The sequence below is a fragment of the Pseudomonas sp. GW460-LB5 genome, from assembly GCF_059423245.1.
The window spans coordinates 1-56,272 of the sequence record NZ_JBWKXT010000014.1 but is presented as its reverse complement, the minus strand read 5'-3'; the positions used below and the strand labels follow the sequence as shown (position 1 = coordinate 56,272).

The 56,272-nt window shown below is 63.6% G+C and carries 48 protein-coding genes, 2 pseudogenes and 1 riboswitch (1 of these 51 cut by a window edge); of the genes and pseudogenes, 20 read left to right on the top strand and 30 right to left on the bottom strand.

What is annotated here, in order from left to right:
* From AC07XM_RS11205 to AC07XM_RS11195, 3 genes are all read left to right on the top strand, one after another.
* Positions 1-1,121 carry the 3' portion of a sensor histidine kinase gene (locus tag AC07XM_RS11205; RefSeq protein ID WP_102689078.1) on the top strand. It extends 337 nt beyond the left edge of the window, so 1,121 of the gene's 1,458 nt are visible here — the last part of the coding sequence; its start codon lies off the left edge, out of view; the stop codon is at positions 1,119-1,121.
* A 301-nt stretch (positions 1,122-1,422) separates the two neighbouring features.
* Positions 1,423-2,916 (top strand): sensor histidine kinase, encoded by a 1,494-nt coding sequence (locus AC07XM_RS11200; protein WP_102689077.1) that lies wholly within the window; start codon positions 1,423-1,425, stop codon positions 2,914-2,916.
* Entirely contained in the window at positions 2,885-4,312 is a 1,428-nt protein-coding gene (locus tag AC07XM_RS11195) for a sigma-54-dependent transcriptional regulator (protein ID WP_023049198.1), read from the top strand. Before AC07XM_RS11200 ends, AC07XM_RS11195 begins: the two co-directional genes overlap by 32 nt.
* A 95-nt stretch (positions 4,313-4,407) precedes the next feature.
* On the opposite strand, the gene AC07XM_RS11190 is transcribed toward AC07XM_RS11195, so the two are convergent.
* The 3 genes from AC07XM_RS11190 to AC07XM_RS11180 all read right to left on the bottom strand — a co-directional run bounded on the left by AC07XM_RS11190 (position 4,408) and on the right by AC07XM_RS11180 (position 6,796).
* Positions 4,408-4,710 carry a hypothetical protein gene (locus AC07XM_RS11190; protein WP_016486717.1) on the bottom strand — a complete coding sequence of 101 codons (303 nt, stop codon included), beginning with the start codon at positions 4,708-4,710 and terminating at the stop codon, positions 4,408-4,410.
* An 83-nt stretch (positions 4,711-4,793) separates the two neighbouring features.
* Positions 4,794-6,146 (bottom strand): GntP family permease, encoded by a 1,353-nt coding sequence (locus tag AC07XM_RS11185; RefSeq protein WP_016486718.1) that lies wholly within the window; start codon positions 6,144-6,146, stop codon positions 4,794-4,796.
* A 110-nt stretch (positions 6,147-6,256) separates the two neighbouring features.
* Positions 6,257-6,796, bottom strand: coding sequence for a gluconokinase (locus AC07XM_RS11180; RefSeq protein ID WP_016486719.1), 540 nt, complete (start codon positions 6,794-6,796; stop codon positions 6,257-6,259).
* Between the two features lie 207 nt (positions 6,797-7,003).
* Here AC07XM_RS11180 and gnuR point away from each other — a divergent pair, with 207 nt between their 5' ends.
* The 3 genes and pseudogenes from gnuR to AC07XM_RS11165 all read left to right on the top strand — a co-directional run bounded on the left by gnuR (position 7,004) and on the right by AC07XM_RS11165 (position 9,470).
* Entirely contained in the window at positions 7,004-8,023 is a 1,020-nt protein-coding gene (gene gnuR, locus AC07XM_RS11175) for a transcriptional regulator GnuR (RefSeq protein WP_016486720.1), read from the top strand.
* Positions 8,024-8,114: 91 nt separating this feature from the next.
* Positions 8,115-8,933, top strand: a pseudogene (locus AC07XM_RS11170) (PAS domain-containing protein); the annotation flags it as partial.
* 42 nt (positions 8,934-8,975) lie between these two features.
* Entirely contained in the window at positions 8,976-9,470 is a 495-nt protein-coding gene (locus AC07XM_RS11165; RefSeq protein WP_371262262.1) for a methyl-accepting chemotaxis protein, read from the top strand.
* Here the strand turns inward: AC07XM_RS11165 and AC07XM_RS11160 are convergent.
* From AC07XM_RS11160 to AC07XM_RS11070, 19 genes are all read right to left on the bottom strand, one after another.
* Complete coding sequence (locus AC07XM_RS11160) at positions 9,445-12,714, bottom strand: transporter substrate-binding domain-containing protein (protein ID WP_016486722.1); 3,270 nt, start codon at positions 12,712-12,714, stop codon at positions 9,445-9,447. The genes AC07XM_RS11165 and AC07XM_RS11160 overlap by 26 nt on opposite strands.
* Positions 12,715-12,727: 13 nt before the next feature.
* Positions 12,728-13,342: a response regulator transcription factor gene (locus AC07XM_RS11155; RefSeq protein WP_016486723.1), complete on the bottom strand. Its 615-nt coding sequence runs from the start codon at positions 13,340-13,342 to the stop codon at positions 12,728-12,730.
* A gap of 219 nt (positions 13,343-13,561) precedes the next feature.
* On the bottom strand, positions 13,562-13,804 hold the full coding sequence (locus AC07XM_RS11150; RefSeq protein ID WP_016486724.1) for a DUF1272 domain-containing protein: 243 nt from the start codon (positions 13,802-13,804) through the stop codon (positions 13,562-13,564).
* A gap of 66 nt (positions 13,805-13,870) precedes the next feature.
* A complete protein-coding gene (gene cobM, locus AC07XM_RS11145; protein ID WP_102689076.1) occupies positions 13,871-14,623 on the bottom strand; it encodes a precorrin-4 C(11)-methyltransferase in 753 nt (250 codons plus the stop codon).
* Between the two features lie 33 nt (positions 14,624-14,656).
* Complete coding sequence (locus AC07XM_RS11140) at positions 14,657-15,046, bottom strand: cobalamin biosynthesis protein (RefSeq protein WP_024717644.1); 390 nt, start codon at positions 15,044-15,046, stop codon at positions 14,657-14,659.
* Positions 15,046-15,732, bottom strand: coding sequence for a CbtA family protein (locus tag AC07XM_RS11135; RefSeq protein WP_016486727.1), 687 nt, complete (start codon positions 15,730-15,732; stop codon positions 15,046-15,048). The genes AC07XM_RS11140 and AC07XM_RS11135 overlap by 1 nt, the downstream gene beginning before the upstream one ends.
* A 9-nt stretch (positions 15,733-15,741) precedes the next feature.
* On the bottom strand, positions 15,742-15,930 hold the full coding sequence (locus tag AC07XM_RS11130) for a CbtB domain-containing protein (RefSeq protein ID WP_102689075.1): 189 nt from the start codon (positions 15,928-15,930) through the stop codon (positions 15,742-15,744).
* 94 nt (positions 15,931-16,024) lie between these two features.
* Positions 16,025-16,247, bottom strand: a riboswitch (cobalamin riboswitch).
* A gap of 194 nt (positions 16,248-16,441) precedes the next feature.
* A complete protein-coding gene (locus tag AC07XM_RS11125) occupies positions 16,442-18,916 on the bottom strand; it encodes a TonB-dependent receptor plug domain-containing protein (RefSeq protein ID WP_102689099.1) in 2,475 nt (824 codons plus the stop codon).
* A 144-nt stretch (positions 18,917-19,060) separates the two neighbouring features.
* A complete protein-coding gene (locus tag AC07XM_RS11120; RefSeq protein ID WP_102689074.1) occupies positions 19,061-20,161 on the bottom strand; it encodes an LLM class flavin-dependent oxidoreductase in 1,101 nt (366 codons plus the stop codon).
* Positions 20,162-20,187: 26 nt separating this feature from the next.
* Positions 20,188-21,522, bottom strand: coding sequence for an LLM class flavin-dependent oxidoreductase (locus AC07XM_RS11115; RefSeq protein ID WP_102689073.1), 1,335 nt, complete (start codon positions 21,520-21,522; stop codon positions 20,188-20,190).
* A gap of 330 nt (positions 21,523-21,852) precedes the next feature.
* Positions 21,853-23,475 (bottom strand): dipeptide ABC transporter ATP-binding protein, encoded by a 1,623-nt coding sequence (locus tag AC07XM_RS11110; RefSeq protein ID WP_016486732.1) that lies wholly within the window; start codon positions 23,473-23,475, stop codon positions 21,853-21,855.
* Positions 23,472-24,362, bottom strand: coding sequence for an ABC transporter permease (locus AC07XM_RS11105; protein WP_016486733.1), 891 nt, complete (start codon positions 24,360-24,362; stop codon positions 23,472-23,474). The genes AC07XM_RS11110 and AC07XM_RS11105 overlap by 4 nt, the downstream gene beginning before the upstream one ends.
* A 2-nt stretch (positions 24,363-24,364) precedes the next feature.
* Positions 24,365-25,315 carry an ABC transporter permease gene (locus AC07XM_RS11100; protein WP_016486734.1) on the bottom strand — a complete coding sequence of 317 codons (951 nt, stop codon included), beginning with the start codon at positions 25,313-25,315 and terminating at the stop codon, positions 24,365-24,367.
* Positions 25,312-26,940, bottom strand: a complete 1,629-nt coding sequence (locus AC07XM_RS11095; RefSeq protein ID WP_016486735.1) for an ABC transporter substrate-binding protein — start codon at positions 26,938-26,940, stop codon at positions 25,312-25,314. Before AC07XM_RS11095 ends, AC07XM_RS11100 begins: the two co-directional genes overlap by 4 nt.
* Positions 26,941-27,069: 129 nt before the next feature.
* Entirely contained in the window at positions 27,070-27,864 is a 795-nt protein-coding gene (locus tag AC07XM_RS11090) for a class II aldolase/adducin family protein (protein WP_060516406.1), read from the bottom strand.
* Positions 27,865-27,887: 23 nt separating this feature from the next.
* Complete coding sequence (locus AC07XM_RS11085; RefSeq protein ID WP_095117116.1) at positions 27,888-28,832, bottom strand: D-isomer specific 2-hydroxyacid dehydrogenase family protein; 945 nt, start codon at positions 28,830-28,832, stop codon at positions 27,888-27,890.
* Positions 28,829-29,965, bottom strand: coding sequence for an acyl-CoA dehydrogenase family protein (locus AC07XM_RS11080; protein WP_102689072.1), 1,137 nt, complete (start codon positions 29,963-29,965; stop codon positions 28,829-28,831). Before AC07XM_RS11080 ends, AC07XM_RS11085 begins: the two co-directional genes overlap by 4 nt.
* 217 nt (positions 29,966-30,182) lie before the next feature.
* The gene (locus tag AC07XM_RS11075; RefSeq protein ID WP_016486739.1) at positions 30,183-31,073 is read right to left on the bottom strand and encodes a LysR family transcriptional regulator; all 891 of its coding nucleotides are present in this window, start codon (positions 31,071-31,073) and stop codon (positions 30,183-30,185) included.
* Between the two features lie 84 nt (positions 31,074-31,157).
* Positions 31,158-32,204: a LacI family DNA-binding transcriptional regulator gene (locus tag AC07XM_RS11070; RefSeq protein ID WP_016486740.1), complete on the bottom strand. Its 1,047-nt coding sequence runs from the start codon at positions 32,202-32,204 to the stop codon at positions 31,158-31,160.
* A 260-nt stretch (positions 32,205-32,464) separates the two neighbouring features.
* On the opposite strand from AC07XM_RS11070, the gene AC07XM_RS11065 reads away from it, so the two are divergent.
* The 4 genes from AC07XM_RS11065 to AC07XM_RS11050 all read left to right on the top strand — a co-directional run bounded on the left by AC07XM_RS11065 (position 32,465) and on the right by AC07XM_RS11050 (position 38,141).
* Positions 32,465-34,681 carry a TonB-dependent receptor gene (locus AC07XM_RS11065; RefSeq protein ID WP_102689071.1) on the top strand — a complete coding sequence of 739 codons (2,217 nt, stop codon included), beginning with the start codon at positions 32,465-32,467 and terminating at the stop codon, positions 34,679-34,681.
* Between the two features lie 152 nt (positions 34,682-34,833).
* Positions 34,834-36,168 carry an LLM class flavin-dependent oxidoreductase gene (locus AC07XM_RS11060; protein WP_060516399.1) on the top strand — a complete coding sequence of 445 codons (1,335 nt, stop codon included), beginning with the start codon at positions 34,834-34,836 and terminating at the stop codon, positions 36,166-36,168.
* Positions 36,165-37,208, top strand: coding sequence for an L-glyceraldehyde 3-phosphate reductase (gene mgrA / locus AC07XM_RS11055; protein WP_016486743.1), 1,044 nt, complete (start codon positions 36,165-36,167; stop codon positions 37,206-37,208). The genes AC07XM_RS11060 and mgrA overlap by 4 nt, the downstream gene beginning before the upstream one ends.
* A 3-nt stretch (positions 37,209-37,211) precedes the next feature.
* Positions 37,212-38,141: an aliphatic sulfonate ABC transporter substrate-binding protein gene (locus AC07XM_RS11050; RefSeq protein WP_102689070.1), complete on the top strand. Its 930-nt coding sequence runs from the start codon at positions 37,212-37,214 to the stop codon at positions 38,139-38,141.
* A 122-nt stretch (positions 38,142-38,263) separates the two neighbouring features.
* Here the strand turns inward: AC07XM_RS11050 and AC07XM_RS11045 are convergent, their stop codons facing one another.
* Positions 38,264-38,743 carry a GNAT family N-acetyltransferase gene (locus tag AC07XM_RS11045; protein ID WP_016486745.1) on the bottom strand — a complete coding sequence of 160 codons (480 nt, stop codon included), beginning with the start codon at positions 38,741-38,743 and terminating at the stop codon, positions 38,264-38,266.
* A gap of 124 nt (positions 38,744-38,867) precedes the next feature.
* On the opposite strand from AC07XM_RS11045, the gene AC07XM_RS11040 reads away from it, so the two are divergent.
* The 4 genes from AC07XM_RS11040 (at position 38,868) to AC07XM_RS11025 (ending at position 41,858) form a co-directional block, all read left to right on the top strand.
* Entirely contained in the window at positions 38,868-39,497 is a 630-nt protein-coding gene (locus AC07XM_RS11040; protein WP_172455927.1) for a LysE family translocator, read from the top strand.
* Between the two features lie 21 nt (positions 39,498-39,518).
* Positions 39,519-40,391, top strand: a complete 873-nt coding sequence (locus tag AC07XM_RS11035) for an alpha/beta fold hydrolase (protein WP_060516395.1) — start codon at positions 39,519-39,521, stop codon at positions 40,389-40,391.
* 96 nt (positions 40,392-40,487) lie between these two features.
* Positions 40,488-41,375, top strand: a complete 888-nt coding sequence (locus tag AC07XM_RS11030; protein ID WP_060516393.1) for a pirin family protein — start codon at positions 40,488-40,490, stop codon at positions 41,373-41,375.
* A 222-nt stretch (positions 41,376-41,597) separates the two neighbouring features.
* Positions 41,598-41,858, top strand: a complete 261-nt coding sequence (locus tag AC07XM_RS11025; protein WP_023047905.1) for a DUF1652 domain-containing protein — start codon at positions 41,598-41,600, stop codon at positions 41,856-41,858.
* Between the two features lie 20 nt (positions 41,859-41,878).
* Here AC07XM_RS11025 and AC07XM_RS11020 read toward each other — a convergent pair.
* The 7 genes and pseudogenes from AC07XM_RS11020 to AC07XM_RS10990 all read right to left on the bottom strand — a co-directional run bounded on the left by AC07XM_RS11020 (position 41,879) and on the right by AC07XM_RS10990 (position 49,459).
* Positions 41,879-42,493: pseudogene (locus AC07XM_RS11020) on the bottom strand (Yip1 family protein).
* A gap of 86 nt (positions 42,494-42,579) precedes the next feature.
* The gene (locus AC07XM_RS11015) at positions 42,580-42,867 is read right to left on the bottom strand and encodes a hypothetical protein (protein ID WP_016486751.1); all 288 of its coding nucleotides are present in this window, start codon (positions 42,865-42,867) and stop codon (positions 42,580-42,582) included.
* A gap of 166 nt (positions 42,868-43,033) precedes the next feature.
* Positions 43,034-43,681, bottom strand: coding sequence for a DNA oxidative demethylase AlkB (gene alkB, locus AC07XM_RS11010; protein ID WP_016486752.1), 648 nt, complete (start codon positions 43,679-43,681; stop codon positions 43,034-43,036).
* Between the two features lie 234 nt (positions 43,682-43,915).
* Entirely contained in the window at positions 43,916-45,361 is a 1,446-nt protein-coding gene (locus AC07XM_RS11005) for a curlin (protein ID WP_102689069.1), read from the bottom strand.
* Positions 45,362-45,377: 16 nt separating this feature from the next.
* On the bottom strand, positions 45,378-45,851 hold the full coding sequence (locus tag AC07XM_RS11000; RefSeq protein WP_016486754.1) for a curlin: 474 nt from the start codon (positions 45,849-45,851) through the stop codon (positions 45,378-45,380).
* Between the two features lie 15 nt (positions 45,852-45,866).
* Positions 45,867-48,098: an Ig-like domain-containing protein gene (locus AC07XM_RS10995; RefSeq protein WP_023047903.1), complete on the bottom strand. Its 2,232-nt coding sequence runs from the start codon at positions 48,096-48,098 to the stop codon at positions 45,867-45,869.
* A gap of 32 nt (positions 48,099-48,130) precedes the next feature.
* Complete coding sequence (locus AC07XM_RS10990) at positions 48,131-49,459, bottom strand: hypothetical protein (protein ID WP_102689068.1); 1,329 nt, start codon at positions 49,457-49,459, stop codon at positions 48,131-48,133.
* Positions 49,460-49,726: 267 nt separating this feature from the next.
* Between AC07XM_RS10990 and AC07XM_RS10985 the strand changes: the two genes are divergently transcribed.
* The 6 genes from AC07XM_RS10985 to AC07XM_RS10960 all read left to right on the top strand — a co-directional run bounded on the left by AC07XM_RS10985 (position 49,727) and on the right by AC07XM_RS10960 (position 56,126).
* On the top strand, positions 49,727-50,638 hold the full coding sequence (locus AC07XM_RS10985) for a LysR family transcriptional regulator (RefSeq protein WP_016486757.1): 912 nt from the start codon (positions 49,727-49,729) through the stop codon (positions 50,636-50,638).
* Between the two features lie 98 nt (positions 50,639-50,736).
* Entirely contained in the window at positions 50,737-51,666 is a 930-nt protein-coding gene (locus AC07XM_RS10980) for a hydroxymethylglutaryl-CoA lyase (RefSeq protein ID WP_102689067.1), read from the top strand.
* Positions 51,667-51,690: 24 nt separating this feature from the next.
* Entirely contained in the window at positions 51,691-52,881 is a 1,191-nt protein-coding gene (locus tag AC07XM_RS10975; protein WP_096426042.1) for a CaiB/BaiF CoA transferase family protein, read from the top strand.
* 12 nt (positions 52,882-52,893) lie between these two features.
* A complete protein-coding gene (locus AC07XM_RS10970; RefSeq protein ID WP_016486760.1) occupies positions 52,894-53,418 on the top strand; it encodes a gamma carbonic anhydrase family protein in 525 nt (174 codons plus the stop codon).
* 67 nt (positions 53,419-53,485) lie between these two features.
* Complete coding sequence (locus AC07XM_RS10965) at positions 53,486-54,802, top strand: MFS transporter (RefSeq protein WP_016486761.1); 1,317 nt, start codon at positions 53,486-53,488, stop codon at positions 54,800-54,802.
* Between the two features lie 43 nt (positions 54,803-54,845).
* Positions 54,846-56,126, top strand: a complete 1,281-nt coding sequence (locus tag AC07XM_RS10960) for an OprD family porin (RefSeq protein ID WP_095117106.1) — start codon at positions 54,846-54,848, stop codon at positions 56,124-56,126.
* The last annotated feature ends 146 nt before the right edge of the window (positions 56,127-56,272 follow it).

Below are 56,272 nucleotides of genomic sequence, written 5' to 3'. Positions count from 1 at the left end.
CTCGCGGCGAGTTCCTCGACCACATCGCCCACCTGCCAGACATGCTGCTGGCCAACATCTATGCCCCGGACCTTACGGTGATCTGGTCCACCAACCCGGCGCTGATTGGCAAGCTGATTGATACTGACGACGACCTGGCGAGGGCGTTCGAGTACAAGATGCGGGTCTCGGCCAGCTACCACAACTTCGAACAGGCCCGTGCCGAGCAGAAATTCGTCACCCCGCCCGAGCAGCTGTTCATCGAAAACTACATTCCGCTGTTCGCTGCCGATGGCGAGCACGTCACGGCAATGGTCGAAATCTACAAAGAGCCCCATGACCTGATTGTGCGCATCGAGCATGGCCTGATACTGATCTGGCTGGCGATCACCGTCGGCGCCGCGCTGGTCTACGTCGGCCTGTACGGCATCATGCACCGCGCTGCACGGCTGCTGGCGGTGCAGCAGAAGCGGCTGATCAACAACGAAACCTATGTCGCGTTGGGGGAGGTGTCCTCGGCGGTGGCCCACAGCCTGCGCAACCCGCTGGCCAGTATCCGCTCCAGTGCCGAGTTGGCCCAAGCGTTCGACGAAGGCCCGGCGCAGCGCAATATCAACGACATCATCAGCCAGGTTGACCGGATGTCGCAGTGGATCCGCCAGATGCTGCAGTCGCTGCGTCCGCTGAACGATGAGGCGGTTGCGGTGGACTTGACGCTGGCCTTGCAGGACAGCCTTCAAACCTACGCCGTGCCGCTGGCGCGTGGCGGGGTAAGCCTGGACCTGCAGCCGTTACCGGCGGTACAGGTATTGGGGCATCCGGCTTTACTGCGGCAGATATTCAGCAGTTTGATCGCCAATGCCCTCGAATCGATGGATCAGGGCGGACGGTTGCGTATCGAGGTGGTACGCCATGACCGGCGTAGCCTGACGTTGCGCCTGTCTGACAATGGCAGGGGCATGAACGAAGTGCAGCAGCGCATGGCCTTCCGGCCATTTTTTACCACCAAGCAAGGTGGGCTGGGGGTGGGCCTGGTGCTGGTGAAACGTATCATGGAGCGCTTCGGCGGCACCGTCAGGCTCAGCAGCAGTGAGGGCCATGGCACCCGGGTGTCGTTGAATTTCCGATTGGTCAGAAATTAATGTTTTGCGCTAAGAATAGTTTCTAACACGTTGATATACATGAAATCAGTGGTTCCTGGGTACTTATTACCCAACTGTGGGGCCTTTTCTTGAAGTCGCATTTAACTATGCATCTTAAAGTATTGAAAATTATAGCTTTACGGTCCTTTGGATTTGGCTGGCCAACTTCTTGCTTGGTGATGTGCGGAGCGCTACACACGACAAATGGCAGCCAGGGCTGCCCAGGTGGGGTGCTATCAACTGGCTGCTGCTGTTGGCCTTGATGCATTTCTGAACGGACGCACTGTGCGGGAACCACGCCATGCAGATGCTGGAAAACGATGTTCGCGACAAGGCCAGTGCGAGTGCCAGCGGTCTGGCCGTACCCTTGCGTGAGTTCAACCTGCTGCGCTGGTTTTCAGTCATCAGCCTGTTGATCATCACTGCGGTGGCGGGCGGGCTGGGTTATGTGTCCACGCGCTTCGTGGTCCGCGATAGCGTGCAGCGTGATGCGATGCTGACCGCGCAGTTCATCCAGGCCATGGCCCAGGCCGAGGTCCGCCATTCGCAGTTGCCGCCGGGCACCACCATGGGCGAACTGCTCGACCCGCGCCTGGACCAGCAGCACCTGCAGTTTGCCCCGGCGCTGGCCGAATCGACCCGGGTCGAATTTCTTGACCATGTCGAGCACCTGCCTGATATTTTGCTGGCCAATGTCTATGCCCGCGACCGCACCATCGTCTGGTCCACCAACGTCGAGCTTATCGGCAAGCGGATAGAGGCTGATGGCGACCTGGACCGTGCTTTCCATTCGCGCAGGGCGGTGTCGGCCAGCTATCACAAGGCTGAAGATGACCGCGAGGAGCAGAAGTTCCTGCGTGAACCGCGCTACCTGTTCATCGAGAACTACATCCCCCTGTTCGACAGCCAAGGTGAACAGGTGCTGGCCATGGTGGAGATCTACAAGGAGCCACAGGACCTGATACGGCGCATCCAGCGCGGCTATGTACTGATCTGGGCTTCGACCCTGGTGGGTGGAGCGCTGATCTACTTCGGGCTGTTCTGGATCGTACGCCGGGCGGCGCAGATGCTGCATCTGCAACAGGACCGGCTGGTGGCCAGCGAAACCTACGTGGCGCTGGGCGAGATGTCGTCTGCTGTGGCGCACAGCCTGCGCAACCCGTTGGCCAACATCCGCTCCAGCGCCGAACTGGCGCAGGAAATCGCCAACCTAGCGGCGCAGAAAAACATCACCGACATCATCAGCCAGGTCGACCGCATGTCGCGCTGGGTGCGTGACTTGCTGGTGTCGTTGCGCCCGGTCAGTGACGAGGCAGAGGCTGTGGACCTGGTGGCCGCCATCGAGGACACCCACCTGGCGTTCGTCCAGCAGATCGAGCGCAATGGTGTGCGCTTCCATTTCGAAGGGCCTGATCAGCAGTGGGTGGCCAGCCAGCCGCTGCAGCTCACGCAGATTCTCAACAGCCTGTTCTCCAATGCCCTGGAGGCCATGCCGGCGGGCGGCATGCTGACTGCCCAGGTCAACGTACAGGATGGCCAGCGTGCCGAGTTCGTGCTTACCGACACTGGCAAGGGCATGAGCCAACAGCAGGAGCGGATGGTGTTCAAGCCGTTCTTCACGACCAAGCAGGGTGGCCTCGGTGTAGGGCTGGCCCTGGTCAAGCGCATCATGGAACGGTTTGGCGGCTCGGTCAGCCTGAGCAGCCGCCAAGAGGAAGGAACCCGCGTCAGCCTTACATTCAATATCGCAGCGGGAGGGGAACATGGAGCACAGCATCCTGGTCGTCGAGGATGATGAAATCCTCGCTGACAACATTCGCACCTACCTCAGCCTCAAGGGCTTTGAAGTCACCGTGTGCCACAGCGCCGAGCTTGCGCTGGAGCAGATCAAGCGGGCTCAGCCCGACGCGGTGCTAACTGACAACTCGCTGCCGGGCATGAGCGGCCACGACTTGCTGCGCAGTTTGGTGGCGCAGGTACCTGGCCTGAAAGTGATCATGATGACCGGCTACGGCAATGTCGAAGACGCCGTGCAGGCGATGAAGGAGGGTGCCTTCCATTACCTGACCAAGCCCGTGGTGCTCGCCGAGCTCAAATTGACCCTGGACAAGGCATTGGCGGCCGAACGCATGGAGCGCACGCTGTCGTTTTACCAGGAACGCGAGGCGCAGAAATCCGGGTTGCAGGCGTTGATCGGCGATTCGCCGGTAATGCTCACCCTCAAGCACACGTTGCAACAGGTGCTGGATGCCGAGCGGCGCATGGCCTGCGACGACCTGCCACCGGTGCTGGTCGAAGGCGAGACCGGCACCGGCAAGGAGCTGGTGGCGCGGGCCCTGCATTTTGACGGCTCTCGCAGCAAGGGGCCGTTCATCGAATTCAACTGCGCCTCGATCCCTGCCAACTTGCTGGAGGCCGAGCTGTTCGGTCACGAGAAGGGCGCGTTCACTGATGCCAAGGAGCGGCGGCTGGGCCTGGTGGAGGCTGCAGACGGTGGCACGTTGTTCCTCGACGAGATTGGCGAGATGGACCTGGTGTTGCAGGCCAAGTTGCTCAAGCTGCTGGAAGATCGCAGTATCCGCCGGATTGGTGCGGTGAAGGAGCGCAAGGTTGACCTGCGGGTCATCAGCGCCACCAACTGCAACCTGGAGCAGATGGTGCAGCAGGGCAAGTTCCGCCGCGACTTGTTTTTCCGCCTGCGCATCATCGCCCTGAAGGTACCGCGCCTGTATGCCCGTGGTCAGGATATCCTGTTGCTGGCAAGGCATTTCCTGGCCCACCATGGCCGGCGTTATGGCAAGCCGAACCTGCGCTTTTCCGCCGAAGCCGAGAGCCTGATGCTGGGCTATAGCTGGCCCGGCAACGTCCGCGAGCTGCGCAATATGCTTGAGCAGACCGTGTTGCTGGCGCCGAATGAGGTGATACAGGCGCACCAGTTGAACCTGTGCATGACCTTGATTGACGAGCCATTGGTGCCGCAGCCGGCACCTGCGATGTTCGAAATGCCGCGTCACGAGCCGGAGCCAGGCACCAGCCTGCCGGACATGGAGCGCGACCTCGTGTGCAAGACGCTGGACCGTACGGACTGGAACGTGACCAAGTCAGCGCGGATGCTCGGGTTGTCGCGGGACATGCTGCGTTACCGGATCGAGAAGCTGGGGCTGACACGCCCTGATAAACGCCAGTGGTAACAAAAAGTCAATCTTACTCAACCGGGCGGGTGAACCCGCTCCCACAGGGAATACATAACCTGCAATGTCGAGCGGTGGCCCATTGAGCAGCGTACTCAGGGGGTACCTGTACGGGTGCCACTATTTCCCTGAGGACCGGTACCCTCCGAACCGCTGCCATCCATCCCCGGCAGGTCGCGGTTGTCATTTTGCTTGGCCGGCGGGCTTTCTGGGTCGTTACCTTGAATGCGCGTGTCAGTATCCCGCGGCATGGGCTTTTCGATCGGGTTGAGGGTGCTATCGACGCCCGGCCGGGGTGCCGGGTTGTGCGGATCGTCAGGGTAGGTCGGGCCGGTGCCGACGGCGAAGGCCAGTGGCGAGGCGAGCAGGGCAATCAGCAGAATGCTTGAGCGGGGCATGACAGGCTCCTTGGCTTAGGGTAGGTCTGATATTTCCTTCGGCCCTACCCTGAGCAGCAAGGTGCCATTACCCCGATAAACGGTTACACCACCTGCGCCAACAACATGATGAAGATGATGCCAACCACCGAGAGGATGGTTTCCATCATGCTCCAGGTCTTGAAGGTTTCCGCTACAGTCATGTTGAAATACTGCTTCACCAGCCAGAAGCCGGCGTCGTTCACATGTGACAGGATCAACGAGCCCGCACCGGTGGCCAGCACCAGCAACTCACGGTTCACGCCCGGTACCAGGTCGATTACCGGTGCCACAATGCCCGCACCGGTAATGGTGGCGACCGTGGCGGAGCCAGTAGCGATGCGGATTACCGCTGCCACCAGCCAGGCCAGCATGATGGGCGAAATCTCCGCCTGCACGGCCATTTGCCCGATCACGTTGCCGACACCGGTGTCCACCAGCATCTGCTTGAAGCCGCCGCCTGCACCCACGATCAGCACGATGGCCGCCGTGGGGGCCAGGCTCTGGTCGAGCATTTTCATGATCTGCTGGCGGTTGAAGCCGCGGGCAGAACCAAACGTGTAAAAGGCCAGCAGCAGGGCCGCGAGCAGGGCAGTGATGGGGTGGCCGATCAGGTCCATCCACTGGCGCACGATATGCTCGGCCGGCAACACCACGTCGGCGAAGGTCTTCAGCAGCATCAGCGCGACCGGCAGCAGCACCGTGATCAGGGTGATGCTGAAGCTTGGCAGGTTGCCCTGGTCGGACTCCTTGGCAATTTGGTCCATCAGTTCCTGGGACGGGTTGCCCGGGATGTAGCGGGAGATGAAGTTGCCGAACAGCGGACCGGCGATGATCGCGGTGGGCAGTGCGACGATCAGGCCGTAGAAGATGGTCTTGCCGATATCGGCGTGGAAAATGCCAATCGCCAGCAATGGGCCCGGGTGTGGCGGCACCAGGCCGTGCACCACCGAAAGGCCGGCCAGCAGCGGTATGCCGATTTTCACCAGCGACACCCCGGAGCGCCGGGCAACGATGAACACCAGCGGAATCAGCAGCACAAAGCCGATTTCAAAGAACAGCGGTATGCCCACCAGGAAGGCGGCGAACATCATCGCCCAATGCACGTTCTTCTTGCCGAAGGCGCGGATCAGGGTTTGCGCGATCTGGTCGGCCCCCCCCGAGTCGGCCATCAGCTTGCCCAGCATGGTGCCCAAGGCGAGCACGATGCCGACGAAGCCAAGCACACCGCCAAAACCATCCTGGAACGACTTCATGACCTTGGCCACCGGCATGCCGGAGGTCAGGCCAAGGAAGCCGGCCGCGAGGGTGAGGGCAACGAAGGGGTGCACTTTGAAGTGGGTGATCAGCAGGATCAGCCCGACGATGGTAACCAGCGCGTCGAGCAGCAGAAAGGTGTCAGTAGCCAGTCCGAACATGGTATGAAGGCCTCGATCTTATCGTTGTTTTTGGCGTAGCGTCTTGGAACTATTCCCGCACCTGCGGGTCGAGGTAGCGCTGTCTTTGGTGAGCCGGGAAAACCGCGGGGTCAGGCGGTTTGCGCCAGGCCCTGCTCACCGGCGCGCTTTAGCCAGCGGTCTACCGCTTCGGCGAGCGCATCGATGGGCTGGGTGGCGTCCAGTGCCAGTGTGAGCGGCTCGCCATGTGGCGATTCGAGGGCAGCAAACTGGCTGTCGATGAGACTGGCCGGCATGAAGTGCCCGGGGCGCGCCAGCACGCGTTTTTCGGCCTCGGCGGGCGACAGTTCGAGAAATACGAACACCAGCCCTGGCATGGCATCGCGCAGGGTATCGCGGTAGCGGCGCTTGAGCGCCGAGCAGGTCAGTATCGGGCGTTCCCCGGCCTGGGTGGTGGCCTGCAACTCCTGGCCTAGGCGCACCAGCCAGCCGGCACGGTCGCTGTCGTCCAGCGGGATGCCAGCGCTCATCTTGCGGATGTTTTCGGCAGGGTGAAAAGCGTCGCCTTCAATCAGGCGGCCGCCGCTTCTGGCAGCAATGGCAGCGCCGATGCAGCTTTTGCCGCAACCGGCCACGCCCATCACCACGATGGCGGACAGGGGAGAATTCATCAGTACCTCCTGCGGGGTGAGATAGCGCTGTCTCGTCGCCGACGAACAGCCACCTCCCCGGTGTTATTGGTCTTGTCCTTACGCAGTATGGACGCCTGGTAGCGAGCGCGCGGTGGCTGCCGCCAAAGATTACATTGCCTGCGTCCTGAGACAGCGCTACCTTAGTGGCCGTTCCCTCTCCTTGCAAGTAGTAAAATTACAACATCCATGACCCGCACCGGCTCCCGTACTACAGGTCGTCCAACCCTGGCAGAAGTTGCCAGGCTTTCCGGGGTTTCCCCCATCACCGCTTCGCGCGCCTTGCGCGGGGTCAGCACGGTTGCGCCAGAGCTGGTCGAGAAGGTCGTCGCTGCAGCGGCGAGCCTGGGCTATGTGGCCAACCCGGCAGCCCGCGCCTTGGCCTCGGCTCGCAGCCAGTCGGTGGTGGTGTTGATCCCGTCGCTGTCCAACCAGCTGTTCATCGACACCCTGGAAGCCATTCACGAGGTCATGCGCCCGCGTGGGCTCGAGGTGCTGATCGGCAACTATCACTACGACCTTGCCGAAGAAGAAAACCTGATCCGTAATTACCTGGCCTACCAGCCCTGCGGCATGCTGTTGACCGGTTTCGAGCGCAGCGACGCGGCGCGGCAGATGTTGACCGCCAGCGGTGTGCCGTGTGTGCACATGATGGAACTCAATGGCGAGCCAGGGGCATTGTCGGTCGGTTTTTCGCAGCAGCAGGCCGGGCGCGCCGCGGCCCGGCACTTGATCGAGCGCGGGCGCAAACGCCTGGCGTTCATTGCCGCGCAGCTCGACCCACGGGTGATGCAGCGGGCCGAAGGTTTCCGCCAGGCGTTGGCTGAGGCCGGTTTGCAGGCGGCCGAGCTGGAGGTACTGGCGCCGCAGCCTTCATCCATTGCCCTGGGCAGTGTGCTGTTCAGCCAGTTGCTGCAGCAGGCGCCAGATGTCGACGGTATCTTCTTCTGCAACGACGACCTGGCGCAGGGGGCGGTGCTGCAGGCATTGCGCCAAGGGGTGGAAGTGCCCCGCCAGGTGGCGATGGTGGGGTTCAACGACTTGCCGGCGTCGGCCCACATGGTGCCGCGCCTGACCTCGATTCGCACGCCCCGGGCAGCCGTTGGGCGTGGCGCGGCGCAGGCGCTGCTGGCGTTGCTCGATGGCAAGCGGGTGGCGGATACGCAGCAGGATCTGGGCTTTGAGCTGATGGTGCGCGAGAGTTCGTAGCGGGAGCCCGTAGCTGTGCAGGCGTTCTGTCCTATTAATGTAGTAATCCTAAAGTGATAGCACTGTGCTTGCACGGCGCCAACGGCGATCTATGCTCAGGACACCGCGCATAAAGGAGCCCGGCGTCATGTTCGATTTCCATCGCAAATCCGATTTGGTTGAGATCCAGCGCACTCACCAGGCCTTGAGCGGCACGCAAGCCAAATTGGCGGCGATCAGCCGTTCGATGGCGATGATCGAGTTCGCCCCGGATGGCACCATCCTCGATGCCAACGAGCGTTTCTGCCAGGCCATGGGCTATAGCGCCGACGAACTGCGTGGCAAGCATCACCGGGTGTTTTGCGAGCCGGGCTACGCGCAAAGTGCCGAATACCAACAATTGTGGCGCGAATTGGGCCAAGGCAAGGCCATCAGCGGTACATTCGAACGCCTCGACAAGGCCGGTCGTGAGGTCTGGTTGGAGGCCAGTTACATGCCGGTGCTGGATGAGCACCGCCAAGTCACCAGTGTGATCAAGGTGGCAGCGGACATCAGCCAGCGGGTGGTGCTGGAGCACGAGAGCGAGAGCCTGCTCAAGGCCATCAGCCGCTCCATGGCGGTGATCGAGTTCACCCCGCAAGGCCGCGTGATCAAGGCCAACCAGAACTTCCTCGATACCATGGGCTATCGCCTGGACGAGGTAGTCGGCCGCCATCACGGGCTGTTTTGCCTGCCGCAGGAGCGCGAGTCGGCTGAGTACCGCGAGTTCTGGGCATCGCTCAACCGCGGCGAGTACCATTCGCACCGCTTCGAGCGCATCAACAAGCAGGGCCAGATGGTCTATCTGGAGGCCTCTTACAACCCGATATTCGACAGCAAGGGCCGCTTGTACAAAGTGGTGAAGTTCGCCAGTGACATCACCCGCCAGGTCAGCACGCAGCAAACCGCCGCCGATGCCGCCCATGCCAGTTCCATGCAGACCGATGCCTGCGCGCGCAAGGGCACCGAGGTGGTACAGCAGACGGTGCAGGTAATCGAGCAGATTTCCCATGAGCTGAACGACGCTGCCCGCAGCATCGACGCGGTCAGCAAGCAATCGGATGTAATCGGTCAGATCGTGCTGACCATACGTGGAATTGCCGACCAGACCAACCTGTTGGCCCTGAATGCGGCCATCGAGGCGGCCCGCGCCGGTGAGCACGGGCGAGGTTTTGCCGTGGTAGCCGACGAGGTGCGCAACCTGGCGGCGCGGACCAGCAAGGCAACCCTGGAAATCGTCGACGTTGTACGGCAGAACCACGACCTGTCACTGCTGGCGGTGGCCAGCATGCAATCGAGTTTGACCCGCACCGGTCATGGGGTTGCGCTGGCCAATGAGGCCGGTACGGTGATCATGGAAATCCAGCAGGGCTCACGGCACGTGGTGGATGCGATCAGCCAGATCAGCTCGACGTTGCAATTGCATTGAGCGCATCCTTCAGTTCGTTCAGCAGGGCCTGCAGGCTGATTTGCAGCCGTTCACGTTCGACAGCCGTTGGCAGGCCCCGCGCATGAGCGTTCTCGATGGCTTCGCAATCCTTCACCACGCCGCGCACCCTGATCATCTTCGCGCCACCCTTGATTCGGTGAGCCAGGGTACGCACGTCCTCATCGGCGGCCCCGGGCGCCAGCGCCCGCAAGGCGGCCAGGTCCTCGCCAACGCTGATTGACAGCTGTTCCAGCAGATGACGCGTCAGTTGCTTGTCGTCCTGGGTGAGGTGGCGCAACTCAGCCAGGTTGAAGCCGCTACTGTGCAGTGGCGTTTCTTGGGCGCCGCGGGCCTGGGGGAGATGGGCCTTGAGTGTGTGCAGGCCGATCGGCTTGAACAGGCACTCGTCCATGCCGCTGGCCAGGCAACGGTCACGCTCTTCGGCCTGGGCATTGGCAGTCACGCCGAGGATCTGGCACGCCGGCAGGTCGCGTTCGGCTTCAAGGCTGCGAATGCGACGGGTGAGTTCGTGGCCGTCCATGACCGGCATGCTGCAATCGGTGATCACCAGGTCGAAACGCGCTGCCTGCCAGCGCTCCAGGGCAATCTGGCCGTTGTCTGCCAAGGTCACGTGATGGCCCAAGGTGTGCAGTTGCCGCTCCAGCAATAGAAGGTTGGCCGGGTAGTCGTCGACAACCAGGATTTCCAACGGGCCAGTGCTGCGTTCCGCTACCGGGTCCAGTTGCTGTGCGGGCTCTGGTGCTGGGCAGGTTGGCAATTGCAGGCTGACCTGTACCTTGGTGCCAACGCCTTCGACGCTTTGCAGGCTCAAGCTGCCACCCATCAGTTCGGCAAAGGTGCGGCTGATGACCAATCCCAGGCCCGCCCCTTGGTGGGTTCGCGGGCCGTCAGCCTGAACGAAGGCGTGGAACAGCCGGGCCTGATCAAGTGGGCTGATGCCGATGCCGGTGTCGCGCACAGACAGTTCAACTGGCAGGCGGCTTTGCCCATCGGCTGGGGGCGTCAGCAAGCTGGCCTGGACCTCGCCGCGGTCGGTGAATTTGATGGCGTTGCTGATCAGGTTGGACAGGATCTGTTTGAGTCGCAGCGGGTCTGCCAGCACCCAGACCGGCCCGGCAGGCAGCTCAGCGTGCAGAAGCAAGCCTTTGGCCCGGGCGTTGCCCTCGAAAACCCGCACGGTAGCGCGTACCAGTTCGACCAGGTTTGTGGGCACCGGTTGCAGGGTGATGTGCCCGGACTCGATGCGGGAAATGTCCAGAATATCGCCAATCAGTTCAAGCAGGCCGATGGCCGAGTCATGGGCAGTCTGCAGGGTCTGGGCGTCGCAACGGCCCTCGCGGCTGTCTTCCAGGGCCAACTCCAGCAGGCCGATCACGGCATTCATCGGGGTGCGGATTTCATGGCTCATGGTGGCCAGGAAGGTACTTTTGGTTTGACTGGCTTGTTCGGCGTCGTCCTTTGCCTGACGCAGCTGTTCGAGCAGGCCTCGGCTCAGGGCCAGCTGAGCTTGCAGCGCGTGTTGGGCCTCGGTGCGCTGATTGATCAGTTTGCGCAGGTAGCTGTTCCAGAACACCACGCCTGCCAGCAGCAGGGCCGACAACACCAGTACCTGCAAGGCCAGTGTGCGGTAATCGCGCCAAGCGCTGTCGCTGACCAGGGTGCTGGTGCGCCAGCGATTGGCCAGCTGGTCGAGCTCTTCGGGTGGAATGCTCAGCAGCGCCTTGTCGAGAATGGCCTGGAGCTGCGGCTGGTCCGCAGCCACGGCGAAGGCCGCAATGGCCGGGTCTTCATCCAGTACGCTGGCGATGCGCAAGCGGCCCTTGAAAACATGGCTGATGTAGTAGGCGGCATTGATGTGGCTGGCAAGGGCCACATCGGCAGCCCCGCCGGCCAGGGCCTCCATGAGGCCGAGCGGGTTGTCCACTTCGACCAGCCTGGCTTGCGGATAGCGCTGTTGCAGCAGTGCCCTCTGCGGCGAGCCGCGTACCAAAGCGATGCGCTGGCCATCCAGCGTTTTGGTTTGTGCGGGGTAAGTGCTGTCGCTGCGCGTAACCAGTACGCGTGGGCTGACCAGGTAGGGGCGGGTATAGCGCAGCTGTTTCGAGCGCTCCGCGCCGTAGCCCAGGGCGCCGATCATGTGTGCATCGCCGCGGACCAGGCGCTCGACCATCGCCTGCGCCGAATCGCTTTCGACCGGGCGGAACTGTAGCCCGGTACGCAATGAAATCTGTTTCAGCAGGTCAAGGGTGATGCCGGTTGGGCGGTGTTCGGCGTCGTTGAACGTCAATGGCGCCAGCGAAGTGTTGACCAATACATCGATGTAGGGGTGGGCTGCGATCCAGGCTTTTTCTTCGCTGCTCAAGTCAGTGAGGTGGCGCTGCAACAGCAGGCTGGTGTTGCCACTGCTCCAGCGGCGCAGGATGTTAAGGCGCTCGCTTTCGCTTATGCGGGCCAGCGCCATGTCGACCAGCCGATGCAAGCGAGGGTTGTCGCTGGCCAAGGCAAATGCAAATGCGCCAGCCGGAACCTGACAGAAGTGGTCGATTCTCAGCGTGCCTTGATAGTTCTTGCCAATCGTGAAGTCGGTGCTGATGGCATCGCCCAGGTACGCATCGGCCTCGCCCAGATCGACGGCTGCCAACCCGGCAAGGGTCGAGCGGTACAAGCTTAACTGCGCTTTTGGATACAGACCGCGTACGGTGCTGGCCGGCAGGTAGTGATCGACCATGGCCAGGCGCAAGCCGGCGAGGTCGGGTTGGTTCTTCAGGCTGCTCCCCTCGCGTGTGACGATGACCGGCAGGTCGTCTGCATACGGCGTGCTCAGTTCAAGCTCGGCATCTGCCGCCTCGAAGGCATTGGAGCTGCCCAGAAGGTCAATACTGCCCTCCCGCAACGCGGCGATGGCTTCGTGGCGGCTATCGAATCGGCGCACCTCGACGTGTATGCCCAGCAGTTCGGCAATGATACCTGCGTAGTCTGCACTGATCCCTTCGTAGTCCTGTTGGCTGGCGTTCAATTCGAACGGTGGATAGTCGGGCCGCGAACTGCCTAGCACCAGGTATTGACGTCGCTGCAGCCAGGCCCGGTCTTCGCTGGACAGTTGCAGTGGGGCTGCTGCGCTGACAGAGCGCGCCAGCAGTTGCCGAGCTTCGCTGCGGGCCAGCAGCGCGGTGGGGGCGGCCAGGCCGATGGCCAGGAGCATGCACGCCAGCAGGCGCTTCATGGCGGCCGAACGCTCAGTAGACGCTGTTGCGTTTGGCCAGGTCGACCATCTCGACCAGAGATTCGGTTTTGAGCTTTTCCATGATCCGGCCTCGGTAGGTGCTGATGGTCTTGGCACTCAGATTCATGCGGGTACCGATATTCTTGTTGTTTTCACCGCGCGCCAGGCGCCGCAGCACCTCCATTTCACGGTTCGACAGGCTGGCAAGGCGCACCGGTTCGCTTTCCAGCGAGTTGCTGTTGACCGACATTTGCGGGAAGGTCGAATAGCCTTTGACCAGCGCCTTGAGGGCGAACAGCAGTGCTTCGTGGTCTTCTTCCTTGGTGACGAAGGCGCCGATGCCGGCATCCAGGCAACGCCGTACGTACAGGTCAGTGGCTTGGCCCGTCAGCACCATGATCTTGGGCACCGGCTCAAGGCTTTGCAGGCGTTTGATCACTTCCATGCCATCCAGACCGGGCAGGCCAATATCGAGCACGACTACATCGGGGCGCAGATCGCGGGCTACCTGAGCCACTTCGCTGCCGTTACCCACCTCACCGACAACATGAAAGCGTTCACGCTCGAGCAGTAGGCGCAAGGACAGTCGGACAATGGGGTGGTCGTCGACGATCAGCACGGTTGTCATGTGGAAAACTCCTGTCGGGATGTGGTCCGCTTCCTGGATCACTCCGGAATACGTCTGCAAGTGGGTTAATCGGAAGCGCTGCAAGATACGACCAATCCCGAAGTTTGGTAATGCCGAGTATAGAAGTGTTGATAATCCGCGTGCTTGTTGTGGAAAAATCCTACAAGAAGCGTGAAAGACATCACCCCGAGAAAGCGGCGATGTCTGTTTGGAAGGGCGTCAGGCGCAGGTGGCGTGCGCTTTGTTCACACGCTGGGTGGCGGCGGGGTTATTGGCCAGCGCCTGACCGACACGCGTCGGCCGGGGCACCAGCTGGCCGGCACAGTTCGGGCAGCGGCCTTGCAGGCGTGTGTCGGCGCAGGCACGGCAGAAGGTGCATTCGAAGGAGCAGATCAGCGCATCGGGGCTGTCGCCCGGAAGGTCAGTATCGCAGCACTCGCAGTTGGGGCGTAATTCCAGCATGGGCGTGACTCCTGTTCGCAGGCGGGAACCCGGAGTCTGCTACGCGGGCGGCAATACTGGCAATGCTCAGTCCCCAGGGCGGTACAGGTGGGCATGCCCGGCACGGTACAAGGCCGATTCGGCGAAGGGGGTATCCCCTAGCACATGGCCTACCAGGATCAGCGCCGTGCGGCGAAAATCTTTGGCTGCGACGCGTTCGACGATATCGCCAAGGGTGCCGCGCACCCAGTTCTGGTCCGGCCAGGTGGCACGATGTACCACCGCCACCGGGCAGTGCGCACCGTAGTGCGGCAGCAGTTCTTCGACGATCCGCGAGAGGTGTTTGACCCCGAGGTGAATCGCCAAGGTGCTGCCGTGGCGCGCCAGGTCGCCCAGTTGCTCCCCAGGTGGCATGGGTGAACTGTCGCCATAGCGAGTGAGTATCACCGTCTGCGCCACCTGTGGCAGGGTCAGTTCGCAGCCAAGTAGCGCCGCGCTGGCCGCCGTGGCGGTGACCCCGGGGATGATCTGGTAATCGATGCCCAGCGCCTGCAGGTGGCGGATCTGTTCACCGATGGCGCCGTACAGGCTGGGGTCGCCGCTGTGTACACGGGCCACGTCCTGGCCTTGTTCGTGCGCGCTGCGCATGGCGGCGATGATCTGTTCCAGGTGCAGCTCGGCACTGTTGATCACGATCTGGGCCTTGTGGCCTTCGAGCACGGCAGCAGGTACCAGTGAGCCGGCATAGATGATCACTGGGCACTGGCGAATCAGCCGTTGGCCTTTGACCGTGATCAGTTCAGGGTCGCCGGGGCCGGCACCGATGAAGTACACCGTCATGGAAAGTCCTTGCAGGAAAGAGGAGCGAAATGTTCAGCAGGCCAGGGCGAGGGTCGCCGGGCCCAGTACCTGGCGGGTCAGCAGTAACCCGGCGGTGCAGCCGGGCCGCTGGCTGGCCAACGCCAGTGCCGCGCTCTCGGCCACGCCCCAGCAGCCGCTGTGGGCATGGGCTGTGGCAGAGCGGTGGCTGAGCAGCGGCTCAAAGGCTTGCAGTTGTGCGCTATGGTACAGCACCAAGGGCAAGCCAAGGCGTTCGGCCAGTTGCTGCAAGCCGGGTTCGTCGGCCTTGAGGCTGATGCTGGCAATGCCGCGCAGGTCGGCGAGCACCAGGCCCTGGCTAGCCAAGGCTTGGTGCAGCAGGGTTTGCAATGTATCCACCGGGCAACCTCGGCGGCAGCCGAAGCCGGCGTAGAAGGCCGGCATCAGGCCTGGCTGGAACGGCGGAACAGCCATGCACTGAGCAGGCCCAAGGCCACCCAGAATGCAGCGTTGGTCAGCCAGGAGGCCATCTTGAACTGAGTCTCCAGTGCTGCGGGGGCCAGGCTTTCATGCACGTCGGGCTGTGGCGCGCCGATCACATGGGGGATTATCAACAACACGGCGCCCAGCGCCTTCAACAGCCAGTGCCGGGCGAACACCAGCAAGGCCAGGCCAAGGGCGGTGGCGCTGGCCGTGCCAATCCACCAGGCCTGGCGTTGCCCCAGGTCGGCGGCAGCGGTGCCGGGCAGTTCCGGTGGCAGCCCCAACGTTGGCGCCAGACAGAACACGGCGAAACCGGCCAGGCCCCACAGCACACCGGTGCCGGCACGCTGCGGTTCGCGCAGGCTGTAGAGGGCGGCGAGGATCAGGGCGAAGCCGACCGCAACCACCAGGTTGCCACCGGTGGTGGACAGCACCCGCTGCCAGCCGTCTTCCGGCGACCAGGCGTCGGCGCTGTGCTCATGGGCGGCCACTTCGCCGCCATGTTCGTGGTGTGCGGCCGGGGCCGAGGATTCGTAGGTTTCCGCCTCAAGAATCAGCGGGGCGACCCAGAAGCTTTGCAGCAGGGTCAGCAGCAGGGCCGCAAGCAGCCCGCTGAAGCCCGCGGTACGGGCAATGCGCGTGATCATCAGGCGTACTCAGTGGCAGGGGAAGGCGGCGCTGTGGCGGGTGTCGTGAGCGGCGTTGTGCACGGCCTCGATGTGCGAGAAACCGGCGAAGTACACCAGGCCCAGGCCCAGCAGGCTTGCGCCAACGGCAATGACGATGCGCTGGCTGAGGGTGACGGGGGTGGCAAGGCTGTGTGGCTTGGCGCTGGTGACGGGCATGACGCGTTCCTCTGCTTTTTGTGGGCAACGGGCAAGCGCGGCATCCCTGATGCGTGGCCGCCCAGGGGAATGCAACAGCGCCCGCCCACCGCGGGGTGTTCATGAACGCCAGGCCGGTCTCCGGGCTTGCGAGGAGGAGCAGGGCTCCTGAAAAGCGTCACCTTCCCATGCCGGACTACAAGGCACAGTGGCACAGACGCTTCACTCGCTTACCGTTGCGGGGGCAGCACCGGGCTTGTCCGGCCCTGATGGAGGGCCTGCGACGCACCGGTTTCCCGTTTCACCCCCTGGGGGGCACCTGAACGTGAGGCATAAGGAGAGCATGGGGCGGGGTTTGCGTCAATTGCCATGTGTGCGAGTGACTGCCGTGCTCAGGGTGAAAGTTTGCCCAATCATTGTGGGCGCGGGCTCGCCCGCGAACACCGGCAAAGCCGGTGCCATCCACCGCATCTGCCTGATTCGCGGGCTTGCCCGCTCCCACTGAGGTCCGCGCTAAACCCAAAGGATGTTTTCAGAAGTCATACGCCAGCTTGGTGTACCAGTACCCGCCACCTGGATGAAACGGCGGGTTGCCGTAGGCCGCCTGGTTGCCGTTGGCGTTGTACACGCCGTTCTTGTCGGGCCGTACATTGAAGATGTTGGTGCCGCCCAGGCTGACGGTCAAGCTGTCGAACAGCAGGTACGACAGGTCCAGGTCGGTAATCCACTTGGCGCCGAAGGTGCGGTCCTGGGCCTGATTCTGCTGCCAGGTTTCGACCTTGCCGTAGCGGGTGGTCTGCAAGGTGCCGGTGAAGCTACCCAGCAACCACTGACTGCCCAGTACCCATTTGGTTTTCGGGGAGGCCGCCACCAGGTCACCTTCGCGGCCATGGCCGACCACCTCGATACCGGCTGCCGCCAGCGCTGCGGGCGTGCCCCGGCTGCCGCGCACAGTGGTCTTGTTCCAGTTGAAGCCCAAGGTCCAGCGCACATCGCCCCAGGCACCGAATTCGCTGGTGTGGTCACCTACCAGGTCGAGGCCGCGGGTACGGGTGTCGAAGGCATTGGTGTAGTAGTTGATCCAGGTGGTGCGTGCCAGGCCCAGTGCTTGGAGCATATCGCCAATAGCACCGGCACCGTTCTGCCGGTCGTAGAGGTTTTCGGTCAACAGGATGCGGTCGTCGATGTCGATCAGGTAGGTGTCCAGGGTGACACTGGTACGGCGCGCCGGTTGCCAGGTCAGGCCCAGGCCGGCGTTGCGCGATTTCTCCGGGTCGAGCTTGTCGCCGCCGAATGCCAGCGCCGCGGCACTGCCAGGCGCCACGGTGCGGCGCAAGGCCGGCACCACATTGCCGTCAGCGTCCAGCGCGGTGCGGTTGTCGCTGACCGTATAGCCGCTCTGGGTCAGCGACGGGGCACGGAAACCGCTGCCCAAAGTGCCGCGGATTGCCACGGTTTCGCTCAGTTCATAGCGTGAATTGAGCTTGAAGCTGGCGGTGTTGCCCGAGTTGTCGTCGTAGTGCTCGACGCGCGCGGCGGTGCCCAGGTACCAGCGCGGGGTCAGGTCCAGGCCGAGGTCGATGTAGGCGGCATAGTTGTTGCGCTTCACATCGGCCTCGTCTTCCGGGCGGATGGTCAGCGCAGCCTGGGCGCCCACGGCGGTCTGGCCGGTGGCCAGCGCGTAGAGCGGGTTGGGGCGCCCGTCGGCCAGGGTGGCCGGGTAAGTGTAGGGCCCGACGCCGTAGGCGACGGGGTCGCCGGCGAAGGTCTGGAACCGCTCCCAACGGTGTTCCAGGCCCGCCGAGACGCGGGTTGGTACGGCCAGGCCAAACACGCGATCAAAAGCGCGGGTGATGTCCAGGTTGTTTACCCACTGGTCGAACTGCAAAGTCGCCAGGTCATCGAACGAGGTTGGCGAGGCCGGGCCGTAGGTAGGGTTGATGGTGAGGTCGCTGGACTGCTGGTTCTTGTTGCGCCCGTACGTGGTGGACAGGTCCCAGTCCCAGGCGCCGGCGGCACCCCGGGTGCCGAGCAGCCACTGGTAGTCGGTGTCTTTGATGTTGTTGAGCGGGAAGTACCCGTCGGGGAACAACTCGGGGATCGAGGCGTTGCTGTTGGGCAGTCGATAGTTGTTGAAGGCTTCGAGCTTGCGCTCGGCATAGGTGGCGAACGAATACAGTTTCAGGTCGTCGCTGATGGGCAGTTCGGCGTTGTAACCGAGGTTGAAGGCGCGCAGGTCGGGGTCGCCGTTCTTCACAGCGCGGTGGTCCCAGGCGGCCTGGCGGTCGTCCTCGAAGTAGGCCCGGTAACCAGGGTCGGCTTTGTCGATCCAGTTGGCGGTGCCGCGCTTGCGTGCCTCCCCCGACAGGTGCAGGAAACCGCCGTCACCCAGGCCGAAACCCTGGTCGCCAGCCAGCTTGATGGTTTCGCCCTGGCCGCTGTACAGCTGGCCATAGCTGCTTTCGTAATGGCCGCCACTGCTGGCGCTTTTGAGGATGATGTTGATCACCCCGGCTACCGCATCCGAGCCGTACTGAGCCGCCGCGCTGTCTTTGAGGACTTCGATGTGCGACACCGCGCTGACCGGGATCATGTCGATATCCACGGCGTTGGCACCGCTGTTGTCCGTCGAGCCGCTGGCCGGCACGGCGCTGTTGTGGCGGCGTTTGCCATTGACCAGTACCAAGGTGTAGGCCGGGCCCAGGCCGCGGTTGCTCAGCGGCCGCACGCCAGACTGGAAACCGGCGATGTTGGTGCCGAAGTTGAACGAGGGCAGCAGTTTGGAAATGGCCTCGGACAGCTCGGCGCGGCCGGTGCGCAGCAACTGTTCGTTGCTGATCACGTCGATGGGTGCCGGGCTGTCGGCGACGGTGCGCTGGTTGCCACGCATGCCAGTGGAGATCACCGTGACAGTGTCCAGGCGTTGGTCTTCGGTGGTTGCAGCAGCGTCGGCGAACGGGGTGAGCAGGCAGGCCAGGGGTAGGGCGAAAAGCGGTGTTCTAGACATCATGTCCTCGGAATACGGTGGAGCACGCAGGCGAATAGGCGCCAGGCCCTGACAGGGCTGGCGTAAGGTGTTTGGGAAGTGTTTTCCAGCACCGGCCTCTTCGCGTCGAACCGCCGCGAAGAGGCCGGTGCTGCGAGTCGAGATCTAGGCTGTGCGCGCGGTGCGCCCAGCCTCACGTTGTTCAACCAGCGCACGAATCCGCGGGATCAGGTCCTGGCCGTATTCCACCGCATCGCGCAGCTGGTCAAAGCCGCGGAACAGGAAGGTAGTCACCCCCAGTTCGTAGTAGGCCAACGCCGCCTCGGCCACCTGGTCCGCAGTCCCTACCAGCGAAGTGGAATTACCTGCACCGCCGCCCAACGCAGCAATCTCGGTCCACAGCCGGGTGTCATGCACCTTGCGCTGGCTGGCCAGCTGCACCAGGCGTTCGGAGCCGGCGTTGCTCTTGCCGAAGTTTTTCTCGCGGCGATTGCCCTGGCGGATACCGATGCGCGCTTGGGCATCGGCCAGAATACGTTCGGCGCGGGCCCAGGCTTCTGCCTCGGTACCGCCCAGAATCGGTCGCAACGACAGGCTGAAGCGGATGTGCTTCTCGCGCCCGTAGCGGGCGGCGGCCTTGCGCACCTTGGCGATGCGCTCGCGCACCTGCTCCAGCGGTTCGCCCCACATCATGTAGACGTCGGCGTGCTTGGCGGCCACTTCGACCGCGGCGTCTGACGCACCGGAGAAGTAGATGGGCAAATGCTGTACCGGTTTGACCAAGGTCAGGTTGTCTTCAACGCGGTAGTGGATGCCCTGGTGGTCGAAAGGCTCCTGGCGGGTCCAGGTGTCGCGCAGTACCTGCAGGTATTCATCCGTGCGGACATAACGGGCATCCTTGTCGAGGAAGTCGCCATCGCGCTGCAGGTCGCCGCTGTCGCCCCCGGTGATGACATTGATCGAGGCTCGGCCACGGCTCAGCTGGTCGAGGGTGGCGAACTGGCGGGCAGCGAAGGTTGGCGCCTGGAAGCCCGGGCGGTGGGCGACCAGCAGGCCGATGCGCTCGGTCAGTGCTGCCACGTAGCTGGCCAGGATCATAGAGTCCGGCGCACTGGTGTTGACCGCCAGCAATGCCTTGTCGAAGCCGCCATATTCCTGGGCCTGGGAGAAGGCCTTGATGAACGCCAGATCAACCAGCGGGCCACGGGGTGCCTGGGATTCGCTGCTTTCCTGCGGGCCGATGAGGCCGATGAACTCGAGGCTCATGAAACAAAACTCCTTGTCTGGGGGGCTCAGGCAAGCGCTGCCTGGTTGCGGCGCAGGGTGTTGCGGTTTTCTGGCACGTCGAGGCCAAAATGGCTGCGCAGGGTTGTATCGCTGTACTCAAGGCGAACCAGGCCACGGGCTTGCAGCAGCGGCACCACGTGTTCGGTGAAGTACTGCAGGCCGTCAGGTAGCAATGAGTTGATGATGAAGCCGTCGGCAGCCCCGTTTTCAAACCAGTGCTGCAAGGCATCGGCAACCTGCTCCGGGGTGCCGACGAAGTCCCTGCGCGGGCGCGAAAAGCGCAGTGCCAGTTCGCGCAGGCTCAGGCTTTCATCCCGGGCCAGCTGCTTGAGCTGGTCCGAGGTGCCTTTGTGGCTGTCGTTGCCCAGGGTGCCGAGATCGGGGAAGGGCGCATCCAGATCATGTTGGCTGAAGTCGTAGTCGTTGAATGGGCGGCCCAGGGCAACCAGGGCATCTTCGATGCTCACCAGGTCGACGGCCTGCTGGTAGCGCTGCTCGACCTCCTCGACATTGCGGCCGACGATGGGGCGGATGCCGGGCAGGATGAACAGTGCGTCCGGGGCGCGGCCATGGCGTGCGGCTCGCTGTTTGAGGTCCTGGTAATAGGCGTGGGCGTCGTCGAACGATTCCGGGCTGACAAAGATGGCGTCGGCGTTCTGCGCCGCGAAGTTGCGGCCGTCTTCCGACACGCCTGCCTGGAAGATCAGCGGCTGGCCCTGGGGCGAGCGCTGGATGTTCAACGGGCCTTTGACCTTGAAGAACTCACCTTGGTGGCCAAGGGTGTGCAACTTGGCCGGGTCGAAGAACTGGCCGCTGTGCTTGTTGCGGGTAAAGGCGTCGTCTTCCCATGAGTCCCACAGCCCCTTGACCACATCCACATGCTCACGTGCAATCCGGTAACGCACGGCATGCGGCGGGTGTTCAGCCTTGCCGAAGTTGTCAGCGGTGCCGGAAAGCCAGGAGGTCACCACGTTCCAGCCTGCGCGCCCGCCGCTGATCAGGTCCAGCGAAGCGAATTGGCGAGCTACCTGGAACGGCTCGGTGTAGCTGACCGTGACCGTGGCCACCAGGCCGATGTGCTCGGTCACCGCCGCCAGTGCCGAAAGGATGGTCAGCGGCTCGAAACGGTTGAGGTAGTGCGGGCTGGAGCGGGCGTGAATGTGCAGGCTGTCGGCGATGAAGGCGAAGTCGAACTTTGCCGCCTCGGCCAGCTTTGCCTGCTGTTTGTAGAAGCCGAAATTGACGCTGGCATCGGCCAGCGCCTGTGGGTGGCGCCATTCGCCCCAGCCGTGGCCGACGCCATGGATCATGGCGCCCAGGCGGATTTGTCGTTTGCTCATCGGAGTACCTGTGGGTTGTGTTGCAAATGGAATGGGGACAGTCATGCGTCACCTGGCCCGTGGGCGAAGATGAAGCTGGGGTGCGGGTGAGAGAGGTAGCATGCGTGCAAGGCTCCTGGGGTGGTCGTGGTGGACGGCCTCCGCCAGGAAAGGGGTCGGTCTGGAGTGACCTTAGCGGGTGTGGGGCGGGGTTGTGAAAGGCTTTGTTGTTCTATGCTAATTATGAAAAACAAAAATAACAGCAGTGCTTAATGATGCTTAATATGCATTTTGAGTTTGAGGCTGACCTGAGATTGCTGGGGGCGCAAAGCGCCCCCGAGGCCTTCAAACTCAAGCTGCAACAGTGACCAACCGCCCAGGCACGGCAGCAATCAACTCTCGCGTGTAATCACTCGTCGGCCTGTCGAACACCTGCGCCACCGTCCCGCGCTCCACCACCTGCCCCTGGCGCAGCACCAGCACTTGGTCAGCCATGCTCGCTACCACCGCCAGGTCATGCGATACCAGCACATAAGCCATGCCCAGCTCCCGTTGCAGCTCATCCAGCAGTGCCAGAATCTGTGCCTGTACCGATACATCCAGCGCACTTACTGGCTCGTCGAGCAGCAACAGTTCTGGCTGTAGTGCCAGCGCCCGGGCGATGGCCACCCGCTGGCGCTGGCCGCCGGACAGTTCGCGGGGCAGGCGGTCGAGGTAATGCAGAGGCAGGTGCACGCGTTCGATCAGTTCGCGTGCGCGCTGCTCCAGTGCCGCACCTTTGAGCAGGCCAAACGCCACCAGCGGCTCGACGATGCTGTCGAACACCGTGAAACGCGGGTCGAGGGCGGCGAAGGGGTTTTGCTGGACCAGCTGCATGCGTCGGCGCAAGGGGCGGAACTGGCGCCAGCCGTGGCCGGTGACGTCCTGTTGGTCGAACAGCACACGGCCCTGGCTGGGCGCCTCCAGGCCAAGGGCGATGCGCAGGGTGGTGCTCTTGCCCGAACCGGATTCACCGACGATGGCCAGCGTTTGCCCCGGGTGAACCTGCAAGTCCAGGCCCTGCAACGCGACAAAGCCGTTGTTCTGGCCTTTTACCTTGGGCAACGCGAACGTTTTGCCAACCCCCTGCAGGCTAAGGATCGGCTTTGCGCCCGGCGGCGGTTGCCGGGGCTGGCGACGGGCACTGAATGCCGGTGCGGCATTGAGCAGGGCGCGGGTGTACGGGTGCTGCGGTGCCTTCAGGATCTGCGCAGGTGAGCCGTGTTCCACCAGCTCGCCCTGTTTCATCACCAGCAGGCGGTTTGCGCGGTCGGTGGCCATGCCCAGGTCGTGGGTGATGATCAGCAATGAGATGCCACGCTCGGCCACCAGCCGCTGCAAATGATCGAGGATCTTGCGTTGCACGGTCACGTCCAGCGCGCTGGTGGGTTCATCGGCGATGATCAGGCGTGGGTTGCCGGCCAGGGCGATGGCAATCAGCACCCGCTGGCGCATGCCGCCAGACAGCTCGTGCGGGTACTGGCGGGCGCGCAGGGCCGGGTTGTCCAGGCCAACCTGGGCGAGGAGTGCCAGCACATCGGCATCCACGCTGCGCGAGCGGACGCCTTGGGCCAGCACCAGTGCCTCACCAATCTGCTGCCCGATGCGCAGGGTGGGGTTCAGGCTGACCATCGGGTCTTGCGGTACCAGGCCCACCGTACGCCCACGCAGCTGGCGCTTCTGCCGCTCGCTGGCGCGCACCACATCCAGCCCGTCAACCCACAGCTGGCCGCTGTCGATGCGCGCCGTGCCTGGTAGCAGGCCGAGCAGGGCGTTTGCCAAGGTCGACTTACCCGAACCTGACTCGCCGACAATGGCCACCGTTTCGCCCTGGCCCAGGCTGAAGGTAAGGTGCTTGACGGCTTGCGTGGTCTGGCCAGAGGCGTGATAACGGATGCTGAGGTCGCGTACCACAAGCAAAGGCTGGTTGTTCATTGTGGGTGTTCCTCGAAGCTGCGGGCAAGGTGGTTGAGGCTGAACACCACGGCGACTACGAACAGGCCGGGCAGCAGCGACACCCAGGGTGCGGTGATCAGGAAGTGCCGGCCGTTGGCAATCAAGGTGCCCCATTCCGCCGCTGGCGGTGCTGCACCAAAACCGAGGAAGCTCAGGCCGGCAGTGGCCAGGATGGCGGCGCCGAAGTCCAAGGTGGCCAGCACGGCCACAGGCCCCCAGGCATTGGGCAGCACATGCCGCAGCAAGGTGCGGCGCCAGCTGGCGCCACCCAGGCGTGCGGCCTCGACATAGGGCAGGGTCTTGACCCGCAGCACTTCGCCGCGGGTGGTGCGGGCAAAGCCGGGGATGATGCCGACGCCGACGGCGATCGCCACCGGCACCGTGCCAAAACCGATAGCGGTAACGATGGCCAGGGCCAGCAGCAGGCCGGGCAGGGCCAACAGTACATCGACCAGGCGCATGAGGGCGGCATCCAGACGCCCGCCGGCAAACCCGGCGAGTACGCCCAGGCTCAAGCCGCCTGCCAGGGCAATGCCAACTGCCAGCAATGCCGCCTGCACCGACAGGCTGGCGCCATACACCACGCGGGTATACAGGTCACGGCCCAGCTCGTCGGTGCCGAACCAGTGGACGGCGTCAGGGGCCCGTAGCTTGTCGACCGGCGACGTGGCGTAAGGGTCGAAACTGGTCAGCCAGTGCGGCGCCAGTGCCGCCAGCAGGGCGAACAGCACCACCAGCAGCGCCAGGCTGAAGCCTGGTCGCGCCAGCAAAGGGGCGAGCGCCTGGCCCAAGCGTTGCAGGCGTGTGCGGCGCTTCCAGGTGGCTGACGGTGGGGCAGCACACAGGAGGTGAGTATCGGCGGTCATGGTCAGGTCACCTTCGTGGCATGGGCGATTCGGGGGTCAAGGTACGGGTAGAGCAGGTCGACGATCAGGTTCACCAGCACGAAGGCTGCCGCCGATACCGCCACAATCGCCAGCACCACCGGAATGTCCTGGCGCAGCACAGCTTCCTGGGCCAAACGGCCAACGCCGTTGCGCGAAAAGATGGTTTCGACCAGTACGGCCCCGGACACCGTGTTGCCCACCTGCAAACCGACCAGGGTCAGAATTGGCAGGGCAGCATTGCGCAGGCCGTGTCGTGCCTGCACTTGCGCACGGCTCAGGCCTTTGGCGAATGCGGTGGCGATGTAGGGCTCCTGCCACACACCCTGGAAACCGCGTTGCAACACTTGCGCGTACACCGCAGCACTGGGGATGGCCAGCGTCACCGCCGGCAGTACCAGGCTGGCAAACCCCTGGCTGCCGGTGGCCGGGAACCAGCCCAGGCCAAAGGCGAACACCTGGATCAGTAGCAGCCCCATCCAGAACACCGGTACCGAAAAACCCAGTGACGGCAAGCGTGACAGCGCCACCTTCAGCGGTTGCCATTGCAGGTAGGCGGTGAGGTAGGCCAGGCCGATGCCGCCAAGCAACGACAGCGCGATGGCAAAGCCAGCCAGGGCCAGGGTTTGCGGCAGGCGCTCGGCCAGCAGCGCGGTCACTGGGCGGTTCAGTGACAACGACTGGCCCAGGTCACCGTGCAGTGCCCGCCATAGCAGGTCGAAATACTGCTCGAAAATGCCCTTGTCCAGGCCGTAGTAGGCGCGTGCCTTCGCCAGGTCCTCGGGCGACAGGCCATCGGCTTCCATACCCGAGGCGCTGAGCATGATCGCCAGGGTGTCACCAGGCAGCAGATAGAGAATGAAGTAGGTGATGGTGTAGGCGCCCCACAGCACCAGCAGCGCCTGGCCGATGCGGCCGATCAGGTAGCGGTTCATGGCTGCGCGACCTGGATGTCACTGAGGAAGGCAAAACCTTCGGCGGTCCAGCGGAAGTCCTTGACCCGAGGTGCGGTGGCGGCTTGCCACACGCGTTCGTACAGCGGGAACGCCGAGGCTTCGTCAACCAGCAGGTCTTGCAGCTGGCCATAGGCCTGTGCGCGTTGTTCGTCGTGGGTGGCGGTAATGCCGTTGTCGAACAAGGTTTGTGCCTGGGCCAGTGCGTGTGGCTCGTAAGTATTGGTGGCCAAGGTGGCACTGCTGGCGGCGCGCGGGTCGAGGATGGTCTGCAGGATGATCGGATCGGCGCGGGTCATGTAGGTGGAGGTGAGGTCGTAGTTGCCCGAAGCGTTGCCGGCCACCCATTCGGCACGGGTCAGCACGTTCAGCTTGAGGTCGATGCCAACCTTGCGCAGTTGGTCCTGCACCAGCACATCACCGGCGCTTTCGGCAGGGGTGAGGTTGTAGCGCAGGGTCAGGCGTTTGCCGTCCTTGTGCCGGTAGCCGTCATCGCCCTTGCGCCAGCCGGCGGCATCCAGCAGGCGCTCGGCGCCCTGCGGGTCGTAGGCCAGTTTGCTGGTCTGTGGTTTGAAGTACGGCGTGGTCACGTCGTACACGCCGGTCACCACCGGGAATTCGGCGTTGTAGACGGTGTGCGCATAGCTGGTGCGGTCGATGGCCTTCTGCAAGGCCAGGCGCACCTGGCGGTCACCCAGCAGGCGGCCGTTGCGGGTGTTGGGGTAAAGGTTGAGCGCCGGGCCTGGCAACGAGCGGCTCTGGATGGCCGCACCCTTTGCCTGGAACAGCTTCAGGTCAACCTCGGAGAACGGGTTACGTGGCCAGAGGATGTCAGCCTTGCCCTGCAGGAACAGGCCGTTGCGCACGCTTTCTTCGGGGATATAGCTGATCTCCACGCGGTCCAGGTGGGCGGCGCCAGGGTTTTTGACGTTGGCCGAGGCCCAGGCATAGTCCGCTCGCTTGACCAGGCGTGCGCCGACTTCCGGGGTGTAGTGTTCGAGGATGAACGGGCCGGTGCCGATGATTTTGCCCAATGAACGCTCCTGGGCACTGAGCGCGTAGGAGGCCGGGGCGAGAATGGCCAGGTTGGTGGTGGATGTGGCCTGCAGGAAGCCGGCGTTGGGCCGTGAAAGCACCAGGCGGACGGTGAACGGGTCGACCACTTCGGCATGGTCGAAGCCGGCCAGGTAGGTGGCGCCGAATGTGGCGGGCAGTTGTGCAGCGAAGGCCTTGTTGCTGTCGAAGGCCGTTTTCACGGCTTGGGCGTCGAAGCGCTCGCCGTTGCTGAAGGAGACGTCCTGGCGCAGGTGGAAGGTGTACTGCAGCGCGTCGTCGCTGACCTCCCAGCTGCTGGCCAGCCAAGGGATGATGCGGCCTGTGGCCGGGTCCTGGTCAGTGAGCGATTCGGCGACGTTGCGCAGCAGTACGCGGTGCTCCAGCCAGTAGACCTGGAACGGGTCGACGCTGACCAGCGTGGTGTTGTCGCCCCAGAAGGCGATGTTCAGGGTTTTGCTGGTGGCATCTTCGCCGGAGGGGGAGCAGGCGGCGAGCGTGAAGGCCAGGGTGGCGCAGGCCAGCAGGCTTCTGGCCAGGTGTAATGGGGGCATTGGGTGATCCTTAAATGGGGTATGAGGTGTTTGTTCGGGCCCTATCGCCGGCAAGCCAGCTCGCACAGGATCACCACAGGCCTCAATCCAGTGGGGTTCTTGTGGGGGCTGGAGGCCACAGAAAACCTGTCAGTCCTGGTAATCCAGCCCCTCCCGGTCCAGCTGCCGGATCAGCGCATCCCAGTGCCGCTGGATCCCTTCACCCAACCCGTCGGAAAACCGCTTGGACTGCTCATGCACCTTGGCAATCGCCGCCGGCGCAGCATGCAGCAACTGGTCATTGCCTCCGGCCTGCGCCGCTACCTGGATGTTGCAGGCCCGCTCCAGCCCGTGCAGTTCACGGAAGGCATGCTCTACGCTGACACCCCCGGTCAGCAGGCCATGGTTGCGCAGGATGAGGATGTTGCTGTCGCCCAGGTTGGCCACCAGCCGCTGCTGCTCGTCCAGGTCCAGGGCGACGCCTTCGTAGTCGTGGTAAGCCACCCGGCTGTAGTACGCCAGGGCGTGCTGCGAGATCGGCAGCAGGCCGTCGCGCTGCGCTGACACCGCCGCGCCATCGCGGGTGTGGGTGTGCAGCACGGCCTTGAGGTCCTGCCGGGCGCGGTGGATCGCGCTGTGAATCACATAGCCCGCCTGGTTGATGCCCAGGCCCAGCGGGTCGTCGATGATGGTGCCGTCCACGTCGACTTTCACCAGGTTGGACGCGGTGATCTCGTCGAACAGCAGGCCAAAGGCATTGATCAGAAAATGCTCGTCGGGCCCCGGCACGCGTGCCGAAAAGTGGGTGTAGATGTGGTCTGTCCAGCGGAACAGCGCGGCCAGGCGGTAGGCGGCGGCCAGTTTGACCCGCACCTCCCACTCTTCGGCGCTGACCCGTTGGCGTACGGTGTTTTCCTGGGCGATGACGACAGACAGTGCAGTCATGGTGTTCTCCAATAAGTGTGGGTTCAGTAGCCGCGCTGGGTGTCGACCAGGTTGTGCAGCGGTGCCTGTTCGCGGTAACGGGCGAAGTTGTCGAGAAACGCATCGAGCAGGGCCGGGTAACCGTCCTCGGAAATCGCCGAGGTGTGCGGTGACAGAAACACCCGAGGATGCTGGTACAGCGGGTGGCCCGCCGGCAGTGGTTCCGGATCGGTGACATCAAGGCTGGCGCGGCCGATCAGGCCGCTTTCCAGGGCTTCGAGCAGGGCATGCTGGTCCAGCAGCCCGCCACGGGCGATGTTGATCAGGTGCAGCCCGGGCTTGGCCTGGGCCAGCACCTGACGGTCGATCAGGCCGTGGGTGGCGGGGGTGAGCGGGGCGGCGATGACCAGGTGATCGCTGCTGGCAAAAAGTTGCTGCAGGTTGTCGACGCGCTGCACGCCCGGCATCTGGGCAATGGGCTGGCCTGGGCGGTTCAGCGCCAGTACTGACATGCCCAGCGCCACCGCCTTGCGTGCCAGGCTCTGGCCGATGCTGCCGAAGCCGAAGATGCCCAAGGTGCGACCACGCACGGGGGCCAGCGGGGTCAGGCGCCAGTCGGCGTCCTTGACCCACAGGCCTGGCAACTGCTTGGCCGCAGCAAACACCAGGCCCAGGGCGAATTCGGCCACCTGCTCGGCATTGGCGCCGCGGCCACTGGTGACCGGCGGGCCCTGAAACACCCAGCCAGGGTAGAAGTCGATGCCCGAGGACACCACCTGCACCCAGCGCAACGACCACGGCCAGCCCGCTGGAGGGTTGTCCACGCGGTTACCGCGTACATTGATCGGGCGCACGATGAACACGTCGGCAGGAACGTCCAGATGCAACTGGCCCGGGGCGATATCGATCACCTCATGGTCGGGCAACCGTTCGCGCAGGTACTGGTTGGCCGGTGCGTCCAGCTGGCTGGCGATGATCGAATGGCTCATGCTGCCACCTCTGCCAAGGCGGCGCGGCCGACATGGCCGAGTACCACGTCATCCTGAGGGGTGTGGATGCGGCTGCACAGCACATCACGGTAGTGCCGCTCCAGCGGGTTGCGCCGCGACAGGCCAGGGTTGCCGGCAGCCTCGATGGCCAGTTCCACGGCCTGGATGGCGTTGCGGCTGACCAGGTGCTTGAGCTGCCCGGCGTGGCGCGGATCGACCTGCCCGGTCACGGCCGCGTTCAACAGGCTCTGGTTGGCGAACAGCAGGGTGTCGATACGCCCGACCACGTCCTGGAAACGCGGCAGGCTGGCCAGCGGTGCGCCGAGGTTGCATGGCGCCCGCTGGTTCAGGAACTGCACCAGCCAGTCGCGTGCGGCCTGGGCCACCCCGTCGTACAGCGCAGGCAGCAACACTGCCATCCACAGCAGGCCGGTGCTGTCGAGCTCGGCGCGCGGTGCGCTGGCCGGGCTGACGCTGACGGCATGATCGAGCGGGATCAGCACCTCGTCGAACTGCACTTCATGGCTGCAGGTGGCGCGCATGCCCAGGTGGTCCCAGTCTTCGACGATGCGGATGCCCGGGGTGTCCTTGCGCACCAGGAAACCGCCCACCAGTGGGTCCTGGTCGTCGCTGCGGGCCCATACCAGGTACCAGGTCAGGCCGTGGCTGCCGGTGGAGTAGATCTTGCGCCCGGACAACCGCCAGCCCTCGGCGGTGCGCCGGGCGACGGTGGCCGGCAGGCCGCCGCGGGCGGGCGTGCCCAGTTCAGGTTCGACGCGAAACGCGTTGATCAGCGCGCCGTCGGCCACCGCGTCGCGGGCCACTTGCAGGCGCAGGTGCTCGGGCCAGCGGTCTTCGTCCTGCAGGCGAAAGTGCTGCAGATACTGCATTACGAGGATCAGTGCGGTGGACGGGCAACCTTTGCCGACAGCGGCGACTACCTGGCGCGCACTGGCCAGGTCGGCGCCACCGCCGCCCAAATGGCGCGGCACGGTGAAACCCAGCAGGCCGTGACGCTGCAGCAGGTCGAAGTTATCGGCGGGGAACTGGCCGCTGCGGTCGTAGCGTTCGGCGTTGGCGGCCAGGGCCCGGGTGAGTTCGGCAAGCGCGCTGGCAGAAGGGGGGTGACTCATGGGTATTCATCCCTGGAACACGTTGGTTTCTAAGACCGTATTCGTATGGATGAGCGCTGTAAAAGTCTTTTTGGTTCTATGCTAATTATTAGTTGTAAGAATTACTTTTGGATCAAGTTATGCGTGTTGGTTATTTTATTGCGATTGAGTTGCCAAGGGCTGCTGCGCAGCCCAATCGCGACGCAAGGCCGCTCCCGCAAGCGCTTGCGCTTTCGGCTCACCCGCAGAGTTGCTGCCCTGCCACCCGGCCAAACTGCTCAACCGGCTCCTGCAGGTTGCCCAGGTAGCGCGGGTGGAACAACCACAAATCCACCTGCGGCTTGAAATCCGTCACATTGACCACGTCCAGTGCATCGCGGTGGCGGCTGTTCTGCAACAAGGGCTCGGGCACCAGCCCAAGCCCTTGCCCATTGGCCACCAGCCCGAGCTGCAGCTCGGTGCCGAAGGTCTCCAGGTTGATCGACAGTCTCAGCCCCTGTTCGCTCAGGGCGCGCTGCAGCCCGGCGCGAAAGCCGCAACCATCGGGGTTGAGTACCCACCCACGGGTGTAGCAGTCCTTGAGTTTGAGGCTGCGCTTGCCGACAGTGCCCTTGGCCGCCACCACGCGCAGCGGCATGCGTGCGATCGACTGGCTGGCGATGCCCTCGGGGAAGATCTTGCCGGGCGGGAACAGTGCCGCGGCGCCATCCAGCTCGCCGTTTTCCATGCGTGCGATCAGGCTGCTGCCCCAGCCACTGGTGACCTGGGTGCGCAGGTCGGGATAGGTTTCACGAATTTGTGCCAAGGCATCGAGCAGCACCACATCGCCAAGGGTTTGCGGCACGCCCAGGCGCAGGGTCCCGGACGGGGCACCGTCGTTGGCCACCAGTTCACGCAGCGAGTCGATCTCACGCAAGATCGCCTTGCACTGCTCGTACACCCGCAGGCCCATGGGGGTCGGCTTCAGCGGCTTGGTGTTGCGGTCGAGCAGGGTGGCGCCCAGGTCTTCCTCGAAGTTTTGCACCCGGCGGGTGATGGCCGGCTGGGTCAGTTGCAGGGCCTCGGCGGCGAGGTTGGTCGACTGGCAACGGATGACCGCCACGAAGGCGTCCATGTCATCGATTTTCATATTCGGCGCTCACATATTGGGGCGGTGGGACATACCGTAGGAGAATAATCCTCAATGGCCGGGTTGTCACAGCGCCTGTGCATCTCACGCGCTCTCGCGGGCAATCAACTCACACGCCAACAGGTTAAGCCGTTGCACCTCACCCTCACACGCTACCACCCCCAGGTGCTGCAGCACCCGCAACGCCGCCAGTTCGCCAATTGCCCGCGAGGGCGGGCGCAGGGTGGTCAGGCTGGGCAACAGCATGTCGGCAAAGGGGTAGTCGCCAAAGCCGACGATGGCCATGTCTTCGGGCAGGCGCAAACCGGCGCGCTGGCCCGCCAGGAGGGCGCCGGCAGCCAGGTTGTCATTGGCGAAGATGATCGCTTCGGGCCGTGGCTGGCGACGAATCAATGCTTCCATTGCCTGCTTGCCCGCCTCGAACGGTGCGCAGTCGGTTGAGGGCACGAACACCCAAGGCTCCAGCCCGGCTTCATGCAATGCCGCAATATAGCCATCGCGCCGCTCCAGCGCACTCAGGTCGCCGGCCGCACTGTTTTGCACGAAGGCAATGCGCCGGTGGCCCTTGTCCAGCAGGTAGCGGCAGGCCTGCACGCCTACCTGGTGATGAAGGAAACCCACTTGCAAGGGCGCCCGCTCAGGGCGGTAGTCCCAGATTTCCACGACGGGCACGTCTGCGTCGGCCAGCATCTTTTCCGTGGCCGGGCTGTGGAAATGGCTGGTCACCACCAACGCTGCCGGCGACCAGCCGAGAAAGGCCCGTACTGCGCTTTCTTCTTGCGCTTCGCTGAAATAACTGGAGGCCAGCAATAACTGGTAGCCGTGGCTGCTGAGGGTGTCGCTGAACGCCTGGATAGTCTGGGCGAAGATCGGTCCGGAGATATTCGGGATCACCATGCCGACAATGCGCCCACGGGCCGAGGCCAGCCCACCAGCGACCAGGTTGGGCACATAGCCCAGCGCCTGCACGGCGGCTTCGATACGCTCGCGTAAAGGCGGCGAAACCTGGTCTGGCTGGTTGAAGTAGCGCGACACGCTGATGGCCGAAACCTCAGCGGCCCGTGCCACCTCGGCGAGGGTGACACGGCCTGCGCCACGGCGCTTGCGGGGGGGATCCTTGGCCTGGCTCACCGGGCTGCCTCCTGGGGAAATGGCGCGATGGTAGCGCTAACGGGAAGTGGGTTGGCAAATAGCTTTATTGCATATCAATCTGACTTTTAAGTATTTGACGTGCTAAGCAACGCCCTCTGATACTTGCCAATGTTAGCGCTAACAAGCGCAGCTGTTGGCAACCGCCTGCCACTCGCACGAGCGAGACCAGACAACCACAGCAACTTCGTGTCGGCCCCGTCAGATGGGGCCTGGTCTGGTTTCCCGAGGCAGTGAGCACCATGCACAAAAGCCGTACACCGTTCCCCGCTACGCAACGTCGGCCATTGGCCGCAGCCATCTTGCTGGCCGCTTTTGGCCAAGGTGCCCAAGCAGCCGAACCGGCCGAAGCGGGGGTTGCGCAGGCCGCTGCATTAGGCGCGGTCACCGTCACCGCCACGCGCCGCGAAGCCACGCTGCAGGAAGTGCCGGTGGCGGTGTCGGTTATCGATGGCGAACAGCTGGAGCGCGACAACCGCAACAACGTTGCCAGCATCGTCCAGCAGGTGCCTACCCTCAATTACCGCGCCGGCGCCTCGAACAAGGACACCTCGCTGTTCATCCGTGGCGTGGGTACCATTTCTACCTCGCCCGGCGTCGAGCCCACCGTGGCGACGGTGGTCGATGGCGTGGTGTTCGGCCGCCCGGGGCAGTCGACCCTCGACCTGCTCGACCTCGAACGCATCGAGGTATTGCGCGGGCCACAGGGCACCCTGTTTGGCAAGAACGCCTCGGCGGGTGTACTCAACGTGGTCAGTAAGGCCGTCCCCGAACAGACCCAGGGCTATGTGGACTATTCGCACTTTGGCGCTGGCGACGAGAACCGCCTGCGTTTTGGGATTGGCGGGCGTCTGAGCGAGCAGTTCAAGGGTTCGTTGAGCACCTTGTGGGGCGACTACGATGGCAATGTCGAGAACGTTGCCAATGGCCACGACGTCAATGGCTATGCACGCAAAGGCGCCCGCGGCAAGCTGGAGTTCGAGCCCAACGAAGACGTGCGCCTGACCCTGATCGCCGACTACATGAAGGGCGAGGACACATTGCCCAGCGGCGTCATCACCAGCGCCAGTGCCGCATTTGCCAGCCAGTTGCGCCCGGTGACGCCAAGTGCCCACAACCGCGACATCAACAGCGACTTCAAGACCCACGTCGAGGACGAGAACCAGGGGCTTTCGGCGCAACTGGACTGGCAGCTGGGCGACTACACCCTGACGTCGATCAGCGCCTGGCGGGGCTGGGACAACACCCAGTACCAGGACGGCGACCGGCGTGCCTTGCTGCCGATCACGGCGTCCCATGACAAGGGCACGGTGGATTATGACCAGTACAGCCAGGAGTTTCGCCTGACCTCGCCCAAAGGGCAGTTCAACGAATATGTGCTGGGCGCCTTCTACATGCATGGCACGTCCAACGAGACCTACCAGCGCCTGTCGGTCAATGGCGGCGTGGCCAACCGTGGCCGCGCCGACTATTCCACCACCAACGACAGTGTCGCGCTGTTCGGTGAAAACACCTTCAACTTCACCGATGACCTGCGTGCCATTTTCGGCCTGCGCTGGACTCACGACGACCTTGAGTACGATCATCGCCGCGTCTCCAGCTCGGCCAGCGCAGTGACCGGTATCCAGCCTTCGACCGCAAGCTCCGGCTCGGTTGACGAGGACGGCTGGAGCGGAAGGACCGGCCTGCAATATGATTTCAATGACAACCTGACCGGTTATGTCACGTACTCGCGCGGCTACAAAGGGCCGGCCTATAACGTGTTCTTCAACATGCAGCCGCGCGACACCGAGGCACTCAAGCCCGAAACGTCGGATGCGTACGAAATCGGCTTGAAAAGCACGGCGCTGGATAATCGCCTGACCGCCAACCTGGCCGTATTCCATACCGACTACGACAACTACCAGGCCAACTTCTTCGACACCGTGGCCAACCAGGTGGTAACCCGCCTGGTCAACGCCGGCAAGGTCAAGACCCAGGGTGTGGAGCTGGATGCCAGCTTCCAGGCCACCTCGCGGCTGAAGCTGTCGACAGCCGTGGCCTACACCAAGGCCCGTGTCGATCACTTCAATTGCCCGGCGGGTGCGGCGGCCAACTGCAACATCGATGGCGGTCGCCTGCCGTTCACGCCCGACTGGAAGACCTACCTGCGCGCCGATTACGTGATCCCGCTGGACAACGGCCTGGATGTGGAGCTGAGCAGCGATTACAGCTGGCAGGACGCCGTGCAGTTCAGCCTCGACCAGAACCCGGACACCGTGCAGGGCGCCTATGGCATCTGGAACGCCAGCATTGCCCTGGCCGATTACAACGACGGCTGGCGCGTAGCCCTGTTGGGCAAGAACCTGGGCGACAAACCGTATGCGCAGATGCTGGCCAGTGGCGGCGACTACATCTACCGCTCAGTACCGCGGGATGACGGGCGCTACTTCGGTGTGCAACTGCGCAAGGATTTCTGAGTGGCGGCCGGTGGCCTGTACCGGCCTCATCGCCGGCAAGCCAGCGCCCACAGGTACAGCGCAGCCTGAATGAATTGCGTGCTCCCTGTGGGAGCCGGCTTGCCGGCGATGGGCCGCAAAGCGGCCCCAATCGAGATTTCAAGGAGAACAACATGCCCCGCCAAATGAATCTGGGCGCCTTCCTCATGGCTACCGGTCACCACGTGGCCGCCTGGCGCCACCCGGACGTACCGGCCGACCCGCTGGATTTCGCCACCTACAAGCGCACCGCACAAATCGCCGAAGCCGCGTGCTTCGATGCCTTGTTCGTCGCCGACAGCGTCGCCGCGCCCAGCGACCCGGTGGCCAGCCACAGTGCCCGCTCGGTGTACTTCGAACCACTGACCCTGTTGTCGGCGCTGAGTGCAGTCACCGAACGCATCGGCCTGATCGCCACAGCCACCACCAGTTACAACGAGCCGTACCATGTGGCACGCAAGTTCGCCTCGCTGGATCACCTGTCCGCAGGCCGTGCCGGCTGGAACCTGGTCACCTCCGACGCTGCCGCCGAGGCCGGCAACTTTGGCCGCCAGACGCACATCCCACATGCCGAGCGTTACGCCCGCGCCCGCGAATTCCAGCAGGTGGTGCAAGGGCTTTGGGACAGCTGGGCCGATGATGCGTTCGTGCGCGACAAGGCCAGTGGCCTGTTCCACCACCCGCAGGCGGTGCGTACCCTTGACCATGTGGGCGAGCACTTTCGCGTCAAAGGCCCACTCAATGTGGCCCGCTCCCCACAGGGGCGACCTGTGCTGGTGCAGGCTGGCTCGTCCGAAACCGGCCGCGAGCTGGCTGCACAAAGCGCCGAGGTGGTGTTCACCGCCCAGCCGAGCCTGGCCCGGGCACAAGCTTTTTACGCCGACCTCAAGGGCCGCCTGGCGCGTCATGGGCGGGATGAGCAATCGCTGAAGATCATGCCCGGCGTGTTCGTGGTGGTGGGGCAAAGCCAGGCGCAGGCCGAGGACAAGTACGAACAGTTCCAGGCGCTGGTCGACCCGCGGGTCGGCGTTGGCCTGCTCGGGCGCATGCTCGGTAACTTCGACCTCTCCGGCTACCCGCTGGACAGCCCGCTGCCAGCGTTGCCGCCTACCGAGGATGGCCAGCGCAGCCGCCAGCAACTGCTGACCGAACTGGCCGGTAACGAACAGCTGACCCTGGCCCAGCTGGGCCGGCGCATCGCCGGTGGGCGAGGGCACTACAGCCTGGTCGGCACCCCGACGCAGATCGCCGATGAGCTGCAAGCCTGGTTCGAAGGCGGCGGCGCCGATGGCTTCAACGTGCTGGTGCCGCACCTGCCCCTGGGCCTGGAAGACTTCGCTGTGCAGGTGGTGCCCGAGTTGCAGCGGCGCGGCCTGTTCCGCCGTCAGTACCAGGGCCACACCCTGCGCGAGCACCTGGGCCTGCAGCGCCCAGCCAACCCTTACTTTGCCGAACGAGGCCAACCATGAGCTACACCGCCAACCCCGAGCGCTATGCGCGCATGCCTTACCGTCGTGTCGGTCGCAGCGGCCTGGTGCTGCCGGCCCTGTCCCTGGGCCTGTGGCACAACTTTGGCGATGCCACGCCCATCACCACCCAGCGCGCCTTGCTGCACACGGCGTTCGATGCCGGTATCAACCATTTCGACCTGGCCAACAACTACGGCCCGCCCTATGGCAGTGCCGAGACCAACTTCGGCCGGCTGCTGCGCGAGGACCTGCGCAGCTACCGTGACGAGCTGATCATTTCCAGCAAGGCCGGCTGGGACATGTGGCCGGGACCGTATGGGCAGGGCGGCAGCTCGCGCAAATACCTGATCGCCAGCCTGGACCAGAGCCTGGCGCGCCTGGGCCTGGATTACGTTGACATCTTCTATTCGCACCGCTTCGACGCCGATACCCCGCTGGAAGAAACGGCCATCGCACTGGCCGATATCGTGCGCCAGGGCAAGGCGCTGTACATCGGCATTTCGTCCTACTCGGCCGGAAAGACCGCTGAAATTGCGGCGTTGCTGCAAGCCCTGAAGGTACCGCTGCTGATCCACCAGCCGTCGTACAACCTGTTCAACCGCTGGATCGAACGGGACCTGCTCGACACCACCGATGCCTTGGGTGCCGGGGTGATTGTATTCACTGCCCTGGCCCAGGGCCTGCTCAGCGACAAATACCTCAATGGCATCCCGACCGACGCCCGGGTGAACCGTGCGGGTGGTGGCTCGCTGTTGCCCCAGCACTTGTCGCAAGCCAACATCGCCCGCGCACGCGCCCTGAACGACATTGCCCGCCAGCGTGGCCAGAGCCTGGCCCAACTGGCACTTGCCTGGACACTGCGCGACCCAAGGGTGAGCTCTGCGCTGATTGGTGCCAGCCGGCCCGAGCAGATCACCGAGAACGTGGCCGCGCTCGACAACCTGGCCTTCACGGCCGAAGAACTGGCCGCCATCGACCAGTACGCTGTGGAAGGCGGGATCAACTTGTGGGAAAAACCCTCGACCGACTGGAAGGAATGACCCATGCGCTTACTACGCTTTGCCATGCTGCTGATGCTGGCCTTGGCCGGCGCGGCCCAGGCCGCAGACCCGGCCACCTTGCGTATTGGCTATCAGAAGGGCTCGATCAGCCTGGTGCTGGCAAAGCAGCATCGGCTGCTGGAGCAACGCTTTGCCAACACCCGCGTGCAATGGATCGAGTTTCCCGCGGGCCCGCAGATGCTTGAAGCGTTGAACATCGGCAGCCTTGATATTGGCTCTACCGGTGATATTCCGCCGATCTTCGCCCAGGCCGCCGGCGCCGACCTGTTGTACCTGGGGGCCGAGCCGCCCAAGCCGCAGGCTGAAGTGATCCTGGTGCCGAAAGACAGCCCGATCAGGGCAGTAGGGGAGCTCAAGGGCAAGCGTATTGCCCTGCAGAAGGGTTCCAGCGCCCACAACCTGCTATTGCGTGCCTTGGCCAAGGCCGGGCTGAGCATTGGTGATGTTCAGCCAGTGTGGCTGGCGCCTGCCGATGCCCGGGCGGCATTCGAGCGGGGCAGCGTGGATGCCTGGGCAATCTGGGACCCGTTCTACTCCGCCATCGACCTGGAGGGTAAGGCGCGTCTGCTGGCCGACGGCCAAGGGTTGGGGCTGATTGGGCCGTTCATGCTGGGTTCACGCACCTATGTCGAAGCCAATGGCGCCTTTGTCGGGCAATTGCTGGACGAAATCAGCCGGGCCGAGGCACTTACCCGCAGCGACGAGGCTGGGAGCATCCACGTGCTGGCACAGTTCATGGGTTTGCCAGAAGCGGTGGTGCAGCGCAGTTTCAGCCACCGGCCGGCGTCACCCGTGCTGCCGGTGAGTGATGAGATCGTGGCGGCGCAGCAGCGTACGGCACAGTTGTTCTTCGACAACAAGGTACTGCCCAAGCGGGTCGACATTGCCGGGGCAGTGTGGCGGCGGCAGTAACTTTACCTGTCCGGGCCCTATCGCCGGCAAGCCAGCTCCCACAGGATTAGCAGTGCCCTAAAGGGTTATACAGTACCTGTGGGAGCTGGCTTGCCGGCGATAGGGCCGCATCAGCAAGCGTGTCACCCGCGGGCGAATGCCGCCAGCTTCTCGCCATCCAGCCGGTAGCGGACCCACTCATCCTGCGCCTCGGCCCCCAGCTTCTGATAGAAGCCGATCGCCGGCTCGTTCCAGTCCAGCACGCTCCATTCCAGGCGCCCGCAATTGTTCGCCACCGCCTCGCGGGCAATATGTCGCAGCAGTTGCCGGCCAGCACCGTCGCCACGCTGTTCAGGCGTGACATACAGGTCTTCCAGATAAATACCGTTGCGCCCGAGCCAGGTCGAGTAGCTGTAGAAGTACACCGCAAAACCGACTGCCCGGCCATCGCGTTCGCACATCAGACTACGCACTGTGCTGCCCTCGTCGAACAGGCTGTGCTCGATGTCGGCCAGGGTGGCGACCACCTCGTGGCGGGCACGTTCATACTCGGCCAGCTCGGTAATGAAGGCCAGGATCTGCTCGGCATCGGTGCGAACGGCTGGGCGAATGGTGAGGCTCATGGTGACGGCTTCCTTGATCCGGGTTAGCGGTACAGTGATGTGTATCTGAATAATTTAATATAACTGTATCGGTCGCTAGAGAGGGCGACTCCGTTAGTGTGACAGCACCTATAACGAAAGTGGAATGCCCGCCATGCTTGCCTCTGCCGACCTGTTGATCGCTTTCGTGCTGTTTGCCTTTGTATCGTCCATCACTCCCGGCCCCAACAACACCATGTTACTGGCCTCGGGGGTGAACTTCGGCGTGCGTCGTTCGGTCCCTCATGCCCTGGGTATCAGCGTCGGTTTCATGGTCATGGTGCTGGCCGTGGGCTTGGGCCTGGGTGAAGTGTTCAAGGCCTGGCCGCCGCTGTACACGGCGCTGCGCTATACCGGCGCCGCCTACCTGCTGTATCTGGCCTGGAAAATAGCCACTTCCGGGCCAGTCGGCACGGCCTCCTCGAGCGCCCGCAAGCCGCTGGGGTTCTGGGGCGCAGCGGCGTTCCAGTGGGTCAACCCCAAGGCCTGGGTCATGGCGGTGGGTGCGATTACCACCTACACACCGGCGCAAGGCTATGTGACCAACGTGATTGTCATCGCCGCCTTGTTTGCCTTGGTCAACCTGCCTAGCGTCGGTGTGTGGGTAATGTTCGGCAGCGCCCTGCGCAACGTATTGCAGAACCCGCGCTGGCTGATGCTGTTCAATGTCCTGATGGCCTTGTTGCTGGTGATTTCACTCTACCCGCTGCTGTTTGTAGAATCGGCGTTTTCTTAGCCCCGCGAGTGAAGCAAGCCGATGCAGTTGATACCCTGGTCCCACGAATGCGCCGAAGGTTTCACCCTGCGTGGCTGGCGAACACCTGTCAGTGGCAAGCCGTTGCTGCATTTTTTGCACGGCAATGGCTTCTGTTGCCTGGCCTACCAACCGTTGCTGATGCGTCTGGGCGAACATTTCGACCTGTGGCTTTGCGACGTTCAGGGGCATGGCGACAGTGACCATGGTGGGGTGTTTCGGGGGTGGAACCGTACTGCCGAGCTGGCAGTGGAAGCCTTTCAGGCCGGGCGTGGCGAGTACGGCGATGTGCCGCGGTTTGCCGTGGGGCACAGCTTTGGCGGCGTGCTTACGGGCCTGATCCTGGCCGCTGAACCTGAGCTGTTCGAGCGTGCGGTGTTGCTAGACCCCGTGTTGTTCAGTCGTCGCATGCTGGGTGTGATGGGCGCGGCAGCACTGGTTGGCCTGCACCAGCGTCATGCATTGGCACGCAAGGCCGCCAGCCGCCGCAGCCACTGGCCTGATCGCGAGGCAGCGCTAGCCTTGCTGCAAGGGCGGGGCATCTTCAAGGGCTGGACCGATGCAGCGCTGCAGGCTTATGTCGAACACGCCATCGGCGATTGTGGCGATGCAGTGGTGCTCAAGTGCCGGCCCAGCCGGGAAGTGGAAATCTTCAGTTCATTCCCCAAACGCATGTGGGCGCGCCTTGCAGCGATCAGCACGCCGACACGGATTCTATATGGCGAACAGACGTATCCCTTCGTGCCACATTCGGTGAACCGCCTGGCCACGCTCAACCGGCATGTAACCGCCCGGCAAGTTGCCGGTGGGCACTGTTTCATGCAGGAAGACCCGGCCATGGCGGCCGAGCAGGTACTCGCTTTCTTGCCGGGCTGACTGTTCCATAGGTAGAACGATGTATGCCGAATAATCCGTCTACCGCCTGATTCGTATCATTGATAAGGTTATCCCAGCCAAGAGAGGAGCCTTCTCATGAAAAACATTCTGGGTATCCACCGCAGCCCACACGCCCATTGGGTAGGTGATGGTTTTCCCGTGCGCAGCCTGTTCACTTACGACAACCTGGCCAGCCGGATCAGCCCGTTCCTGCTGCTGGACTACGCTGGCCCCCATGACTTCACCCCGACCACGGCGCGGCGCGGCGTTGGCCAGCACCCGCACCGCGGCTTCGAGACAGTGACCATCGTCTATCAGGGCGAGCTGGAACACCGTGACTCCACGGGTGCTGGCGGCCTGATCGGGCCAGGTGATGTGCAGTGGATGACCGCCGCCAATGGCATCATCCATGAGGAGTTCCATTCCCCGGGCTTTGCCCGCAGTGGCGGTACCCTGGAAATGGTCCAGTTGTGGGTCAACCTGCCCGCGCGTGACAAACGTGCAGCGGCCGGCTACCAGACGCTGTTGGCCAGCGACATCCCGGTGGTAGCGCTGGAGGGCGACGCCGGTAGCTTGCGGGTGATTGCCGGCGACTACAAGGGGCACCCAGGGCCGGCGCGGACCTTTACCGCGATGGATGTGTGGGACCTGCGGCTCAATGCCGGCACGGCCTTGCAGCTGCCGGTTGCTGTCGGTCGCAACGCGGCGCTGGTGGTGTTACGCGGTAACGTGCGCATCAATGGCGAGCGCGACGCTGGCCCGTCCAGCCTGGTACTGCTGGACCGGGACGGGGAGGATGTCACCGTGCAGGCTCTGGAGGGCACCAGTGTGCTGGTGCTCAGCGGCGAGCCGATTGACGAGCCGATCGTCGGTTACGGTCCATTCGTGATGAACAGCCAGGCGGAGATTGCCGAGTCGTTCGACGATTTCCATGCCGGGCGGTTTGGGCAGATGCAGGATGAACGGGAAGGGGCCGGCCATTGAACCGTGGCTGGTGATACCGGCACCGCTCGTCGTTAAGTCAGGCTTTGCATTCGAACCCTCGGCCCGCGAGCGCAATCTTCCACTAAGGTGCTAAGGGATTCCCCGCATCATCATTGCCCCGGCGCATGGACGCCTGCCAGGGCATGGGCAATATCAATTGGCGCCCCGCCCGATAAAGGCGTACTCACTCACAACAGGCCATCGCACAGAGAGGGTCGTACCATGTCGTTGATTGGAGTTTCGATGCTGGAGATGCGGCAGATGATCGAGCAGGCATGCCTGCCCGACCGCTGTGAAGTCAGCTGCCCGGACGGCGCCAACCTGACCATCCGCCTGGGTCAGGGCCAGAGTCTCGAAAAGAGCGTGACCCTCAGTGGGGTTCCGTTGCACAACCTTAACAGTTGCCGTGACCTGGTCCACCTCGTGGGGCAGTTGCATGCGCTGCGCAACAGCCACCCGGCGCCACTCAGGTCGCATGCTTGAGTGCACCTGGTTTGCCCCGGTCAGCCCAGGTTGGCCGGGCGCACGTATTCTGGCATCAGGCCGTTGAACCAGAACAGAACCATCGCCACGAGCAGGGTTACCAAAACCAGAAGCCCCACGCCCCACACGCATGTCGCGAACAGCATTGCCTGTTCCTTTTTAAGCCGCAGGAATGTCTGCAAACCGCCATACAGCAAGACGCTTGCATAGGCAGAAGCGGCCATTAGCGCGACGAAGGCCAACTAGCGAATCGGCAGCAGCCCGACTACCCCGGCGAAGAACCACGGCGTGGCGCAGTAGGCGGCAAAACCGATGCACTGGCTCAGGCTTGGATGTGCGTCGAACCCTCGTGACATCCAGCGGATCATCACCCCCATCAGCATCACGCCCACAACGGTGGTGGCATACAGCAGCCCCGCCAGTTGCGCGGCGCTACCCATGCCAAGGCGTACCCGCTCCTCGGCCGCCAGGCTCCAGCCGAAGGTGGTCGTGCCAATGAACAGGCACACGGCGGGTATCAGTGCCAAGGCCAGCAGCCGCGGCAGGTATTGCTGTGGGTGGTCTTCTTCGGCCCGACGAATATCCAGCCAGGCGTCGGCGGGGTGGGTGAAGAGCTTGAGCAATGGACTGTTCATGGCATTCTCCGGCGGGCAGAGGCCCTTTTGCTATGGAGAGACGCCGCGGTCGGCCGGTTCAGCTGGTTTAGCTGCCGTTGATCGGCTTACTGTAGCTCGAGCAGCAGGTTGAGGCCGCCATCGCCGCACTTGCCTTTGTCGCGAACCACCCCATGATAACTGCGCCCATCCCAGACGAAGGCCACACTGTGGGCACGGTCGACCTTGTCAGGCAGCGGCGGGCAGATATGCAGACGCAGCCCCGCTCGACCTTGAAGGTTGAGATCGGCCAGCTGGCACTGGCATTCCACGCTCTGCGCCACTGGGCCGAAAAGGGTGTCGCGTACGTAATCGAGCTGCAGCGAGGCGTTGGGGGCACGGCCAGGCATCTTCATCGGTAAGTGGCTCCGTGGCAACGGTTTGAGGGGCTAAGTGGATTCGACATGGCAGGCTCCAGGCAAGGAAGGCGGCTTGATATTTGAAGCTTGCCTGGCCTGGATGTTCAACATGTTTCATGTGAATTCATCTTGTTTTGCGCCGGGTGGTAGAAGCGGGGCCTGTTCAGGGCCCCGCCTTGCGCAATGTCAGGTTGATCCGCCGCTCGCCCATGCGCGGATGCACGCCGGGTTTGATGGGCAGCACGCCGTGAAAGCGCAAGCGGTCCTCGCCGCCCCAGACCAGCACATCGCCGTGGCTCAGGGGGATGCGACGGGGCTTGTCGGCGCGCTGCAGGCCGCCGAACAGGAACACTGCCGGTAGGCCCAGCGACACAGACACGATCGGCTGCCCGAAGTCCCGTTCGTCGCGGTCCTGGTGCAGGCTCAAGCGTGTGCCTGGCAGGTAATGGTTGACCAGGCAGGCATCCGGCACGAAGCCCTCGAAGCCGGCCAGCGCCGCAGCGCGGGCGGCGAGCGCGAGCAGAACCGGGGGCAGTGCAGGCCACGGCTTGCCACTGAGCGGATCGTTGGGGCTATAGCGGTAACCCTGTTCGTCACTCACCCAACCCAGCGTGCCGCAGTTGGTCAGGCCTACAGCCATGCGTAGGCCACCGGGCGTGTGCATGTGCCGGAAGGGCGCTGCACGCAGCACCGGGCGCAGCGCATCGAGCAGCGGCTCGGTTTCGGCCAGGGCAAAGCCGGGCAAAAGCACGGTATGGCTGGCCAGGCGTTGTGGCTGGGGGCCGAACAGGTCTAGGTCGGACTGGATCATGGCACCGCACAGGTTCGAGGGAGTGGATATTGTATCCCTGCAATTGCAATCCCCGCAGGAGCATCCTTGTGCGGCGAAGAGGCCGGTATGCCTCCCAACGATGTGCCAGTCCTGCAGGCCCTTTCGCAGCACAAGGCTGATCCTACAGGGAATGCATATACCGGGCAGAGGGTGTGAGCGAAAAAGGAACCGCGGCACCAGGGAGAGGAGCACCGCGGTTCAAGGGGGAGCGGGTTACTTTTGGGTCACGGTGGCCAGGTTTGCACTGCCCAGCTGAGTGATGGTGGCGGTTTGGGCGATACCACTCTGGTCGACGAACGCCTTGTTGCCCTGGCCTCCCTGGGTCACGTAGGCGACGTTGATGCTGTCAGTCTGTTTGATGGTGGCTTCGTTGCCGCTGCCGTACAGCTGGTTGGTGTAGCTCTGGTTGCTGTAGCCGGATTGGTCCAGGGTAATGGTGTTGCCGGTGCCCTGGCTGTTGCCGTAGGCATAGTTGTCGGTACCGCGCTGGTCGGCGATCAGGATGTTGTCGGTGCCGTTCTGCTCGAAATACAGCTCATTGTTGACGTCGTCCTGCTTGGTCTGCATCTGGTTGCCTTTGCCCGTCTGGGTCAGCGTGGCCACCTGGTCAGCGCCTTTTTGGGTCAGGTTGACGCCGTTGCCGTTGCCGGTCTGGTTGATGGTGGCACTTTGGTTGGTGCCGAACTGGCCACCCATCTTGGCGCCTTTCCAGTTGCTGGCGGTGATGCTGTTGCCATTGCCTTTGGTGTTGATGGTCAGGTTGAGGTTTTCACCATTCTGGTAGGTGAAATGCAGGTTGTTGTTGCCGGTCTGGGTGATGGTGGCGGTCGCGTTATTGGTTTCGAACTGGTCCGACCAACTGGCGTTGGCATTGCCTTGCTGCGTCAGGCTGACCTTGTTGCCGGTGCCGAAGCTCTGGTCGATATAGCCCTCGTTCGTCTGCCCGGTCTGGACCACGGAAGCCTGGCTACCGACCTGGGTGTCCTGCCACACTTCCACCGAGTTGCCGCCACCGTACTGGCCAATGCCAATGGTGCCACCGGTGCCCTCACGCTGGTCGCCGTAGGCCCAGTTGTCGTGGCCATCCTGGTAGACCTGGATGTCGCCATCGACATGGTTCAGGTGCTCGGCGGCTGCATAGTTGTCCTGGCCGGTCTGGTGGACGGTACTGCGGTTGTTGCTGCCACCGAAGGTCTGCTCAAGGAAGGCCTCGTTGCGCTGGCCGGATTGCCAGCTGGCGGCTTTGCTGCCTTCCTGGGTGTCCTGCCACACGGTGGATTTGTTACCGACGCCTTGCTGGGTTTGCAGCGATTCGTTGTTCATCCCTACCGACTGGCTAGCGAAGGCATCGTTGTAGCTGCCCCCGGCAGTTTGGGTAATCTGGCTGCCGTTCTCGAACAGTTGCTCGGCGTAGCCGGCGTTGTACTGGCCGGTGGCGCTCTGCTGGATATCGCTGGTGCTCTCGGTTTGCACCGCCAGGTGGTTGTGACCTTTACCGGTCTGGTTCTGCGTGGCCGAAGCGAAGGATGCCTGGGTCTGGCTGACCTCGGCGATGTTGTCCTTGCCGTCCTGAGTCTGCGATGAGGTGCTGTCAGCAGCCATGGCCTGACCTGCGAGGGCCAGGACGATAGCGGCACTTAAAGGGGCGAGCTTGTACATGGTGGTGCCTCCAGGTCTATCGGTATTGTGTGATCTGCACATGTTGGCCATTGCCGGTCTGGCTCACGGAGCTGCTGAGGCCCGAACCGGACTGCACGATGCTGGCGCTGTTGTCGTTGCCGATCTGCTCGATGGCTGCGCTGTTGCTGCTGCCGCTCTGTCGGATCGACGCACTGTTGCCCTTTCCCTGTTGGCTGATGGTTGCCATCAGGTCACTGCCTTCCTGCAAGATGTACGCTTCCTGCGCACCGCCGGCCTGGACGATGCGGCCCAGCAGGGCCTGACCGTTCTGGTCGAGGGCGGCGCGGTTGCCTGACCCTTGCTGCTCGATCACTGCAGCCTGACCGGCGCCGACCGGTAGCAGGCGGATGATCACCGGTTCACCGAGGTCATTGCCGGGTGCAAGGTCGGCGTTGTCCATCAGGTCATCGGCCCAGCTGGCCTGGCCCGCCAGGGCCAGGCTGAACAGCAGTGGATACAGGCGCTTCATGGCGTTTCCCCGCCTTTACTGCACAACCACGTTGACGGTGCGGGTGGTACCCGGGCTGGTGGTGATGGTTGCCGTCGGCGCGGCGGTCGGGATGATCGTGGTGCTGTTGCTCACTGCCAGTCGCCAGCGGCCGGTCACGGGTACCGTGGTGGTACCCAGCGTTTGCACGCCGGTGGTGGTGGTGACCCGGACGGTGACAACGTTGCCCGTGGTTACCGATGAGGTACCGCTGATGTCCCAGTTGTACCGGTTGTTGGAGCGCGCCGTGACGGTGGCTGCCGTGACTGCGAAGGTTTCGGCGGCAGGCCGTGGCGACACGTTGACGGTGACCGTACCCGGGGTGGATAGCGCCCCCAGCGAGTCACGTGCCTGGTAGGTGAAGGTGGCGGTGAAGGCTGCAGTGACCGTGGCCGGTGGGGTGTAGGTCACGGTGGTGCCGTCGGTGCTGACCGTGCCCCGGCCGGCAGCCGGTTGGGTGACGGCAGCAACGGCCAGCGGCACGTTGCCCTCTGGATCGGTGTCGTTGGCCAGCACGTTGATGGTCAATGGCACGCCCAGGGTGGCGACGGTTTCCGGGTTGGCGGTCGGTGCCCGGTTAGGCGCAACGTTGATCGTGACCGTGGCCGGTTCCGACTTCAGGCCTTTGGAATCCACCGCCCGGTAGCTGAAGGTGGCCACCAGCGGTTGCGTAGCCCCGGCTGGCGGGGTGTAGGTAACCGAGGTGGTACCGTTGAGCACGACGCCGCCAAGGCCGGTACCGGGTTGGGTGAGGTCACTGATGGTCAGTGGCACGTTGCCGTCCGGATCGCTGTCGTTCAGCAGCAGGTTGAGGGTAAGCGGGATACCGACACTGGTGCTTCCGATGTCAGCCTGGGCCAGCGGTGGCTGGTTGGCCGCCTCCACGGGGGCGTTGCCGACCACGAGCACCGGTTCTACGTCAGCACCACCATGGGCAGATTTGACTGTCACGGTGGCTGGCGGTTGCGCCACGTCGTTGATCGTGATGCTTTGCAGCGTGCCCGATTTCGACAGGCGGCCGTAACCCTGGGCGAGCATGTCGGGGATCGCTACCTCATCACTGGACCTGGCCTCGATCAGCAGGCGCTTGTTGGCCCAGTCATATCGCGCGGTACTGACCTTGACCACGTCGGTCAGCTTGCTCGACAACGCGGTCGGCTGGGTGCCGCCGGCACTGTTGCTGGCCGTGACCACTACCACCGCAGGCGGTGCAGTCTGGCCAAGCTGTTGGTGGAAGAACAGGCCGTTGTTGTCTGCCGTCAGGGTGAACTGGCAGGGCGATGGCGGCGTGCCGACCAGTGCCAGGCCATTGCGCATGCACAGGCTGGCCTCTTTCGGCGCTTTGGCGAACACTTCCACACGGGTACCGCTGCCATTGCGTGAGTAGGTGGCGCGCTCCAGGGTGACCGGGGTTTGCGCGCGTGGGTCCAGCACCTTGCCCGAGACCGTGAACAGCGCGGTCTCGATGCGACCGGGGGGGCCGTCGATGCGGATGAAGTTGGTGTTGAACGGGCTGCCGGCCACGGCTTCCGGCCGGTTAGGGTCGCCGATGAAGGTTTCGGTGGCGCCAGTGTCCGGATTGACTTCGGTGTAAGGCCCGCCCACCCCGCGCAGCCATGGCCCGAGAGCGCCATTGAGCGCCCCTGTGAAGTTGCCCGGTGCCCCAATGCCGATGTCGCGGGTGATGTTGATCGCTCGACGACCGGGCGTGGTGACGTTCACGGTCTCGACACCGTAGGGGTGTGTGATGGTGTATACACCGGCACGGGGTACCGAGACACGGATACGGATACGGGCGAAGCTCTGCTGGTCGCCGTCTACCGGGTTCTCGGCAGCAAAGGCTGCTTCCAGGCCGGCAACGTAGGCATCCAGTTCGTAGCCGCTGTTACCAACGGCAGGGATGGTGGCTTCGGCCAGGAACCAGAACATTTCTGGCGGCCAGTTGTCGGGGAACACCAGCGGCAATGCATCGTCGTAGATGCCGGGCTCTGGTAGCAGGGTGCACATGTAGGACGGTGCGGCCGGTGTGCCGGGCACCCGGGTACTGGTCGCGCGTGACTGGCACAGTTCCAGGGACTGGTTGAGGCTGTCCTTGTACCACATCGGGTAGCCGCCAGTGGCGAAGGTGTAGGGCCCCGGGTCGACATCAGACAACGCGGCAAAGGCGGCGCTGGTAACGGTGAGGGAAAAACCGGCGGCGAACAGCGCACGGCGCGACCAAGTGTTCATGCGGCCTCCTTGAAGGCTGAGCCTTTGTCTGTTCATGGCACCAGCACCACGTCTTCGGTGTCGCGACCCCCATTGGCACTGGTGACTTGCACCTTGGCCGGTGGGATGGGCGACAGGGTCATGCTCAACGTCTTCACGGCGCCGGTGCCGCCCAGGTTGCCGATCAACGTGCCGTTGCCGGTTTGTGCGGTGAGCACGGGCGGGGTGGTTTCGTCGCTGGTGCTGGCCACCAGGGTCAGCTCGCCGGTGGACAGGCGGTACTGGGCCTGAGTGATGGTGACCAGGTCGGTCAGCGGCATGTTGGTGGTGGTCAGGCTGCTGGTGGGGATCGACACGCTGTTGTCGGCGGTCAGTGTCACGAGGGTGCCGGCCGCCGGGTTCAGGGCCGACTGGGCGTACCAGGCGCCAGTGCCGTTGGCCTCGGTGAGGTTCAGGTTGGGCGTTTGGCTGGTCAGGGTGACGCTGGCTGGCGGCGGCGGGGCCATCACGAAGATGTCTTGCTGGGCGCGCAAGTCGCCGTTTTCGGTGTGCCGGGAGTAGGTGCTGCGCTGTGGCATCAGTGGGGTTGGCAGGGCCACTTCTGAAAGCTTGCCCGAAATGGCGAACAGTTCAGTGCGCAGGTCGATGCCGCCAGGGCCTTCGATGCGCACGAAGTTGGTGTTGAACGGGCTGCCGGTTACCCGTTCCTCAAGGTTCGGGTCACCGATGAAGCGTTCATTGCCTTCGGTGTAGGGGCCGTTGACACTGCGCAGGAAAGGCCCGACGTCGCCTTTCAGCGCGCCGGTGAAGTCGCCTGCGCCGGCGATGCCGATGTCGCGGGTCATGTTGATCGCCCGGCGGCCGGCGGCAGGCACATCGAACACTTCCACGCCGTAGGGGTGGGTGACCACGTAGGTGCCGGCGGTGGGTACATCGACCCGGATTCGCACCCGGGCGAAGCTGACCTGGTCACCCTCAACCGGTTCTTCGGCGGCAAATGCCGCTTCGATCGCCGTGCCGTAGCTGAGGTCGATGCCACGGGCGGCGTCGACGATGGCAGCGTCGGCGGTGAACCAGAATGCTTCGTCAGGGAAGTTGGTGGGGAAGGCGATGGGTTGGGTATCGTCGAACACGCCGGGTGTGGGCAGCAGCGTGCACATGTACGACGGTGCGCCGGGCGCGCCGGCAACCCTGGAGCTGACCGCCTTGGTCAGGCACAGGTCGAGGGTACGACCGTGGCTGTCCTGGTACCAGGCGGGGAAGCCGCCGTTGGCGGGAACGTATGCGCCTGGATCGACAGCATTCAAGGCAGCCTGCGCCGGGAGCTGGAGCATGCCGGCGAAAATCGCCACTGCCAGCGGGTGGGGTATCGGTCGGTGCATGAGTCAATTCCTCCTGCAAACGGGCCCATGGACTTGGGGCGTCTGGGAGGAGATCGGCAAGAGCTGTGCCAATACTTGAATTTTGCGGTGCGGGTCTTGTGGAGCAAGGGGGCGAGCCTTTTCGTGACGTATTCTGGAGGCGGCTGGTAATGGGCTGCGTTGCCCCAAGGTTGGGGATTGGGGCAAGTGATTCAAACCCAGTTTTCGCAGCAAATGTGGTTTTTGCTACATTGCACCGGCGGTCCCTTTCCCCTGCCGAGTCAAGCGATGCAACCCCTCGACCACCTTTCCCTGAGCCTGTTCATCGTCGTCTGCGAAGAAGGCACCATCGCCCGCGCTGGCGAGCGTGCATTCATGGCGCCCTCCGCCGTCAGCAAACGTATTTCTGACATCGAGGTACGCTTTGGCACTACCTTGCTCAAACGCAGCAAGCGCGGCGTTGAGCCTACCCCGGCGGGGCTGGCGCTGCTGCGCCATGCGCGGGAAATGACCCGCGCCATGGAGCGCCTGGACAGCGAGCTGAGCGAGTACGCCGACGGCGCGCGCGGCCATGTGCGGGTGCTGGCCAATGTATCGTCGATCATGGAGTTCCTGCCCGAGGAACTGTCGGCGTTCATGCTGCAAAACCCACTGATCCAGGCCGATATCGAAGAGCGCTTCAGCACCGATGTCGTTCGTGGCGTGGCCGAGGGCAATGCAGACCTCGGCATCTGCCGCAAATCCATGGCGGCGGGTGACCTGGAGTTCGTACCGTACCGGCAGGATCACCTGGCCGTGATCGTTGCTGCTGATCACCCGTTGGCCGGCCGCAGCCAGATTGCCTTCGAGGAAACCCTGAGTTACGACCACCTGGGTCTTTCGGCCTTCGCTACCTTGAACGCCTTCATGCGTAAAAGCGCCGCACAGGCGGGCAAAGAGTTGTGCTTTCGTTCGTATGTATCGTCGTTCGACGCGGCCTACCGGCTGGTGCAGTTCGGCCTTGGCCTGGCGGTGTTCCCGCAAGAAGCCGTGGCCCGCTATGCTGCGTTGTTCGACCTGCGGGTCATTCCGCTGACTGACGACTGGGCGCTTGGCGAATTCGTCATTTGCATGCGCGCCCGTCACACGCTCTCGCTGTCGGCACGGCGCCTGCTTGACCACCTGCTGCTGCGGGCACCGCCCTGGCAGGTGGCGGGCTGATCCATCGTGGCTGACGATGGATCAGCCCGTGAAACACGTCTTTTCTGCTCGTCATCCAGCTCTTAGTCTGGCGCAACGCTTCAGCCAGAGAGACCGAGATGACAACAATAACAATCAACGAAGTCGGCCTGCGCGATGGCCTGCAGAGCCTGCAGACGACCATGCCAACGGCCGCCAAACGCCGCTGGGTCGACGCCGCGTACGCCGCCGGCGTGCGCCACATGGAGGTCGCTTCCTTCGTACCGGCACGCTTGCTGCCGCAAATGGCCGATGCCCGCGAAGTGGTGGCCCACGCCCTCACATACCCTGACCTGCAGGTGACGGTGTTGGCCCCGAACCTGCGCGGCGCCAGGGACGCACTTGAGTCAGGCGCCCATCGCATCGTCGCGCCGGTATCGGTCAGCATGGCGCACAGCCTGGCCAACGTGCGCCGCACGCCCATGCAAATGGTCGAAGAACTGGGGCGCATGTGCCAGCTGCGTACTGAAATGGCCCTGCATGATGTGCAGATCATTGCCGGCATGTCGGTTGCCTTTGGCTGCACGCGTCAGGGCGATGTCCCGCTGGCCGACCTGTGTGCACTGACTCACCATGTGATCGAAGCCGGTTGCGACCTTGTCTCGCTGGGTGACACCACTGGCTACGCCAACCCGGGCCAGGTGGGGGTGGTGCTTCAGGCCGTGCGGGCGATTGCCGGTGCGCGCCTCAAGGCCGCGCATTTTCATGACACCCGTGGCCTGGCCCTGGCCAACAGCCTCGTCGCGGTGCAGCAGGGCATCCGCGAGCTTGACGCCTCCCTGGCAGGTTTGGGGGGCTGCCCGTTCGCCCCTGGTGCTTCCGGCAATACCGTCACCGAAGACCTGGTGTTCATGCTGCAGAGCATGGGCTACGACACCGGGATCAATTTGCCTGCACTGATCGAGTCGCGCCATGTGCTGAGCGAGGCGCTGCCGGGCGAGCCCCTTTACGGCTGCATCGCCCGCGCCGGGCTACCGCTGAACTTTGCTGACGCCACCGACCCCGCCTGACCCGCCTGAACGAGGAATACCACGATGTCCAGACTTCCCTTGGACGGCATCCGCGTCGTCGAAATTTCGCATATGGTCATGGGCCCGACCTGCGGCATGATCCTCGGTGACCTTGGCGCCGAAGTGATCAAGATCGAACCCGTGCGCGGCGACGGCACGCGCCGTCTGCTGGGCGCGGGGGCGGGTTTCTTTCGCACCTTCAACCGCAACAAGCAATGCATCGCCGTGAATGTCGAAACCCCCGAGGGCCGCGAGGCCGTCCTGCAACTCATCGATACGGCCGACGTGTTCATCGAAAACTTCAAACCCGGTCGCATGCACACGCTGGGCCTGGACTACCCCGCGCTGCGCCAGCGCAACCCACGGCTGATCTACGCCTCGCACAAAGGCTTTCTCAGCGGGCCCTATGACAACCGCCTGGCGCTGGACGAGGTGGTGCAGATGATGGCCGGCCTGGCCTACATGACAGGGCCAGTGGGCCGCCCATTGCGCGCGGGCAGCTCGGTGAACGACATCATGGGCGGCATGTTCGGCGCCATTGGCGTGCTGGCGGCCCTCAACGAGCGCCACACCACCGGCAGCGGCCGAGAGGTGCAAAGTGCCCTCTACGAGAACTGCGTGCTGCTGGCAGCCCAGCACATGCAGCAGTACGTGGTCACCGGCGAGGCAGCAGCGCCGATGCCCAATCGCATCAGTGCCTGGGCCATCTATGACGTGTTCACCTTCGCCGGTGGCGAGCAGATGTTCGTTGCCGCCACCGGTGAAGGGCAATGGCACGCGCTGTGCCAGGTGCTGGGGCAGACCACCTTGCTTGATGACCCGACACTGGCCAGTAACAACGACCGTGTGTTGCAACGGCCACGGCTGCTGGCGCACCTGGCCGAGGTGTTCGCGTCACTCGACGCCGGGCAATTGGCCCTGCAACTGGAGGCCAACGGCATACCCTTTGCGCCCATCCGCCGCCCGGAAGAATTATTCGACGACCCGCACCTGCAACAGAGCGGCGGTATGGCAGAGCTGCAACTTGAAGACGGCAGCCACACACCGATGCCGTTGCTACCGCTGTCGCTGGACGGCCAGCGCCTGCAGCCACGCCGGGCGATAGCGCGGATTGGCGAGCACACCCGCCAGGTGATGCGCGAACTGGGTTACAGCGATGAGCACATTGCCGAGCTGTGCGCGGCCGGCGTGCTAAAAATCGACGACGCAGCTTGAGGAGGGTTTGAGATGGCGATTTACCAATACGACACCCTGGCGCCCAACCTGCACCCGGAAACTTTTGTTGCCGAGGACGCCACCGTGATCGGCGACGTAACCCTCGAGCAAGGGGTCAGCGTATGGCCGCAGGCCGTACTGCGGGGCGACAACGAACCGATCCGTATCGGCCAGCGCAGCAACGTGCAGGAAGGTGCGGTGCTGCATGCCGACCCCGGCTTTGCGTTGACGGTGGGGCAGGGCGTGACCATCGGCCATCAGGCGATGTTGCATGGCTGCACCATTGGCGATGGTGCCCTGATCGGCATCCAGGCGGTGGTGCTCAATGGCGCGGTCATCGGCAACAACTGCCTGGTCGGTGCCGGTGCCATTGTCACCGAGGGCAAGGTATTCCCCGATAACTCGCTGATCCTGGGTGCACCTGCCAAGGTGGTGCGCGAGCTGTCGGCCGAGGCCATCGCCAGCATGCAGCGCAACGCCGCCGAGTACGTCGAAAAAGGCCAGAGCTTCAAGGAGAAACTGATCCGCATCCGCTGAAAAACCTGCTGGCGGCGCCCCTCGATGCGTCGCTGCTCTCCAATAATTACAAGAATGGAGATCCACCATGGTTGCCATGACCGGCGAACTGGCGCGCGAGCGCAACGACAGTCACATCAATGAACTGCTGCTGTACCGCCGTGTGGCCTGGCGCATCATGCCGCTGGCCATCATCTGCTTCCTGTTCTCGTACTTCGACCGCATCAACATCAGTTTCGCCAAGGCCCAGATGCAGCAAGAGCTGGGCCTCAGCGATGCCGCCTATGGCCTGGCCGCTAGCATGTTCTTCGTCGGCTATGTGCTGTTCGAAGTGCCCAGCAGTCTTGGCCTTAAGCGCTACGGGGCACCGGCGTGGATCTGCCGGATCATGGTGTCGTGGGGCCTTGCAACGGCGGCGCTGGTGTTTGCCTATACCCAGTACACTTTGTATTTCCTGCGCTTTCTGATCGGCGTGATGGAGGCCGGTTTCGGCCCGGCGATCCTGTTCTACCTGGCATGCTGGTTCCCCCGCAAGCACCTGGCGAAGATGAATGGCCTGTGGTTTTTGGCGGTGCCGCTGGCCGGTGCGGTGGGCGGCCCGGCGGCGGGCTTTTTGCTGGGGACCATGGACGGCGTGCTGGGGCTCGCGGGATGGCACTGGTTGTTCCTGATGTCCGGGCTGCCGTGTGTGCTGCTGGGCCTGCTGGTGCTGTGGAAGCTGGACCGTGACATCGAGGCAGCGAAATGGCTGAGCCGCGAGGAGAAGGACCTGCTGGCGGAGAACCTGGCCCAGGACAAACGTGCCGCAAAACCCATCCTCGGCTCGATCTGGCGAGTATTGCTGACCCGCGAAGTGGCGATCATGGCGTTCATCTATTACGTGATCAAAACTGCGTCCTATGGCCTTAACTTCTGGATGCCGCACCTGATCAAGTCGTCAGGTGTGCAGGACATGCTGTGGGTCGGTGTGCTGTCGGCATTGCCTTACGCGGTGGCCTGCATGGGCATGGTGTTGCTGACCCGTCGCTCTGACCGTACCGGCGAGCGCAAGCGCTACCTGGTGTACTGCCTGCTGGCGGCAGCTATCGGTTACTTGCTGGCGTGCCTGTACGCCGACTCGTCGCTGGCGATGATGGCCGCGCTGGTGCTGGCCACCGCGGGTACCTTCATTGCCATCCCGATCTTCTGGACCATCCCCCAATCGACCTTCTCGGGCTTGGCAATTGCCACCGGCACTGCTGCAATCAACTCGGTCGGGCAGCTAAGTGGCATCGTCGCACCGGTGATGGTGGGCAAGATCAATGATCTCACCGGTAGCAACTCCATGGGCATGTTGTCCATCGCCCCGCTGATCCTGATCGCTTGCCTGGTGGTGATGCGCTACGTGCGCAACCCCCGAACCTGATTGGCGCTGAGTCTTCGAACAACAACAAGAATAAGGCACACCCATGATCATTACTTCCCGGCGAGTATCGCTGATGCTCGGGGCGCTTTGCTGCGCCTGTCAAAACGCGCAGGCCGGCTTCATCGATGGCGCCAGCGGTAGCCTGGAACTGCGTAATTTTTATTTCGACCGCGACTTTCACGGTGACAGCGCCGCGCAATCGCGACGCGGTGAATGGGCCCAGGGGTTCATGCTGCGCTTGCAGTCTGGCTACACCGACGGCCAGGTCGGCTTTGGCCTGGACGCAGCCGGCATGCTGGGCCTCAAGCTGGACTCTACCCCCGACCGTAGTGGTTCCGGCCTGTTGCCGCGGGGTAGCGACAAACGCGCCGCGGACGACTACACAAAGGCCGTGGCTACCTTCAAGGCCAGGCTGGCGCAGAGTGAGTTGAAAGTGGGTGGCCTGAGCCCACAACTGCCGTTGCTGGCGTCCAACAACAGCCGCTTGTTCCCCCAGTGGTTCAACGGTGCGCAACTGGTGAGCAAGGACTTGAACCGGTTTACGCTCACCTTGCTGCAGGTGGATGCCACCAAACTGCGTGACTCCACCGACTACGAGGACCTGACCGCCATGGCGCAGCAAGGGGCCTATTCGTCGACGGTCACCAGTGATCGTCTGCGCTACGCCGGTGTCGATTACCAGCCGCTGGACAACCTGACCCTGAGCGTTCACACCAGCGCGCTCGAAGACCTGTTCCGGCGGGATTTTGCCGGGTTCAAGTTCAAGACCCGTCTCGGGTCGGGGGATGTGTTCACCGAGTGGCGCTGGTTCAATGCACAGGAGCAGGGCCGGGCGTTGCTGGGCGAAGTCGACAACCAGACCCTCAGTACCAACTTCGGGTACAGCGTGCAGGGCCATACATTCAGCGGGGGGTATCAGAAAGTGCGTGGCGATACGGCATACGCCTACGTGGGTGGCACCGATACTTACCTGTTCAGCGAACAGCAGGTCAGCACCTTTGCCCTGGCCAACGAACGGGCGTGGATGCTGCGCTATGACTACAACTTTGCTGCAGTGGGCATCCCTGGGCTCACGTTCAACGTGCGTTATGTGAAGGGCGACCAGGTCGACCCGCAGCGCATTGCCAGCGTCAAGGGCAGGGCGCTGGCGGCTGGCGACGGAGAAGGGCGGGAGTGGGAGCGGACCACGGACGTCACCTACGTGGTGCAATCGGGGGCGCTCCGGAATGTGTCGCTGCGTTGGCGCAATGCGAGCATGCGCTCGAATTTTGCCGATGCAGCGGATGAGAACCGGGTGATTGTGGGGTACACGTTCGAGTTCTGACGCAATCACTCTGTGGGGTTGGCCGGTTTCTCTCCCGCTTTGGACTTGCGTGGTTTACGTGGCTTTTTCTCAGGCCGTTTGCCGGGTTTGAGCTGCCAGCGGTAGGCATTGGCGAGCAGGCGCTCCTGGATTGCGGGTGGGTAGTC

Excerpts from the sequence above, each read along its gene's own strand:
- AC07XM_RS11200 (WP_102689077.1), top strand. The coding sequence starts at position 1,423 with ATGCAGATGCTGGAAAACGATGTTCGCGACAAGGCCAGTGCGAGTGCC.
- AC07XM_RS11195 (WP_023049198.1), top strand. The coding sequence starts at position 2,885 with ATGGAGCACAGCATCCTGGTCGTCGAGGATGATGAAATCCTCGCTGAC.
- AC07XM_RS11190 (WP_016486717.1), bottom strand. The coding sequence starts at position 4,710 with ATGCCCCGCTCAAGCATTCTGCTGATTGCCCTGCTCGCCTCGCCACTG.
- AC07XM_RS11185 (WP_016486718.1), bottom strand. The coding sequence starts at position 6,146 with ATGTTCGGACTGGCTACTGACACCTTTCTGCTGCTCGACGCGCTGGTT.
- AC07XM_RS11180 (WP_016486719.1), bottom strand. The coding sequence starts at position 6,796 with ATGAATTCTCCCCTGTCCGCCATCGTGGTGATGGGCGTGGCCGGTTGC.
- gnuR (WP_016486720.1), top strand. The coding sequence starts at position 7,004 with ATGACCCGCACCGGCTCCCGTACTACAGGTCGTCCAACCCTGGCAGAA.
- AC07XM_RS11165 (WP_371262262.1), top strand. The coding sequence starts at position 8,976 with ATGCAGACCGATGCCTGCGCGCGCAAGGGCACCGAGGTGGTACAGCAG.
- AC07XM_RS11160 (WP_016486722.1), bottom strand. The coding sequence starts at position 12,714 with ATGAAGCGCCTGCTGGCGTGCATGCTCCTGGCCATCGGCCTGGCCGCC.
- AC07XM_RS11155 (WP_016486723.1), bottom strand. The coding sequence starts at position 13,342 with ATGACAACCGTGCTGATCGTCGACGACCACCCCATTGTCCGACTGTCC.
- AC07XM_RS11150 (WP_016486724.1), bottom strand. The coding sequence starts at position 13,804 with ATGCTGGAATTACGCCCCAACTGCGAGTGCTGCGATACTGACCTTCCG.
- cobM (WP_102689076.1), bottom strand. The coding sequence starts at position 14,623 with ATGACGGTGTACTTCATCGGTGCCGGCCCCGGCGACCCTGAACTGATC.
- AC07XM_RS11140 (WP_024717644.1), bottom strand. The coding sequence starts at position 15,046 with ATGCCGGCCTTCTACGCCGGCTTCGGCTGCCGCCGAGGTTGCCCGGTG.
- AC07XM_RS11135 (WP_016486727.1), bottom strand. The coding sequence starts at position 15,732 with ATGATCACGCGCATTGCCCGTACCGCGGGCTTCAGCGGGCTGCTTGCG.
- AC07XM_RS11130 (WP_102689075.1), bottom strand. The coding sequence starts at position 15,930 with ATGCCCGTCACCAGCGCCAAGCCACACAGCCTTGCCACCCCCGTCACC.
- AC07XM_RS11125 (WP_102689099.1), bottom strand. The coding sequence starts at position 18,916 with ATGTCTAGAACACCGCTTTTCGCCCTACCCCTGGCCTGCCTGCTCACC.
- AC07XM_RS11120 (WP_102689074.1), bottom strand. The coding sequence starts at position 20,161 with ATGAGCCTCGAGTTCATCGGCCTCATCGGCCCGCAGGAAAGCAGCGAA.
- AC07XM_RS11115 (WP_102689073.1), bottom strand. The coding sequence starts at position 21,522 with ATGAGCAAACGACAAATCCGCCTGGGCGCCATGATCCATGGCGTCGGC.
- AC07XM_RS11110 (WP_016486732.1), bottom strand. The coding sequence starts at position 23,475 with ATGAACAACCAGCCTTTGCTTGTGGTACGCGACCTCAGCATCCGTTAT.
- AC07XM_RS11105 (WP_016486733.1), bottom strand. The coding sequence starts at position 24,362 with ATGACCGCCGATACTCACCTCCTGTGTGCTGCCCCACCGTCAGCCACC.
- AC07XM_RS11100 (WP_016486734.1), bottom strand. The coding sequence starts at position 25,315 with ATGAACCGCTACCTGATCGGCCGCATCGGCCAGGCGCTGCTGGTGCTG.
- AC07XM_RS11095 (WP_016486735.1), bottom strand. The coding sequence starts at position 26,940 with ATGCCCCCATTACACCTGGCCAGAAGCCTGCTGGCCTGCGCCACCCTG.
- AC07XM_RS11090 (WP_060516406.1), bottom strand. The coding sequence starts at position 27,864 with ATGACTGCACTGTCTGTCGTCATCGCCCAGGAAAACACCGTACGCCAA.
- AC07XM_RS11085 (WP_095117116.1), bottom strand. The coding sequence starts at position 28,832 with ATGAGCCATTCGATCATCGCCAGCCAGCTGGACGCACCGGCCAACCAG.
- AC07XM_RS11080 (WP_102689072.1), bottom strand. The coding sequence starts at position 29,965 with ATGAGTCACCCCCCTTCTGCCAGCGCGCTTGCCGAACTCACCCGGGCC.
- AC07XM_RS11075 (WP_016486739.1), bottom strand. The coding sequence starts at position 31,073 with ATGAAAATCGATGACATGGACGCCTTCGTGGCGGTCATCCGTTGCCAG.
- AC07XM_RS11065 (WP_102689071.1), top strand. The coding sequence starts at position 32,465 with ATGCACAAAAGCCGTACACCGTTCCCCGCTACGCAACGTCGGCCATTG.
- AC07XM_RS11060 (WP_060516399.1), top strand. The coding sequence starts at position 34,834 with ATGCCCCGCCAAATGAATCTGGGCGCCTTCCTCATGGCTACCGGTCAC.
- mgrA (WP_016486743.1), top strand. The coding sequence starts at position 36,165 with ATGAGCTACACCGCCAACCCCGAGCGCTATGCGCGCATGCCTTACCGT.
- AC07XM_RS11050 (WP_102689070.1), top strand. The coding sequence starts at position 37,212 with ATGCGCTTACTACGCTTTGCCATGCTGCTGATGCTGGCCTTGGCCGGC.
- AC07XM_RS11045 (WP_016486745.1), bottom strand. The coding sequence starts at position 38,743 with ATGAGCCTCACCATTCGCCCAGCCGTTCGCACCGATGCCGAGCAGATC.
- AC07XM_RS11040 (WP_172455927.1), top strand. The coding sequence starts at position 38,868 with ATGCCCGCCATGCTTGCCTCTGCCGACCTGTTGATCGCTTTCGTGCTG.
- AC07XM_RS11035 (WP_060516395.1), top strand. The coding sequence starts at position 39,519 with ATGCAGTTGATACCCTGGTCCCACGAATGCGCCGAAGGTTTCACCCTG.
- AC07XM_RS11030 (WP_060516393.1), top strand. The coding sequence starts at position 40,488 with ATGAAAAACATTCTGGGTATCCACCGCAGCCCACACGCCCATTGGGTA.
- AC07XM_RS11025 (WP_023047905.1), top strand. The coding sequence starts at position 41,598 with ATGTCGTTGATTGGAGTTTCGATGCTGGAGATGCGGCAGATGATCGAG.
- AC07XM_RS11015 (WP_016486751.1), bottom strand. The coding sequence starts at position 42,867 with ATGAAGATGCCTGGCCGTGCCCCCAACGCCTCGCTGCAGCTCGATTAC.
- alkB (WP_016486752.1), bottom strand. The coding sequence starts at position 43,681 with ATGATCCAGTCCGACCTAGACCTGTTCGGCCCCCAGCCACAACGCCTG.
- AC07XM_RS11005 (WP_102689069.1), bottom strand. The coding sequence starts at position 45,361 with ATGTACAAGCTCGCCCCTTTAAGTGCCGCTATCGTCCTGGCCCTCGCA.
- AC07XM_RS11000 (WP_016486754.1), bottom strand. The coding sequence starts at position 45,851 with ATGAAGCGCCTGTATCCACTGCTGTTCAGCCTGGCCCTGGCGGGCCAG.
- AC07XM_RS10995 (WP_023047903.1), bottom strand. The coding sequence starts at position 48,098 with ATGAACACTTGGTCGCGCCGTGCGCTGTTCGCCGCCGGTTTTTCCCTC.
- AC07XM_RS10990 (WP_102689068.1), bottom strand. The coding sequence starts at position 49,459 with ATGCACCGACCGATACCCCACCCGCTGGCAGTGGCGATTTTCGCCGGC.
- AC07XM_RS10985 (WP_016486757.1), top strand. The coding sequence starts at position 49,727 with ATGCAACCCCTCGACCACCTTTCCCTGAGCCTGTTCATCGTCGTCTGC.
- AC07XM_RS10980 (WP_102689067.1), top strand. The coding sequence starts at position 50,737 with ATGACAACAATAACAATCAACGAAGTCGGCCTGCGCGATGGCCTGCAG.
- AC07XM_RS10975 (WP_096426042.1), top strand. The coding sequence starts at position 51,691 with ATGTCCAGACTTCCCTTGGACGGCATCCGCGTCGTCGAAATTTCGCAT.
- AC07XM_RS10970 (WP_016486760.1), top strand. The coding sequence starts at position 52,894 with ATGGCGATTTACCAATACGACACCCTGGCGCCCAACCTGCACCCGGAA.
- AC07XM_RS10965 (WP_016486761.1), top strand. The coding sequence starts at position 53,486 with ATGGTTGCCATGACCGGCGAACTGGCGCGCGAGCGCAACGACAGTCAC.
- AC07XM_RS10960 (WP_095117106.1), top strand. The coding sequence starts at position 54,846 with ATGATCATTACTTCCCGGCGAGTATCGCTGATGCTCGGGGCGCTTTGC.